The sequence below is a fragment of the Planotetraspora thailandica genome (assembly GCF_016863335.1).
GTDB classification, from domain to species: domain Bacteria; phylum Actinomycetota; class Actinomycetes; order Streptosporangiales; family Streptosporangiaceae; genus Planotetraspora; species Planotetraspora thailandica.
The window spans coordinates 1-55,237 of record NZ_BOOR01000056.1 but is presented as its reverse complement, the minus strand read 5'-3'; the positions used below and the strand labels follow the sequence as shown (position 1 = coordinate 55,237).

Genomic DNA, 55,237 nt, shown 5'->3' with positions numbered 1-55,237 from the left:
GGTGCCGTCGGGCGCGGTCTCCATCTGCTCCCACGGGCCGTTGGGGTCGCCCGGCTTCTGGTTCCGCGTCCACCACATTGCCTGCCAGGTCGAGCCCTGGTAGGTCACCGTGTCACCGGTGTTGAAGACCCGGGACGGGGTCCAGATGGCGGTGCCGTCGGCCGCGGTCTCCATCTGCTCCCACGCGCCGTTGGGGTCGCCCGGCTTCTGGTTCTGCGTCCACCACATGGCCTGCCAGGTCGAGCCCTGGTAGGTCACCGTGTCGCCAGTGTTGTACACCTTCGAGGCGACCCAGGCCGGCGCGACGGGCGTGACCGGAAGGTTCAGCCCGACGATCACCGGGTCGTGGTCGGAGGCCGCGAAGGGGTCGGTGCCGTTGAACAGCTGGGTGGCGTTGTAGTTGTAGCGGCTGTAGCCGTAGGCCACGGACTCCTGCGCGTTGATCTGCCACACGTCCGCGCCGGTCGCCATCGCTCGCGCGGCCGGGCTGGCCAGCACGTGGTCGAGCGAACCCTGCAGGCCGTTGAAGGAGTACGTCCACTCCGACGAGTCGAGCGTGCTGCCCAGGTCGGTGTAGCCGGCGGTGTACAGGACCTGCATCGGGTCCTCGTGCGTGTAGGCGTTGAAGTCGCCGAGCAGGAAGATCCGGTCGGTGCCGAGGCCCGACGCCGCCTGCGACGCGAACGCGGTGAGGTCCTGCGCCTGGCGGACCCGGGTCGCGTTGAACGCACCCTGGTCGACGGCCGGGGACGAGGTGTCCTCGAGGTCGCCGTCGTAGAGCGGGGTACCGGCGCCCTTCGACTTCAGGTGGTTGGCCACGGCAAGGAACGCGTCCTTGTCGGTGGCGCCGGCCTTCTTGAAGCCCTGGGCCAGCGGCTGACGGGCGATCGAGAACGGCTGGCCGGGGCCGGAGGCGCCGGTCAGCACGGTCGACGGTCCGACCAGGGTGACGTCGGCCGGCTTGTAGATGAAGGCGGTACGGATGACGTCCTGCTGGGACAGCGGCGGCAGCTTGTCGGCGGACGGCGACGGCGCGTAGGCCCAGACGTTCGAGCCGGCGGCCGCGTTGAGCGCGTCGACGAGGCCGGCCAGGGCGGTGTCACGCGGCTCACCGAACTTGACGGAGTTCTCGATCTCCTCCAGCGACACGATGCTCGCGCCGAGCCGGTTGATACCGGTGACGATCTTCGCCTGCTGGCGGGCGAAGTTGGCGTCGTCGGCCGCGCCGCGCGGGCCGGAGCCGCCGTCCGTGCCGGTGCACGTGTTGACCGCGATCCGGTTGCCCTGCCGGTCCGTGTAGTACGTGCAGGTGCCCAGTCCCTTGGCGACGTAGTCCTCGCCGGTCATGGGGAAGTAGTTCTCGACGTTGAACGTGGCCAGGCGGATGTCACCGGCGACGGAGGCCGGCTTCTGGTTCCCGGTGCGAAGGTCGCTGAAGGTGGCGACCGCCGAGCCGTCGTCGGTGACCTGCTGCCTCGGCTGGAAGTTCCACAGCGAGAACCGGTATTCGAGGATCACCGGCTGGTGGAAGGTCACCTTCGAGCCCACCGTGACCGCCTTGGTCGCCGTAAGCCACGGCAGCGGAACGTTGCGGGAGCTGCTGGTGCTGTAGTTCGTGCTGGCGCCGTCGTCGAGCGTCACCATCCGGGCGGCGTTGTCCGCCGCGGCGGCCTTCGCCTCGGCGCTTCCCGCAGTTCCGGCGTCGGTCGGCTGGCGCAGCGGCTTGTCGCCCGCGGCCAGCGTGAAGGAGCCGTAGAAGTTCGCGTCGTAGTTGTCCGACACCGTGAAGTCGCCCTGCGGGGTGATCAGCTCACCCTCGTGCGCCTCCTTCGCGGCGTCGGTCGCCAGGTCCGACCACGCGATCTGGTCCGGGACGACGGCCGGCAGCGCGGTGGCGAGCTTGGTCACCGTCGGGAACTGGATCTCGGTCTCGCCCTGGAATTCGGTGACCTCGCCGGTCACCTGGACGCTGTCGCCGATCGTGACCTGGCCGGCCGACTGCGACCCGTAGACGAACACCGCGTCGGAGGCGCCCGGAGTCTTGTCGTCGGCCTTGGTGCCGCCGGCACCGCCCGTCTCCAGGAAGAAGCCGTTGAAGCCGCCGGTCGCGTAGACCGCGGTCACGACACCCTCGGTCGTGACGGTCCGCCCCTGGTACGGCGAGGTGTCGGTGTCCGTGCCCTGGATCGATGCGATCGGGGTGACGGTCGAAACGACCTCGGTGACCTGGAAGCCGAAGGTGGCCGAGCCGGTCGCGCCGGTCGAGTCGGTGGCGGTCACCGTCACCGACGACGTGCCGGCCGTGGTGGGAGTGCCCGAGACGGTGCCGTCCGAGGAGATCGTCAGCCCTGCGGGCAGGCCGGTCGCCGTCCAGGTGTACGGCGCGGTGCCGCCGGAGGCGTGCAGGTCGACCGGTGTGATCGCCGTGCCAGAGGTGGCGCTCTGCGCGCCGGGGCTCGTGACGGTGACCGTCCCGGTGCCGCCGCCCGGGTTGCCGCTGTCGGCGGCGGCGTTCTGGGGGTTCGGGGCGGCGACGTGGAAGTCGGCGGCGTTGTCGTCGGTGTCCGCGCCGTCCGCGCCACGCTGGTAGCTCAGGGTCAGCGAGTTACCCGTCGGAGCGTTCGCCTCCGGAGAGTTGCTGGTCCCCCAGCCGATCTTGTCGATCACCGTGCTGTCGGTGGGAAGCACACCCGAGGTGCTGGCCGCGATGAACAGCGTGCCGCCACCCGCGCCCGGGTTGACGCTCCCGCCGGTGCTCAGATCGGCCGTCGGCAGCGGCGACCCGGGGTTCGTGCTCGCGTTGTTGCTCGGCAACTGGATGAGGAAGTGGCCGTGGCCGGCGACCGTCCCCGAGAGCGCGAACACCTGCGAACCGCTCGGGACCACGGTGCTCGTGGGCGCGCGGTACTGGAGGGTGTCGCCGGTGAGGGAAATGGCGTTCGGCGTCGGATTGTAGAGTTCGACGAATTTGTTGAGGTAGCTCGCGCCGGACGAGCCTCCGTTGACGTAAGCCTCGCTGATGACCAGACCGGTCCCGGCCGAATTGGCGGACGCCGGGGCGGCGAACAGCGAGCAGGCGACGCCTGTTGTGGACAGTGTTAATGCGGCGATGGCGAGTCGCCGGAAAAGCGGCGCAGACAAAGACCGCACCTCCAAATGGTTCGCGGGGCGTGCTGTGGCCCAGTGCCTCAGCAGGGCCGACAGGGCAGGTTAGGCGGCGGTCTTTGATCGCATGCGGACGGAACCTGAACGGTGTGTTACGGGATCGGCAACTTGATCGGACTGGACGCTGAAAATCATGAACGGCCGCGACGCGATCGCCCGCACGTTCGGCTTCGGGGCGTCGCAGACGGTAGCGGCCGGGCGCGTTCGCCCTGGTCTTGGCACACGAGCACGAGACGCACCTGGGACCTGGATGACGGTGCGCGACGTCGGCCGTCACCGCAGCAGCGGCACCGCGCTGTCCCATCGCCGGCAGCCATGCCGCCCAGCACATCGGCCGACTCGGATCGGAACGGCGACACCACTCGGAGGCTTCGCGGGCACCATTCGCACTATGTCGGACGTTAGATCCTTCGTTCAGGCAGGCATTTCGGCAAATCCACCGCACCCCTAACAGATGGGATGTCCTACATGAAGGTGGCAGTTGTCTTAGCGGGGTTCCTGTCCGTACTCGTGGGCGCCCCTGCCGCCGCAGCGGCCGGGACCGCGCCCGAAAGAGCCGGCGCCTCCGCGACCCTGGTCTCCACCTCCGCGAGCAAGCCGGCCTACCCCACGCGATTCCCCCTTCCAGCCGGCTTCCAGCCCGAAGGGATCGCCATCGGCCCCGGCCCGGCCGCGTACTTCGGTTCGCGCGCGACCGGCGCGATCTACCGGGCCGACCTGCGCACGGGCCACGGCAGGATCATCAATCCCGGTCCTGGCACCCCGTCGCTCGGCCTCAAGGTCGACCCGCGCGGCCGGTTGTTCGTCGCCGGCGGCACCGGCGGCGACGCCCGCGTGATCGACACCCGCAGTGGCAAGGTGCTCGCGAGTTACCGGCTCGCCACCGGGACCGCGTTCGTCAACGACGTGCTGCTCACCCGTGATGCGGCCTACTTCACCGACTCGGCCAACCCCGTGCTGTACAAGCTGCCCTTCGGACGCGGTGGCGCGCTGCCGAAGGAGGCGGTGAAAGTGCCGCTGAGCGGAGACATCGTCTACACGACCGGCAACAACGCCAACGGCATCGCTCCGACCCCGGACGGCAAGGCCCTGCTCGTCGTCCAGTCCAACACCGGCAAGCTGTTCCGCGTCAACCCCAAGACCGGCGTCGCCACCCTGGTCGACATCGGCACCGAGTCCCTGGTCAACGGCGATGGGCTGCTGCTGAAGGGCCGCGTCCTCCACGTCGTGCAGAACCGCCTCAACACCGTGACCGCTCTCCACCTGGACCGCGCCGCCACGTCGGGAACGCTGATCGGCAGGCTCACGGACAGCCGATTCGACGTCCCCACCACCGTCGCCTCCTTCCGCGGCCGCCTCTATCTCCCCAACGCCCGCTTCACCACCACTCCCAGCCCGACGACCACGTACGACGTGGTGGCCGTCCCGCTTCACTGATCATCTGATCTCGTACGGCTGTCGCCGATGGGCGTGCCCGCCTTGCGGCGGGCACGCCGGGAACCGGGATCCACCGAGCGTGACCTCGTTCGACGCCGCAGCTGCCGGCTCATCGCCTGACGCCCAGCCGTAGCGAATGCGTCTCAGGCCAGAACGACATCCACGCTGCGTTCATCGAGAAGGCTCACGATCACCTCGAAGAGAGGCGGCGACACCTCTCCGTCCACGTCTTCGAACCGCCCGGTGAGGCTGTCGCGCGCGATGTCCGAATGGCGCCAGACCAGCGTGAACGGAGTGGTGGCCCCGAAACCGCCGTATGTGCAGTCGGCCAGAGCGTTCAGGTTCCAGCCGAAGTATCCGGCTGGTCCGTTGATGGCCTCACCCATCGCGATGTAAAAGCTCGTCTCGTCGGTGATGTAGGTCCCGTCGAGTTCATACGTCTTCCCAGGTGGATCGTCCAGCAGCTCTCTGGAGCCGCGGAACGTGCATGCCCCCACGACGTCGAGCCACGCGCGCCTGCCGGCGGCGTCGTATTCGGCCCAAAGATTGATCGACTCAGGTCGTCCGACCCGCCAGCTCTCCCAAATCGGCTTCGACCTGGACGACGGCCGCATCGACGGCGCGTCCACCGTGATGTCGATCAACCCGGCTCCCCGATCGGATTCGCGCCAGCCGACGACCTGGCAGCCGACGAGGGAGAACCCGCCGAGGTGACCGCCAGATGCATCGGGAACCAGCAGATCTCCAGGGAAGAGGGGATTGCGTGTCCGATATCGCTTGGACCCGCTCAGATAATCCATCAACGACTGGGACGGCTCGCAGCCGAGCATGTCGAAGGGCGCTGACGGCGCTTGTGGATCCTCCACGAATAAGCCGTCGACATCCTGGCAGGGACACAAAACGATGTCATCCTCGTCGACCAGAAGGTATCTCGACGGCTGGTCCGACTCGACGGCCCCCACGCGCTCGCCCCCACTGATCCAAAGACCGTTGCCGTCACTGTAGATCAGAACGCCCCGGCGTGATCGGCTCGGGGCGTTCGAGGTGTTCAGGTGCTGCGGTCAAGGGGCAGGGTCGACCCGCCGATCACGCGCCTCTTCACCAGGCGACGACGCCCTGATTGCTGGGCTGAATTGTGCCGACCTGGAGCGACTTGAAGGTGATGCCGGACTGCTCCGGGTTGGGGAAGCCCTCCAGGGTCGCCGCCACGAGCGGCCCGCCCTTCGCAAGCCCGACCTTGATGGTGTTGCCTGCCGGGCAATCAGCGGCTGCCTTGTCGCAGATCGTCCACTTGATACCGGCGAACGCGCCCCCGCCCGGGGCCAGGTCGGCCGGCACCGACTTGCCCGGTTGAGCAACGTTCTTCGTCGGCACGGCCACCGCCTCGTCGGCCGCGTTCGCCAGCGTGATCACCGGCCAGCCGCCCACGTTGCAGGTACGGCCGGAGGCGTTCGTCAGATGGACGAGCGCCATCCGGCTGTCGCCCTCGCGTCGTTGCGGCTGCTCGGTGAGCGTCACCTTGATGTCGGTCGCCGTGCAGGCCGGTGTTGCGCCGCCGCCGACCGGGGTGGACGACGCGGGGGCGTCGCTCGCGCTCGGCGTGACGCCGGTCGGGGTCGACGTGATCGGTGACGTCTCCGATGTGGGGCTTACCGCCGTAGGGGTTACCGCCGTGGGAGTGGCCGGAGAGGAAGTCCCGCAGGCCGAGACACCGGTCAGGATCATCACCCCCGGTGTGACGAGCGCCAGAACCGCCTTGGCGCGGTTGACGGTCCGGCGGGTCGTACGACGGTGCGACACTGCGTTGTTCCCAATCTCTGGTCGGTGCATCACGGTTGCCGGGCGCCCGGTCTCCATCGAGACCCGTTCGACGACATGTCCCGACAGAGCACGGCCCCGACGCGGAAAAGGTTCACCGCGACGCCGAAGCGAGCGGACACCCTGTCCTCCATGACAGAAGCCCCGTGGCGCCCCGGCCCCCGGCGGGGCGCCACGGGTCGCCGTTCAGTTGTGGCAGCCCTGCGTGAGGCTCTGGTAATAGGCCTCGCTCTCCCCCGCTACAGGAGGGTTCTGCTGCACCCACAACATGATCTGGCCGGGCGCGTAGGGATCGGCACCCGAGACGTACCAGCTGCCGGGAATCTTCCCCCGTGCTCCTGTCACGCCGTAGGTCCCGTCGGCACGCTTCTCCTCGTAATGCCAACTGCCCACGGTCACCTTGCGCCCCTTGAGGACGGCCAGCGCCTGGTCCACAGTGCGACCGCGGATGTCGACGCAGTGCAGGATCTCGCCGGGGGCGAACGCGCTGTTCGTGCTCTCGTAGGTCTCGCCGGGGCGCGCCTGCCGGCCGAATACGATCCCCCCGGACCCGTGGAAATCGAGGGGGATCTTCACGCCTACCGGGCAGGCCCCGCCGCCGCTGAAGCACTTGCCCTTAGCCGGCAGCATCTTGACGGTGTCGGGCAGTTCCGAGAACACCACGGTGCCCACGACCGACGGAGACGCCGGGACGAGGGTGAGGCTGATGTCCATTCCATGCTCGGCGAACTGCTCCTTGTAGCGCGCCGGGTCCGCCAACGGGTCCTTCACCTTCACGACCAGGTATTTGCCCTGGGTGGAAAAGGAGAGGGCGGCCAGCTGGACTTTCCCCGGCTTGAGCTGCGTGGGCGAGGCGGAAGCCGCGGGACCGTCAGGGGAACTCGTGGGCCTGGGACCGGTCGCATCGGGGACGTCGGCCGACGGGCCGCCGACCGACATGGCGACGACCACCGCGGCCACCGCCGCAGCGGAGGCGAGCGGCAGGCCGGTGAGCAGGACGCGGCGACGGAGCCGGGGCGCCTCGTGTGACACGGGAAGGGCCGTGACGTCGTCCAGCAGGCTCCGCGCGGCGGGCCGATCCCCGAATCCGGCCAGGGACTCGTCGCGCACGGGGGTCATCTTGCGTACCAGGTCATCGGTGGGGTGAGTCTTCATATGAGAGAACTCCGTTCGCTGATGGGGCGGCTCACAGCCGGCGGGGCCACGTCGATTCCGGCCGAGCGGAGCGCGCGGGAGAAGCGCTTGCGCGCACGATGCAGCCGGACGCGCGCGGCTCCTCGCGAGCAGCCGAGGACGGCGGCGATGGCGGAGTGGTCGAGCCCCTCCCAGGCGACGAGACCGAGCAACTCCCGGTCGTCGTCGGACAACTCCCGGAACGCCTGGCCGATGGCCGACGCGTCGACGGGATCCGTACTGACCGCGGCGATCTCGTCCCGGAGCTCCGTGGTCCGCAGCCGCCGCTGTGACTCGCCACGCCGATGGTTGGCCAGCACCCGCCGCGCGACGCCGTACAACCAGAGCCGCGCCTTCGTACCGGCGGGCATCTCCTCGAACCGCCTCCACGCGACGGTGAACGTCTCCGCGACGACGTCGGCCGCGTCCTCCGGAGAGGAGCAGCGTCTCAACGCGTAACCCAGGATCGGCTCGTATGTCGCGGCGTATATCTCCTCGAACCTGGCTTTGCGGTCATCCATCGAGGGCCCGGTGGCCGAATCCGGTATGTCGCATGTGACTCTCCTTCACTGCACGGGGTGGGGAAACACCACCTACGTGTCGAAAAGGCCGCGAGTGTTACCCACATGTTCGACCCACCGGGCAAGCAGGCATCTGCCGCACTCGGGCGCGGGAAGGGAGCACAAAAGGCCACGAGAGATACCAAAGCGATGCAGGAACGGTCCATCGGTAACTATTCCGATCATTAAGATCGGCTGGCTGGACACATCCCCCACCTCAGGAGCCTCCTGTGCGTGCTCGTTCCCTGCTGCTGGCCGCCACGTTGGGCGTCGGCGCGGTCGTCATCTCCCAGCCCGCCTACGCCGCGGGCCCGGCCATCCAGATCACCAAGATCTACTACAACTCGTACGGTCGCACTTCGGACACCCCTGTCACGAACACGAAGCTCAACGGCGAGTACGTGCAGATCAAGAACATGACGAAGAAGGCGGTCAGTCTCAAGGGCTGGACCCTCCGCGACAAGCAGAGCACCGCCTCGGGTCACATCTTCAAGTTCGGCACGTTCACGCTCGGCGCCGGCAAGACGGTCACCGTGCGGACCGGCAAGGGCAAGAACACCTCCGCCAACCGGTACTGGGGCAGGAGCTACACCCAGGGCTCCGTCGCCTACATCTGGAACAACACCTCGGACACCGCCTATCTGCGGAACGCGTCCGGCACGCTGAAAGACTCCTGCTCCTACAAGTCCAAGTCGACGGTCTACTCCAAGGCCTGCTGAGCCCGGCCGGACATGAGGAGCCCCGCTCCCCTGGCGAGCGGGGCTCCTCAGAACTTGTGGACTTCGGCTGTCACCGCCTCGGCGACTGCCGGCCGTCCGCTCAGACGGGGATGAACAGAGCCTCCAACGGCGAGTCGCCGATGGCGGTCGTGACGTGCCCCACTCCCGTGGTGTCGGCGGCGAGCACCAGGTCGCCGGGGCCGAAGCGACGCCGGCTGCCGTCGCTGACCGTCACCTCGATCATTCCGTGCAGCATCACCACCCACTGCTCACGCGGCGCCGGGTGTGCGGTGCTGTCGAAGGCGGCGCTGCGCAGGAACTGCACGCCGCCGCTCGACGCCAACCCGCCGACCGCCATGGCCGGCACCCCGTCGGCGACATGCCGGTGTTCGAGCACGATCTCGCCGTCCTCGAACGCCGATCCGCCATCCCCGGTACGGACGATCTTGATGAAGCGCATCAACTCACTCCGATGAACTGGTGGTCGGTGCGGATCCGGTCATCGCCGTCCAGAGCCAGGATGTCCAGGCCGCCGCCGACGGCCTCGCCCGTACGGATCGACACCATCGACCACCGGATGCCGAGCACGTGGGGCAGGAGAAGGAACGGCTCCTCGGCGGCCTCGAAGACGTGCTCACCCGGCGCGACGAACATCTCGTAGGCACGGGTCACCCTGGCGTTCAGGGCATCGTGGCCGCGGACCTCCAGCGGGGGCACGGGAAACGCGAGCTCCGAGGCGGCGTCGCGGATTGTCTCCGGCGGGTCGACCAGCACCTGGATCCCGTCGGGCGCCCACAACTCGCGAATGAGCGCGCTCCGCATCGCCGGATCGGGCTCGTTCCATTGGGCGACATAACGGTCACTCCATTGCTTCACATCGAGTGAGTTGCTCATGCGCAGCAGTGTGCGACCCCGCCTGCGGTACGGCGATTCCCTGCAGGGAATCGCCCCGCTTCGGACGTCCAGTATCAATAGGGATATGACGGTGTTGGAGGAGCAGTTCGCCCGGGAACTACGACGCTGGCGGAGCCGTCGCCGCATCAGCCAGCTGGATCTGGCGATCAGGGCCGACACGACTCAGCGCCACTTGAGCTTTCTTGAACAGGGACGCTCGCAACCGGGGCGCGCCATGGTGGTCCGGCTCGCCGAGTCTCTGGATCTGTCGCTGCGTGAGCGGAACGAGCTCCTGCTCGCCGCGGGCTACGCGCCGATCTATACCGAGTCGAGTCTCGACGCCCCCGAGCTCGGGCCGGTACGCGAAGCGCTGGAGCGCATTCTCGACGGGCACCTGCCATACCCCGCGGTCGTCGTCCGGCCGTACGGCGAGCTGGTCACCGCCAACCCGGCGTTCGACGTGCTCTCCGAGGGCGCCGCGCCCGCGCTACTGGAGCCCCCGGTCAACGTGCTGCGCCTTGCCCTGCATCCCGACGGGATGGCTCGCCGGGTTCAGAACCTGGCCGAGTGGGGCCGCCACATCACCGGCAGCCTGCGCGACCAGGCACGCCAAAGCCCCGATCCCGCCCTGGAGGAGTTCATCGCCGAACTGGCCGGCTACCTTCCGGACATCGATCCACCGGCCGCGCACCTCGGCTTCGCCGTACCGCTGCGACTGCGGGTGCGGGAAGGCGAACTGCACCTCATCACCACGCTGACGTCGTTCGCGACCGCCGTCGACGTCACCCTGTCCGAGCTGCGCCTTGAAGCCTTCCTGCCCGCCGACGAGACCACGGCGACGATCCTCAGACAGCGGGGATGACCTCATATGCGCTTGGCGCCTGCCCGCGGCTTCACCGATCAGAAATCCTCCGCCATGTCGTCAGTTCCGGTAGCCCTCGCACCGGTGGAAGGATTGATGACCATGACCGACGCCAGACCGCTGGGCGCCGATGAGGCCACGTTCATCGCGGCGGCCCGCTCAGGCGACACGACGCAGTTCGCACTCATCACGGAGCGCCACCGGCGTGAGCTGCAGGTGCACTGCTACCGGATGCTCGCGAACTACGAGGACGCCCAGGACGTGACGCAGGAGACGTTCCTGCGAGCGTGGGAAAAGCGGAAGTCGTTCAAGGGCCACGCCGCGCTGCGGACCTGGCTGTACCGGATCGCGACGAACGCCTGCCTCGACTTCCTGGAGAAGCGCAACGACCGCACACCCGTACCGTCCGGGCTGTCGGACCCCGGCTCCGAAGTGCTGTACCTGCAGCCGTACCCCGACCGGATGCTCCCCGAGGACCCGCAGGAATCGGTGGTGGCGCGGGAGACGATCGAGCTGGCGTTCATCGTCGCCGTCCAGCACCTGCCGCCGCGGCAGCGGGCGGTGTTCATCCTGCGCGACGTCCTCGGCTGGCCGGCGTCGAAGGCCGCCGACGCCCTCGAGCTGACCGTCGCATCGGTGACCAGCGCACTGCAGCGGGCGCGTGTGACGATGCGCGAGCAGCTGCCCGACCGCCGCCTCGACTGGCGGAGCCCCGCCACCCACGAGCTGTCGAATGACGAGCGGGGCGTGGTGAAGTCGTATATCGACGCCCATGAGCGCAACGACCTGGACGGGCTGATGTCCCTGCTGCGCGACGACCTGCGCTTCGCGATGCTGCCCGAGCCGGGAACCTCGGTCATCACGGCCAAGGACGCGGTGGACGGCTGGGTCTCCGGTGGGCTCTTCCAGCGCGGCCACGACGACTGGCGCTGTATCACCACGACGGTCAACCGCATGCCTGCCGCCGTGCTGTACCTCCGCACCCCCGACGACCCGGAGTACCGGCTATTTACCATCGCGGTCCTGCACATCGTCGACGGGAAGATCGCCGAGCTCACCGGATTCGACGCCACCGACAAACCATGGCTGGGCCTGCCCCCGACACTGTCATCAGACAAAAGCCGCATCGTCGACGAGTCCAGCGCACGGGCCGCCGTCACCGAAGTCACCGCGGAATGAGCACCCCGACCAGCTGAACACCAACGCGACAACGCGAACACCACCGCCCCGCCGGCGTTGCCGGCGGGGCATCTTCATGCCCGAAGAACATCGTCACAATCAACGACGCCGTCGCCCTCATCTCCAGCAAGTCGGTCAACAGCTCACTCGGAACGCAAGGAAGGGCCCGGGGAAGGTTCCCTCATAGCCGAGGGTCACGGTGAGCACGCCAGGAAGGATTTCGACCTGGCCTCACGAGCCCAGGACCTGGCCTCACGAGCCGAGCATCTGGCCCGTGCTCATCGCCTCGTCTCGTATCGGGTCAGCACCACGCCGCCGGGAAACGTCCGCGTCTCCACCAGGTTCAGGTTCACCCAGCTGTCCAGGGCTGTAAAGAACGGCGTGCCGCCGCCCACCAGGACCGGGTGGGTGACCAGCACGTACTCGTCGATCAGCCCGGCCCGCATGGCCGCCCCGGCGAGCGTGGCGCCGCCGATGTCCATGGGGCCGCCGTCCTCGGCCTTGAGCCGGGTGATCTCGGTGACCGCGTCGCCGGTGACCAGGCGGGTGTTCCAGTCGACCGTGCTGGTCGTCGAGGAGAACACCACCTTCGGCATGTCCCGCCAGCGGCGGGCGTACTCGATCTCCGCCGGTGTGGCGCCGGACTGCTGGTCGGCGGTCGGCCAGTGGGAGCTCATCGTCTCCCACAGTTTGCGCCCGTACAGCGCCAGGCCGGTCGCCCCCACCCGGTCGGACCACCACTGGAACAGCTCGTCGCTCGGTACGCTCCAGCCGAGGTCGTCGCCGGGCGCGGCGATGTAGCCGTCCAGGCTCAGGTTCATGCCGAAGATCAGTTTCCGCATCGTGCCAGCCTCTCGTGAGTCGATCTCACACGTACAGACGGGCACGGCGCGGGAACCTAATCGGTGCGCGATCTGCGTCCGCAGGTAGTCCTCGCGTGCCGGACTCAGCACGGCGCACTCCGCTGGGCTCGAGCACCACCCCACCGGATCTCGACTTCACCCTCGGATGGGCAGCGGCACACCCCATGGCCAGCTCTTCCCGACCGCTGCAGGCGTCTGTCCGGACGGGGAATGCCGTCCACGGCCACCTGCGACCTGCGGCGGGACGGATCTGGTCGGGTGTAGTGGGTCACCGGTCCCGGTTGGCCGGCACCGCCGCTTCCGAGGATGGTGAACTCGAAGCGGTCAAGTCCGCTGGCGTGGAGTGGGTCCTTCGAGAAGCACTCCTCGCGCTCGTCCGCGCCGGCGCCACGTTCGAGGCCGGCAAGCTCGTCGAACGACCCGACGAACACCCCCAACCCGAAGCCGCCTAAAAGATCTTCATCCACAAGTCTTGACTATTGCTCGGCGGAAGGGCCGCAGTCCGTTCGCGGCCAGCGGTGCGTGCATGGCCTCCCCGGCGGCGAAATACACCTCATGTCCGGCATCTCGTACGGCGATCGCGAGCGGGATCAGCGGGTAGGTGTGACCGGCCGGCGCAAGGCTGGCAAACGGCACGCGCATGCCGCGAATCTACGCCGACGACCGGATGCTCATCACGACGTTCGGCCACGACACCGGCTGGCCCGATCACCGCCTGCACGCGAAACCTGACGTGAGGCGGGACCCGCAACTCTTGACGATTGCTCTCCAGGCAAGACCCATATGACCGCCTTTATGGCAACAACACACTTTTCGCGTAGTAAGTTGTGATTTCCATCACGCTACTGGCGGTGAGGTGAGGTGATGGACTCAGCGCTCGACTACAAGATGGTGTTCGATGCCCTCGTGGTCCCGGCGGCGGTGCTGACGCCGGATTTCGTCATCGTGGCGGTCAATGAGGCCTTTCTGGCTGTGATGGGGAGGACCCGGGCTGACGTGCTCGGCCATCTGGCCTTCACCGCTTTTCCCGACAATCCGCACGCTCCCAACGATCCCGCCGCGCATGGGATGCAGGTTCTGCGTGCTTCGCTGCAACGGGTGGTGGCCACCGGCGAGCGAAACGCCCTGCCACTGCAAAGGTACGACGTCGAGACGCCCGGCCGGCCGGGGGTGTTCAAGGAGCGGTACTGGAGTGCGGTCGACACGCCCGTCCTCGGCCCGGACGGCGAAGTGAAACTGATCATTCACACGGTCGAGGAGGTCACCGATTTCCTCCACCAGCTGAGACGGTACGGCGAACGCGAAGTCGACGACACCCGGACGGCGCTGGAGGCGGTGACGACCAACGTCTACGCCCGCGCCCACGAGCTGCACGACCTCAACGAACGGCTCAAGCGGACGGCCGGACAACAACGCCAGACCATGGCGGCTCTGAAAGAGGCCATCGAACGGCAGCGGCGGTTCGTCTTCGACGCCTCCCACGACCTGCGCAACCCGATCACCGGGCTCCTGACCGAACTGGAGGTCGCGCTTTCCGAGCCCAGCACCGACACGCACGAGATCCTGTCCAAATTGCTGCGAGACGCCGAGCGGCTCAATGAGATCGTGGCCGACCTGCTCGAACTCGCCCGGATGGACACCGCGACGCCCGGCGACGCCGCCGAACTGATCGATCTGGGCCGTTTCGTCGTGGAGGAACTGGAACGACGCCCCCTGACGGCCGCCGTCCACACCCGCACCGATCCACAGGTCATGGTGCGCGCCTCCCGGATCCGACTGGCCCGGCTTCTGGGCAACCTGGTGGCCAACGCCGAACGGCATACCACCACCACAATCGAGATCATCGTCACCACGGACCCGCCGGATGCGGTTCTCGAGGTCATCGACGACGGACCCGGCATCGCCCTGGCCGACCGCGAGAAGATCTTCGAACGGCTCCGCCGCCTGGACGACGCCCGTCGCAAGGACCCCGGTGGCTCCGGGCTCGGCCTGCCCATCGCACGTGAGATCGCGCGGGTCTACGGGGGTCACCTGTACGCCGCCGACCACCCGACGGGCGCCCGCTTCGTCCTCCGCCTCCCTCTCGCCACCTAGCCTCATTCGACGAATTACTGCGTAATCGCTGATTTTCCCTACGCCACGCATTCCCGTAGGCGTACTCAGTGGGCCTCTGCGGCAGTCTCGCGAAAACGCTCGGTCGGCTTTTCCAGCGACAGACCGGTGTATTTTCCGGCGAAGGCCAGGATGTCCGCCGCCAGGGCGCGTTCTTTACTCGCAGGAAAGGCGGCGTGGGCGGTGTCGGGTTCTCGACGCATGAGAATCGGCCGGTCGCTGCTGGTGGCGTGTTGGAGGGCCGCGCACATTTTGGTGACGTGGGCCTCTCCAGTCTGCAGATCGGTTACCGCGCCGGCGAAGAGGAATGCGGGATAAGGGGCTCCGGGCGTGACGTTGTGGTAAGGCGAGTATGAGAGAAGCCATTGGAGTTGTTCGGACTGGGAGGCGGTGCCGAATTCGTCGGTCCATGTGCATCCCAGGCCGAATTGTTCGTAGCGCACCATGTCACAGAGCGGGCCTTCGGCGATGACCGCGGCGTACAGGTCCGGTCGCTGTGTGGCGGCGGCGGTGACCAGCAGTCCGCCGCCGGACTGGCCATAGATCGCCAGTTGGTCACGGGTGGTTCGACCGGTGTCGATGAGCCAGGCCGCGGCGTCGTTGAAGTCGCTCACTGCGCGGTGTTTGTGTGGTCCGCGGCCGGCGTCGTGCCAGCGTTGGCCTTCTTCGCCTCCCCCGCGTACACAGGCGAGCGCATAGATGCCGCCGGCGCTGACCCATGCGGCTGCCATGGGGAAGAACCATGGGCGCATCGGCATGCCGAAACTGCCGTAGCCGTAAAGGAGAGTGGGCCGGGGGCCCTGATGTTCTTCAGACGGGGTGAACAGGAACAGCGTGATCTCGGTGCCGTCGCCGGCCTGATAGCGAATGCTGTGGCTGCGGATTTCTGGAGTATGTCCGGCTATTGTGGCGCCGGCTTCCTGCTCCGTCATTCCGCTCGTGGCGTCGTAGCGATAGATGGTGGGGGGCGTGGTCGCGTCGCAGTAGCTGAACCATGCGTGACGTCCGTGCGGGATTTTTGTACGCAGGGACGAAACGACGCCCGCACCGGGAAGGGGCAGTTCGCCGAGCAGCCGGCCACTGGCCAGGTCATGCAGTGTCAGGGCGGAGGTGCCGTGGCGGGTGCGTGCCACCAGAAGGAAGGGCTGCGGAAGCGCCGGGTCGTCCAGGACCAGACACTCGTCCAAGGGAGCCTCGGGATCTTCGGCTACCAGAGTTCGCCATGCAGCCGGGTCGGTGTCGTGCCGGTGCGCCGTGCATATGCGGCCGCACGGGGCCTCATGGTCGGTTACCAGCAGCAGATCGCCGTCCGCGAGGAAACGCGGGAGAACACGGGCGCCTATGGCGGGCCCGTCCACGATCTTGACGAAATGCGGGGTTTCCGGATCGATGAGCTCCGCCACGTACACATCGTTGTGCGAGGCGGGCCCGACCGTCGCAGTGATCGCCAGATGACGGCCGTCGGCGCTGACCGTGAGCCCGTAATAGTGGTCGGGGGCGTCGTCGCCGCCGAAAACCACGGTGTCGGCCTCCCAGGGCGAACCGATGCGATGCAACCTCACCCGCCGGTGCAGACGCATGTCGTCAGGGGCCAGCTCCTCATCGGGAACACGGCTGACGTAGTAGAACGCGTCCCCTCCCGGCAGCCAGGCAAGCGAGGTGTTGCGGGCGCGTGGCAGCGGCCCGTCCACCGGCTCGCCGGTGCGCACGTCCAGCACCATGACGTCGCTGCCGGGCTGCTCGGCGACCTCCATCTGGACGGCCACACGTTCGCCCTCGCGCGACGGCCACCAGGCATACAACCCGGTGTGGCCGGACGGATCGATCTCTATCGGATCGACCAGCGCCCGCCTGTTCCCCTCGGCGTCGACGACGAGCAGGCGCCGTTGCTCATCCCCACGGAGCTGCTCGGCGACGAACAAGACCGAACCACGCGCCATCGGCGGCTCCGAGACGCCGAAGGATGACATCTGGTCCACCAAGGACGCCCACGACTGCTTGTCATGCCATCCGGCGCGATACGTGTGAAAGAGACGATCCTGGGCCGTTGCCCAGTCCCGCACGCACGCGTCATCGCCGTCTTCCAACCATCGGTAGGGATCGGGAACCCGGAATCCGAACAGATCCTCCACCACATCGCTGCGCCGAGCGGCAGGGTAAGACAGTCGCGCCACGAACGCCCCCAATGCATCGCCCCGCCTGACATGGTCGAGGTACTGCGGCCTGCACGGGCCGCAGTACCCCGGCTCATTCAGCTATGACTGGCCGCGAAGAATGTCGGCCTGCCAGCCGCGCACGCCCCCGATGCGGGGAGCCGGACCGGAATCGCGATACGGTAGGTGTCCATACATGTCGGCCTCCCGAATGCGCTGATTCGCCCGGAATGGGCGATTACGACAGCAATGTCCCCCTGGCCGCGATCGATAAACAGAGGCGTCAGTCTCGACGGCGAGCGCCCGATCCCCCTGAATCCTCGGCATATGCGGCCCGAGAGCCGGCCGGCCATATCGGCTGTTCCCCTGCTAAATTTCGCGCAAGAGAAAAAGGCGTCCTGGTATGCCGCACGAAGATCAATCTCGAGCGAAAGCAATTCGGTGCCTTTCGAGATAGATCCCAGGGCTGACGGAGTTCACACATCGTGAGACCGGAGGCAATCGACCAGCCGGCCCGGCAAGCGCACCTCCTGAGCCGGGCCGCAGAACGCCCCGGCCGTACTCGGCTCGAGGCGTTCGGGCTGTTCAGGTGCTGTGGCTACCCCCGCAGTCGCCGGACGCCGAAGACGATCGACGCGATCAGCAGCCAGAGGGACCATCCGTACAGGGCGGCGAGCCAGGCCGTGTCGAAGACCGCCGACGGCACGACCAATCCCACAATGCTGATCAGACCGGTCGCGGCGAGCACGACGCCGAGCCAGCTCATCCACCGGCTGATGATCCTGCCGCGGAGGGCGGCGATCGAGAACGCTGCCAGCAACACCGACTGGGCGACGATGGAGATCTCCCCGAGCATCTGGCCGAACCACGACATGGAATACCAGGTCTGCACCACCGTGTCATTGAGCGCGGAAACGTCCGAAAGCAGCCAAAGCAACGTGAGACCGGTGACGACGGCGTTGATCGCGACGAGCAGTCCGCCGCCGAGGACGATGACCTCACGGAGCGAGGACTCGGGGAGGAACCGGCGGGCCAGACGGGCCAGGGCGCCGGTCAGCACGATCAGCGCGACGAGACCGAGCGCTCCGGCGAAGGCATTCATCTGCAACGTGGAGGCGGCCTCCGACGCCCATGCGCGGATTTCGGCGGCACCGGCGGTGCCGACGTCGGGGGACTCGGGCGCCCATGTACCGAACATCAAGGCGAACAGGGCCAGGGCCGCGACCGACGCGGTGCCGTATGCGGATCGCGCGGAAATCCGCGCGGCCGCCGGTTCGACCGCCGCGTCGGCGTTGATCGTGGACATCTTTCCTCCAGGTGGGTGAGAACGGCGGATCGTCAACGACGCCGTCCCCATGACCTTGCTCGGTCCGACGGCCCGAAGACGACGGTCGGACGCCCTCACGAGTCCCTTGTCCACGTCTGTCCCTTCACGGGACGAACGTCCCGGGACGACGGGACGGGGGCCGCGTTATGGTTCCCGCACCGTCGTGGAAGCACCGTCGTGGAACGCAAGGAGATGATCGTGGCCCGCACCGGGCTGTCGCGCTTCAGTGCCGCAGGTCTGCTCGGCGCATCCGTTGTCCTCTTCTTCGTGACCGCGTTCGGCGCGGGGCTGGTCAGCGCGGTGGACGCTCCATCGACCGCGGACATCATCTGGTTCGCCGGATTTCTCGCCTTTCCACTGGTCGGCGGGCTGATCGCGTGGCATCGCCCGGAGAACCGCGTCGGCTGGCTCTTTCTCGCCGTGGGCGTGCTGCAGTACGGCGCCGCCGTCATGGACGGGCTCTCCCAGCACATGGTCGCGACGCACCCGGGTTCCGTGCTGGGACCGCTGCTGGTGCTGGTCCAGAATGCGCTGTTCGCCCTGGGGTGGGTGTGTGCCACGACCTACCCGTTGCTGCTCTATCCCGACGGGCGACTGCCGACGCCGCGCTGGCGGTGGGCGTTGCACGCCACGACGGCCGCGCTGGCGGTCCTCATCACGTCGGTCGTCGTCACGCCGGGACGGGTCTTCGAGGACGACTACGCCCAAAACCCCCTGGGCGTACCCGCGCTCGAAACGGTGGCCCCGGCGGTCACGACGGTCACGCTCTTCGTGCTGCTCGGCCTCACCATGATCGGAATGGCGTCGATCATCGTGCGGTGGCGCCGTGCGGGCGGGGCGGACAGGGACCGGCTCGCCTGGCTCGCGTTGGCCGCCGTCGTCTTCATCGTGACCACCGTGGCAGGGCTGGTGACGGATGCGTGGACCCCTGAGTGGGCCGGGGCCGCCCTGGAAGGCATCGGGGTGGCCGCGCTGCCGGCCGCCACCGGAGTGGCGGTCCTACGGGCCGACCTGTTCGACATCGCCGTCGTGCTCGATCGCACGATCGTGTACTCGGTGCTCACGGGGCTGGTGATCGCGGCCTACCTCGGGAGCTTCGCGGCCACGTCCACGCTGCTCGCGCCCGACCCGAGCCGCAGCGCCTCACTGCTGGCCACGGCCGTGGTGGCGGTTTCGCTGAGTCCCGTCAAAGACCGGCTAATGCGTGTCGTGGACCGACTGCTCTTCGGTGATCGCAGTCGTCCCTACCAGGTGCTCACCCATCTCGCTGAACGACTGGCCCGCACCAACGCACTGGAGGAGCTGCTGCGCACGGTCACCGACGCTCTCAGCACGATGCTGCGCCTGCCGCACGCGCAGGTCCTGGTCGGCGCCGAGGTCGCCGCCGCCCCACACATGCTCGCTCTTCCCCTGATCAGCCACGGGCGGCAGGAAGGAACGCTGCTGGTCGGCCGCCGTTCCGGGCAGGCCCGCTTCGACGCCGCCGAGCTGGAACTGCTCACCGACCTCGCCGGGCAGATCGCCATCGCGGTCAGGGCGGCTCGCCTCGCCGAGGACCTGCGCGAGTCCAGGGAACACATCGTCCGGGCGAGGGAGGAGGAACGCCTGCGGATCCGGCGGGATCTGCACGACGGCTTAGGTCCGCTGCTGGCCGCGGCCAGCCTCCAGGTCGACGTGCTCGCCGACCGGGCGCTCGACGCCGAGGCGTCCCGGCTGATCTCGAAGATCAAGGCTCTGATCAGCCAGTCCGTCACCGATGTCCGCCAGGTCGTCCACGGGCTGCGTCCGCCTTCTCTCGACGATCTCGGATTGGTCGGAGTCGTACGAGAACACGCGACCGCACTGCGCGTGGCAGGTCTGCACGTGGTGGTCGACTGTCCTGACGATCTGACGGTGAACAGCGCGGCCGTCGAGGTGGCCGCATACCGGATCGTCACCGAGGCGATGACCAACGTCGTCCGGCATGCCGACGCCGGCACCTGCACTGTCACGCTGAACCTGGACGAACACCGGCTGCGGGTCGAGATCACCGATGACGGGACCGGCCTCGCGTCGCCCCACCGCGACGGCGTCGGCCTCGCCTCCATGCGGGAACGCGCCGACGAGCTGGGCGGCAGCGTGACGGTCGCAGCGGGTCACGGCGGGGGCACCCGGGTCATCGCCCTGTTGCCGGTGCCGTCCTCGTCTGCTGCGAGGATGTGATCATGACCACGGCCGTGCGGGTCCTCATCGTCGACGACCATCCGATCTTCCTTGACGGCCTGCGGACCGCACTCACGGGCCTGCCCGAGCTCGAGGTGGTGGGGGCGGCCACCGATGGAGTGTCCGCGATCGAGGCCGTCACCTCGTTGCGGCCCGACGTGGTGCTGATGGATCTGACGATGCCGGGGATGAGCGGCGTCGAGGCGACCCGGCGGATCAGCGCACAGGGCGGTCCCGCCGTACTCGTGCTGACCATGCACGCCGACGACGACTCGGTGTACGCCGCCATCCGTGCCGGCGCCACCGGCTACCTCCTCAAAGGCTCGGACCGAGCCGACGTCGTGCGTGCCGTGCTGGCCGTGGCCGCGGGCGAGGCCGTCTTCGGCTCTGAAATCGCCCGTCGGGTGCTGCGCTCCTTCGCAGAAGGCCCGCAGGCCGTGACGGCGCGGCCGTTCCCCGAGTTGAGTCCGCGCGAGTTGGAGATCTTGGACCTCGTCGCCGGCGGCCTCGGCAACCAGGCCATCGGCCGCAGGCTCTCCATCACGCCGAAGACCGTGCGCAACAACGTCTCGACGATCCTCGGCAAACTGCACGCCGCCGACCGCGGCGAGGTCGTGGCCAAGGCACGCGCCCACGGCCTCGGCCGACCGGCCTCCGGGACGGATCCGCACCGCTCCTGATGACGGGTACTGGCGAGGATCTACAGTCCGGCTTCGCGGGCCCTGATCGCCGCCTGAGTACGGCTGGCGACACCGAGCTTGGCGTAGATGTTGGACACGTGATTGCGCACGGTCTTCAGGCTGAGCACCAACGAGGCCGCGATCTCCTCGTTCGTACGCCCGTCGGCGATCATCCGCAGCACCTCCTCCTCCCGGACGGTCAACTCGTCGAACGCGCGCGAGGGGGGCGCCGTGAGCAGCCTTCTGGCCAGTCCAGGGGCCAGCACGGCATGGCCGCGGGCCACCGCGTCGAGAGCGGTCCGCACGTCGTCCCGTGTGGCGTCCTTCCGCAGGTAGCCCAGAGCTCCCGCGCGGAGAGCGGCCACGAGTGACGCGTCCTCGTCCACCATCGAGATCATCAGCACCGCGACCTCCGGATGGCGGGCCAGGATCTCGCGTGTCGCCGTGATGCCGTTGGTCCGCGGCATCGCGACGTCCATGAGGACGACGTCGGGCCGCGTCTCCGCGACGACGGCGACCGCCTCCGCTCCGTCGCCGGCTTCGCCCGCCACCTCGACCCCGGGAATCGACTCGAGCAGTCCGCGCAGCCCGTCCCGGAACAGCGGGTGATCATCCACGATCACGATACGTATCGCCGGCCTCCCATCGGCAGGACGGCCATGATCTTAGTTCCTGTGGACGACGTCTCCACGGTCAGCCGGCCGCCGAGCTCCTCCGCTCGTTCCCGCATGCTCTGCATGCCGACACCCGCACGCCTTCCGGCGAAGCCGCCCCCGTCGTCGGCGACCTCGACGACCAGGTCCTCGTCCATCGTCACCGAGACGTCACAACGTCGTGCGTGCGCGTGCCGCATGACGTTGGTCACGGCTTCATCGAGGATGCGGTAGGCCGCCACCTCGACGGCGGCCGACAGTGGAGGGAGGGTCTCCGGCAGGTGGAGGGCGACGATGTCGTGCCGCGCGCACATCTCTTCCAGCGCGCCCAGCAGCCCGAGCTCGTCCAGGCTCGGCGGGCGCAGGCCCCGCACGGCTCGCCTGAGGTCGTCCATGGTGCCTCTGACGTATCCGCCGAGTTCGTCGGCCCATGCGGCCAGGTCCGGCCGGTCCGCCAACCCGGCCTTGCCCGATTCCAAGCGCATCGACAACGCCGCCAGCCGCGGACCCACTCCGTCATGCAGGTCGCGCCGGAGGCGGCGGCGCTCCTCCTCGCGCGAGACCACCAGACGTTCACGTGAGGCGCGCAACTCATCGGTGAGCCGGACCACGGAGGCGGCGACCGCGATCTGCTGGGCGAGGCCGGCGAGCAGGCGGAGCTCGCGACGGGTGAACTCCTCCCCCGGCGCTCTGCGGCTCACGTCGAGCCGCCCGACCCGCTCGCCGTGATGCTGAAGGGGAAGACTGACGGGGTCTGATTCCAGCCGGCCGTGGCAGGCGATGCGCAGGACTGAGCCGTCCCGCGCCTCGATCACCACCTGGGCCCCCGGCAGGCGCAGCGTCTCGGCGACGGACTGTGCCACGGTCCCCGGGACGGCGTCTGGTTCGACCAGCGCGTCCAGCCGCTGCCCGAGTTCCACCAGCAGCCGGTACGGCTCCCGCTCACCATGCAGGAACCTGTCCACCACGGCCTGGAGCCGGTCCCGAAGGGGCGCGAACACCACGGCGACCAGAGCCGCGGCGACGAGGGAGGCGGGCGAGACCGCCAGCCCGCCCAGGTAGGTGACGACGGCCAGATAGAGGCCGGTGAGCACGACCGACACCGCGCCGTAGGCCAGTGCCGGGCCGAGGACGGCGTCGATGTCGAGGAGGCGGTGCCGCAGGATCGCCACGCCCAGAGCCACCGGGAAGCCGATCACGGCCATCAGGAAGAGCCCGTCGCTGACGAGGCCCGGCAGGGTGACGCCCAGAGCGCCCGCGACGACGTTGACCAGAATCACCGTTATGAACAGGAGGGCCGACGCGACGAGCCACTCGAGTTGACGGCGCTGCTCGGGAGCGGCACGGCGATGCCGCAGCAACACGGCCGCCGCCATGACCACCACCATGACGCCCATAACCACCGGCTCGGCGGCCCGGACGCCCCCGATCGGACCGGCGAGGGCGGAAACGCCGAACGGATTAGGCAACGCCGGCGCCGCCCGCAGCGGACCCGGGGTGATGGCGGCGGCCACGGTCAGCGCCGAGAAGAATCCGCCGGCTCCGATCAGGAACGGCCGCCACCTGCGGGAAGGCAGCCGGCCGTCCGGAACGAAGAGCAGGGGGAACAGCAACAGCCCCGTTCCCGCACTCGAAACCCAGGAGCCGAGCCAGCCCGTTAGAGCCGAAGGATGAACCCGGGCATAGGCCTCGGCCGCGTCACCGAGTGCGATCGACAGCCCGGACGCGGCCAGCAGCGGACCCACGACGTGCCCCGGCTTCCGAGCGATGATCAAAGCCCCGGCCGCCGCCGCGGCCAGCGGCAGGAGAAGACTCGACCCCACGCTGGACCACGCCGGCTCCTCGCCGGCCGCCAACCGGGGAACAAGCCCGGCGACCGCCAGCAGCGCGGTCAACCCGAACAGTCCCCCCGCCCACCGGCCGACGGGACCCCATCGCCATGCCCGCACCACCGGCGGACGCTCCTCTCGCACGCGAATGCCCCCGCTGAGGCGGGGGATTCGCCATCTTCGTGGTGATCAGTGGGCGGGGACAACCTCGGCCGTGGCTTTGCCGTACATGGACAGACCGATGGCCGCGAAGAGCGCGCCGTAGAGGATCTCACCCACCATGGGGACGACGGTCAGCAGGATTCCGAGAGCGATGGCAGCGCTCACCCACACGGGCAGGGCCCTGGCCCGGAAATGCGCGATGCCGAGGAGGATCTGACCGACGAGCAGGCCGAGAAGCGAGACCGGCATGAGGGGGCCTTCGAAGTCGACGGCGATCCCGGTCTCGGCCGACACGATCATGGCGACCTGCAGCAGCGCCCCCGTCACGGCGAGGACCGCCCCCACCGTCGCGAGGGGCCGCGCGGCGATCCTCGCCAGCACGACGATCGTGAAGGCGAGGAGCAGACCGCGGGCGATGTAGGCCGTCGTCTCGGCGGCGCCGTACAGGGAGAGAAGGTGGAGGAGACCGAGGAGCGCCGCGGCGATTCCGCCGATGATCGCGGCGATGGCTCCGGCTCGGATGTAGGGGATGTTCATGCGCTTGATGCTGCTCATCCGGCGTTCCCGGCACATCGGCGCGATTCCCGACGTCGCCGGGAATCCGTTTCCCGGCGACGGGGACAGATCGGGTCCCGGCCGGAGAGGGAGAACGGCCTCAGGCCCTTGGGAGGCCGGGCGCCGAACACTGGCTCCTGCGGGGCGACGTCGACCCCGCTGACCCGGAGTCCCCGAGAAGGTAGGCCATGACCGCCGTCGCTTCCGTTCCATCCGACCCTTCCGCGCTGCACGGCCTGGGCCGGCCCCTGCTGGTGTTCGCCGGCCTCCCGTTGCTGCTCGCCGCGCCGTTCGAGTTCCTGAGCGTGTTCGACAGCCGGCCGTTCCCCGAGATCGCCGCGGGAACCGCGCACTCCGTCTCGGCCCATCTGGTGCTACTCGGGTTCTGCGGCATGCTCGTCGCCGTCCCCGCGCTCGTCACCCACACCGGCTTCACCGGGCGGCGACTCGGTCGTACCGCCGCACTTCTCGCGACGGCCGGAGCCGCCGGAGGGGTCGTGTCCCAGTGGTACATCGGCACCGTTCTGCCCTGGCTGGCGCACTCGAAGAGCCCCGAACTGGCCGGTGAGATGGGCGGAGCCGGGCTGTACGGGACGATGGCGCTGCTGACGGCGGGCATACTCGCGCTGGGGATCAGCGGCCTGCGCTCGCGGGTCCTCCCGAAGCCGGCCGCGATCATGCTGATCGTCGCGGCGGTCGCCTTCGTCTTCCCTCCCGCCCTCATCGCGCTCACCGGCGCCGCGCTGTTGTGGAGCGGAGCGGCCGGACTGCGAATCCCTACGCCGTCGGCCCCCGGGACGGACGTGCCCGTGACCACCTGAGTTCACCCGCCGGCCGGTCGCGGCTAGCCTGTCGCGGCCGGCCATCGCCGACGACGCGCCTGTCCGAGAGGTTCAGATGATCCGCAGACGTGCCGCACTCGCCGCGCTCGTGGCACAGTCCGTCCTACTCGTGTGGCTGTCGCTGTGCCTGTGGGTCCTCCCCGGCGGGGGCATCCTGCGCGACCGCGCCACGGTCGGCCTCTACGCCGTCGCCCTCGGCCTGCTCGGCGGCACCGGGATCGTGCTCGCCCGCCGGCGGCGCCATCCGCTCGCTCCGGTGCTGATCGCGACGGGCATCGGCGGCGGCGCGTTCTACGCCGTGACCGCGTCGGTGACGCTCGGCCATCATCGCCATCTGGGGCCGGTCGGGCCGTTCTTCTTCTGGCTGCCGACCTGGCTGTGGCTCACCATCCCGGTCGGTGTCGTCGCCCTCATGCTGCGCTTCCCCGCCGGCACTCCACTCGGACCATGGTGGCGGCGCGGGGAGCGGGTCCTCGCGGCACTCGCCGTCTGCCTCGCGCTGCTCGTCGCGTTCCTGCCAGGCGGAGACGGCACCGTCGGCGGCGAACCCAACCCGTTCGGGATATCCGCACTGCAGCCGCTCCTCCCGCTGATCACTCCGTTCTTCGCGCTGCTCCAGGCCGCCTTCCTGCTCGGCGCCGTCGCCCTCGTCGTGCGCTACATCCGCAGTGGCCAGGTCGAGCGTCAGCAGATCCGCTGGGTGGCCGCCGCCGCGGCGGTCATCGCCCCTGTTACGGCCGCCACCGCGCTGCTCGGCACGGCCTGGATCGCAGAGGCGCTCGCACTCGTTCTGCTGCCGGGCGCCATCGCGGTCGCCGTGCTGCGATACCGCCTGTGGGACCTCGGACTGGTGCTCCGGCGGACCTTGCTCTACACGGTGCTCACCGCCGTCCTGCTCACCGCCTACATCGGACTCGTCCTGGGCCTCGACGCCGCCCTGCCCGGCTCCGACCTGCTGCCAGAGGTGCTGGTCACCGCCCTGATCGCGGTCGTCGCGCTCCCGCTGCGCACGATCCTGCAAGCCGCGCTCGACCGGATGCTCTTCGGCGACCGCCGCGATCCGCACCAGGTGGTGCGCACGCTCGGCAGACTGCTCGAGTCGACGCGCGAGCCGCTGCTCGCCCGGGTGGTGGACGAACTCGCCGGGTCGTTGCGCCTGCCGTACGTCGCCGTCGAACTGCCCAACGGCTCCGTCGCCGCGGCGGCCGGAGCCCCGGTGACCGGGGCGGACGGCGCCCGGATTCCCCTGCAGGTGTCCGGTGAGACCGCCGGGAACCTGGTAGCCGCCCGGCGACATCCGGCCGAACCGCTGTCCCCGGCGGACCATCGGCTGCTCTCGGACCTCGCCGGGCATCTCGGCGTCGTGGTCCACGCCGCCGGGCTCGACTCCGCCCTGCGGCGCAGCCACGAACGACTCACCCTCATCCGCACCGAGGAGCGCGGCCGGCTCCAGCGCGACCTGCACGACGGCCTCGGCCCCCTGCTCGGCGCGGCCGGGATGCGGATCGCCGCCGCTCGCAACCTGCTCGTACGCCCGCAGGTGGAACGCGCGGAGGAGGTACTCGCGGCGGCCGCCGCCGATCTGGAGGAGGCACTCGCCGAAGTGCAACGCATCGTCGCCGATCTGCGGCCCACGGCGCTCGTCGAGCGAGGGCTGGTCGCCGCGCTCCGCGACCAGATCGACGGCTGGGCCGGCCGGCTCGCCGTGACCCTGGAGGCTCCAGATAGGTTGCCGGCAATGGATCCCGCCATCGAGACGGCCGCCCACCGGATCGTCATGGAGGCGCTCCGCAACGCCGAACGGCACAGCGGCGGCACCACGGCACAGGTGCGGATCGCGGCGCACGGCGGCGAACTGACCATGGAGATCAGCGACGACGGCGCAGGCCCGGCAACCGAACCCGTACGGCCCGGCGCCGTGGGGCTGCGCTCGATGCATGAAAGGGCCGAGGCACTCGGGGGAGTGCTCCAGATCGAGCCGGGTCCCGGCAGCGGGATGCTGGTGCGGTGCGTACTGCCGGGGGTGCGGGAATGACCGTGAGGGTGCTGCTCGCCGACGACCACCCGATCTTCCTCGAGGGACTGCGCACCATGCTCGAGACCGTCGACGGCATCGAGGTCGTGGGCGTCGCCTCGAACGGGGCCGAACTGCTTGAGCTGGCGGCACGAATCGAAGCCGACGTGGCCGTCGTCGACCTGGACATGCCCGTGCTGGACGGCGCGGGCGCCGCGGCCGAGCTGATCGAACGGCAGCCCGGTGTGGCGGTGATGGCGCTGACCATGCACGCCGATGAGGAGGCGGTGTTGCGGGCGCTGCGGGCCGGCGTGCGCGGCTACCTGCTGAAGTCCTCGGGGCCGGCGGGGATCGCCCGGGCACTCGCCGCCGTCGCGGAAGGTGACGTCGTGTTGAGCGGCAGGGTCGGTGCGATGGTGGCGAGGGCCGCGCTGAGGACGACCACCGATCGCCCGTTCGCCCAGCTCTCCGGACGCGAGACCGAGATACTCGACCATGTCGCCCGAGGCCGCTCCAACCCTGAGATCGCCCGCGCGCTGTTCCTGTCGGTGAAGACCGTGCAGAACCACGTCAGCGCGATCTTGAGCAAGCTCGACGTGTCCTCCCGAGCCGAGGCCGTCGCCCGCGCCCGTGACGCCGGTCTCGGCACGGGGCCGGCATCGGGCGGTGTCGCGTGAAGGACAGGTCTGCTCCGCTTGGGGGCGCGGGCGCTGTCACGGAGAGCCGCCCGGCGCCACGAGGCCGCACTCGAACGCCAGGATGACGGCCTGAACCCGGTCGCGGCTGCCCGTCTTGGCCAGCGTGCGGCCGACGTGCGTCTTGACCGTCGACTCACCCAGATGAAGATCGCGAGCGATCTCCGCGTTGGACAATCCCCGGCCGATCAGGGTGAGCACCTCGCGTTCGCGATCGGTGAGGGCGGCCAGCCGCGGATCGGCCGCATCCGGCCGCGGCCGCGCCACCCACTCCTCGACGAGCCGCCGGGTGAGCAGGGGGTCCAGCAGCGCGTCGCCGGCCGCGATGGCGCGCACCGCCTCGACCAGTCTGGCCGGACGGGTGGTCTTGAGCAGGAATCCGCTCGCGCCCGAGCGAAGCGCGTCGTAGACGTACCTGTCCAGGTCGAACGTGGTGAGGACCAGCACCTTGGTGCCGCATCCCCGCCGGCGGAGCTCCGCGAGCGCGGCGATCCCATCGAGGATCGGCATCTGGATGTCCATCAGCAGCACGTCCGGGTTGTGGCGCTGGACCGCCTCGATCGCCTCTCGGCCGTCTTCCGCCTCGGCCACGACCGTCAGGTCCGGCTGGGCTTCGACGATCATTTTGAGCCCGCTGCGGAACAACGCCTCGTCGTCGGCGATCACCACCCTCAGCCGCGAGGCGGCGGTCATATCGGCTGCCTCTCGGCCATCGCAGGTCCTTGGCTCGCCAGGGGAAGCGAGGCGGTGACCCGGAACGCTCCCGTCGGGTCGCTCCCGGCGTCGAACCGGCCACCGAAGAAGGAGACCCGCTCGCGCAGCCCGATCAGTCCGCTTCCTGTGCCCATCGACGATCGTCGGCCCTCCGGTGAAGACATCGTGTTCACCACGGAGATCTCCAGGTCATCGGGAGTACGCCGGAGCCTGAGCCGCACCGAAGCGCCTGGTGCGTGCTTCATCGCGTTCGTCAGAGCCTCCTGCACGATCCGATAGGCCGTGAGGTCCAGCGCGGGCGAGACGTCGGAGAGGTCGCCCAGTCGCTCGACGTCGACGGACAGGCCCGCTGCACGCATTCCCGTCACCAGCCCGTCGAGCTGGGCGAGCCTGGGCAGCGGCGCGGCCGCCGACGCCTCGGTCTCACGGAGCAGTCCGAGCATCCGCCGCAACTCCGTGACCGCGTCCTGCCCGGTGTCCTGAACCGTGTCGAGGGCCTCGCGAGCGCGATCCGGGTCCTGAGCCAGCAGTTCCTGAGCGGCTCCCGCATGCACCACCATGATCCCGATCGCGTGCGCGACCACGTCGTGCAACTCCCGCGCGATCCTGGCCCGCTCGTCCGCCACGGCGCGCTCCGCCTGCCTCTCCCGCAACTCGGCGAGGTCGGCGGCCGCGCGTCTCGCCTCCTCGCTCCGGCGCGCCGCGACTCCCGGACCCCAGGCGCCGAAGGTCAGGATGCCCATGAAGGCGACGTCGCCCCAGCCGAGCCCGAGCGACGACGCCGAGACGACGAGCGTGACCCACCAGAGCCCGAGAGCGGCCACGGCCTGCCGTAACGGCAGGTACGCCCCGCAGGCGTAACCGCCCACGATCCAGATCGCCAGGTAGAAGACGTCGCCGGGGCCCTCGCCGACGACCGCGAAGACGACCAGCGTCGCCGCCAGGGTGGCCACGGCGGGAACGAACGGGTTGACGCGGCGCAAGGCCAGGGAGAGCGCGGCGGCCGGCTGGGCGACGAGGGTGACCGCCGGAGCGTCCGCTGACAGCAGCGAGACGACCGAGCCGACCGCCAGGAGCCCGGCCAGACCAAGATCGGATCGGCTCACTCGCACAGCGGGATGCTACCAACCTGTACTTATCGACCACGTCCTCCCGAGGTCTCATCGTCGTGGCACCTGGGGACGACGGGTGCGATCTCCCGCGTCGCCGGACGGGCACCGTGGGCGGACGCGCGCGACGCCGAACGAAAACGAGACTTCCCCTGTCCGACCATCGTCTGAGGGAGATCAGAAATGATCCGGAAGGTTCTCGCCGGATGCCTTGTGGCCGCACCGGTGCTGTTCACCGCCACGGAGTTCACCCGCCTGCTGGTGGAGTCGCGTGACGAATCCGGCTCACCGGAGGGCACGTTGACGGCGATCGCGGAGGCGCGGGGCGTCTGGGAGATCTTCGGCTGGCTCGTCGTCGTCACCGCACCGGCATGGCTTGCCGCGATGCTGGGCCTCGTCGAGGGGCTGCGCCAGATCCGCGAGCGCTGGGCGTTCATCACGGGTGCCGTCGCGGTCATCGGGGCCCTGGGCTGGGCCATGCACCAGGCCGCCTACGTCGAACTGAACGCCATCGCCGCGCACCATCGACCAGCCGGTGACCTCGCGCTTTCGATCCTGGACGGCGCAGGCGGCACGGGGATGGAAGACGCCACCCTGATCGTCATGGTCGTCGGCCAGCTTCTCGGCCCGCTGCTCGTCGTCCTCGGGTACGCGCGAGCCGGAGTGGTCCCGTGGTGGGCCTTCGCATGTGTGCCGGCGTGGCTGATCGTGACCATGTTCGCCGGAAGCCTGTCACCGACCCTGTCTCTGGCGAACCTGCTCCTGCTTCCGCCGTTCGTGATGGTGGCACGGCTGCTGGTCTCCCCGGTTCACCGGGCAGACCAGGTCGGGTCGCCGTCGGCGGTCACCGGCTGAGGGGGAGCGCCGCCGGACAGCCGTCGGCGCACTGCCGGACGACCACGACGAGCGACCACAGGGCGTACTCCGACAGGAGTACGCCCTGATCGTCGTCGCCGGCCACACCCGGCCTTCGACCCGTCATGGCGAGCTGCGCGGCTCGCGGCGGGGGCGTACCACGCCGGCTTCGTAGGCGAGCACCACCGCCTGTACCCGGTCTCGGACCCGCAGCTTGGCGAAGATGCGGTTGACGTGCGTCTTCACCGTCGCCTCACCGAGAAAGAGTTCCTGCGCGATCTCGCGGTTGGACAGTCCCCCGGCCATCAGGCACAGCACTTCGGTCTCCCTGCCGGTCAGATCCGCCAGTCCCGGCACGCTGACCGGCGGGGCCGTCGCGGTGTAGTGGTCGATCAGACGGCGCGTGATCCCCGGCGACAGGAGGGCGTCTCCGCGGGCGGCGGCGTGCAGGGCGCTCGCGAGGTCCTTGGGCGGAGTGGTCTTGAGCAGGAATCCGCATGCGCCGGCACGCAACGATCGGTAGACGTACTCATCGAGGTCGAACGTGGTCAGCATGACGATCCGGCGGTCGGGGCGGTCCGCGAGAATCCGCTCCGTCGCCGCCAGGCCGTCGAGCCGCGGCATGTGGATGTCCATCAGCACGACGTCCGGTTGGTACCGCGCCGTGAGCCGCGCCGCCTCCTCACCGTCCACGGCCTCCGCGACCACGTCGATGTCGGGCTGCGCGCCCAGGATCATCCGCAGGCCGCCGCGCACGAGCGCCTCGTCGTCGGCGATCAGGATGCGCGTCACGCCGGTGCTCCTGTCCCCGACAGCGATGGAGCGTTCGCGTCAAGTGGCAGGTCGACGCACACCTCGAATCCGCCGCCGCCCCGCGATCCTGTGGTGGCCGTTCCGCCGAAGAGCTCCGCACGCTCCTTGATCCCGGTCAGCCCGTGGCCGCCGCCGTCGCTCCGCCTGCCCACACCCGGGCCGTCGTCCACGACACGCACCCGCAGATCAGTGCGTCCGACGTCGATGGAGACCGAGACCGCGGCACCCGGCGCATGTTTGGCGGCGTTCGTCAGAGCCTCCTGCACCACCCGGTAGCCGCTGACGTCGACGGCGGCGGGCACCTTTCCGAGGTCGCCGTTGACGGTGACCTCGGCCCGTCCTCCCGCGGCCCGCACACCGGCGAGTAACACGTCGAGGTTCCGTAGCGAGGGCAGCCGCTCCGGACCGCCCTCCGCACCGCGCAGGACGACGAGCAACCGGCGCAACTCGGTGACGACGTCGCGCCCGACTTCCTGTACCGCGTCCAGCGACTCGCGGGCCTGCCGCGCGTCGGAGCCGAGCACGACCTGAGCGGCGCCCGCCTGCAGCACCATCGCGGTAACGCCGTGCGAGACAATGTCATGCAGTTCGCGGGCCACCCGGAGGCGCTCGTCGGCGCGCGCGGCGGCCTCCCGTTCGGCCGCCAGCGCGACGAGACGCTCCGCCTGCGCTCGCCGCATGCGCACGGCGTAGGCCGGCCCCATGACCGCCAACGCGACGAAGACGATGAACACCCAGTCCTGATTGCCCGATCTCGTGGCCTGGATGCCGTACGAAACGAAGTACGAGACACCCGCGACGAGCGGCCCATGGTGGCCGCCCACGGCGACGCAGCCGAAGCAGGCCCCCAGCAGCGCCAAAAGCGGCACGACCGGCCATATCGGAAGGACCGGCGTGAAGATCTGCGCGGTGAAGCAGGCGCCGGCCAGCACCGCCGCAGTGCGCGGATACGACGTGCAGGCCGCGACCGCGAGGCAGTAGCCGGCGAGCAGCACGGTGAGCACGGCCATCCAGCCGCCGGGCAGCGCGGTGAGATCGGACCCCTCGTCACCGTACGGCGCGAGCGGTACGTAGAGCTCGGCCAGGCCGAAGCCGAACAGCGCAAGACCGGCCGCGGCGAGGGCGAGATCACCCCGCCGCCCGAGGTTCCGGACCCATGCCATGGCCCGGAGCGTATCCGAGCCCTCCATGACCGGGCGTCCACCCCTGGGTGGACCGGGCGGCCGACGGCGTCAACCCGTCGATCAACGTCCCGGCCGACGCCCCGGACGGCACGGCACTCCTAGCGTCGGCGTCGTGAAGAGATCACGAAGGGAGACCTCGATGAGTGACCGGACCACACGCCCGTACGGCGGGAGTTTCGCGGCGATCGCGATGGCCGTGAGCGGCGTCCTCTACGGCGGCGCGAACGCCTTCTACTGGGTGATGTTCCCAGATGAGGTGAAGGAGACCGCGGCGAACGTCGACGTGGCCGCCGCCGGCCTCGGCGCCTGGCGGGCCGAGACGATCCTCTTCGCGCTGGCCCATCTGCTGCTCCTGCCGTCGATGGCGGGTCTGATCGTGGCGGTCGGCCGCCGCAAGCGCCTCGTCGCCACCGTCGGCGCGGCCTTCGCGGTTCCCGGGCTGTACTTCTCCACGGTCCACCTCTGGCACTACAACGCCTTCTTCGGGGCACTCGCCGGAGGCGACGTGAGCACGGGGGCGATCCGGCCGGTCACCGACGCCCTCGACAAGGACCCGTTCGTGATGGCGGGGTTCGCGGTCTGGATCCTGGGTTTCATGATCGGGCTCCTTGTGCTGGCCTTCGGCGCCTGGCGAGCCGACCTCGTGTCCCTGTGGGTGCCACTCGCGCTCACCGGCGGTCAGGTGCTCGATTTCGTCACGGCCGATGTGGCGCCCAAGCTCGTGGTGAGTGTGCTGATGGCCGCCGGTCTGATCGGCTTGGCGCTAGGCATCCGCCCGGGGCGGGCGGCCGATGTGGCCGTCGAGGCGCCGGTGGCATCGCACGCCTGACAGGAGGGGTCTGTTGGGGGGAGGTCAGGCGGTCGCCGCCGGCAGGCGGTGGCCCCCTGACCGCATTCCGCCCGGAGACGCCGGCCCGCTCAGATAGGCGGAGCCGGCCGGTTCCGTCCTCGGCCCAGCCCGGCCTGCCGCGCCAAGCCGACGGCGGCGGCCCGATCCGGCACCCCAAGCCGGCGCGGAATCACGGTCAGGTAGTTGCGCACGGTCTTGGTACTCAGGTGCAGGGTCTGCGCGATCCGGGCCGTTTCGTAGCCGGCGGCGAGCAGGTCCAGCACCGCCCGCTCCCGTTCGGACAATTGCGGGAACGGCGGCTGCTGCGAACGCGACGCAGCCTCCAGCAGCTGCCGGGCGTGCTGGGCGACGCTGGCGCCGAAGAGCAACTCGCCGCGGGCGGCTGCCCGGACGACCCGCAGCATCTCCTCCTGGTCGGCGTCCTTGAGCACGTAACCGCAGGCGCCCTCGCGGAGCGCGGCGGACACCGACTCGTCATCGTCGACCATCGTCAGCATGACGACCGCCACTTCCGGCGCGAGGGCACGGACCCGCCGGGTGGCGGCCAGCCCGTTCATGCCCGGCATCCGGATGTCCATGAGCAGGACGGACGGGCGAGCGATGACGGCGAGTTCGATTGCCTCGTCCCCGGTAGCGGCGGTACCGACCAAGGTCATGTCGGGCACCGAGTCGAACAGTGCGCGCAACCCGTCCCGGAACAGCGTGTGGTCGTCGGCGACCGCGACCCGGATGTTCACTTCCTCCATGCAAGCCGTTCCTCAGCCTGGATCCCCTCGCCGTCTCGGCCCGGCAGCGGCAGGGTAGCGTGCACGCGGGTGCCACCGGCCGGAAGGACGTCGATCCGCAGGACTCCGCCCAGCTCGGCCGCCCGTTCGCGCATCGAGGTGAGGCCCACCCCCGCGGCGGCGTCGGAGGGGAGGCCCACCCCGTCGTCCTCGACCGTGACGATGCAGGCCCCCGCGTCGAGCGCGACGCGGACCGCGCACGAATGCGCCGCGGCGTGCCGCACCGTGTTGGTGACCGCTTCCAGCGCGATGCGGTAGGCCGCGACCTCGATCGCCGCCGGCAGTCCCGAGAAGTCCGCGGACTCCGGGACGGCGGCCACCGAGATCCGCGTGCCGTCTCGGTCGAGCCCCTGCGCGAAGGATTGCACCGCGGCGACCAGGCCCAACTCGTCCAACGCCGGTGGCCGCAGTCCGTAGACCAGCCGGCGTACGTCCGCCACCGCGGCGCGGGTCTGTTGCCGCGCCTCCTCGACCAGGCGGCCGGCACCGGCCGGATCGCCGGACAGCCGGTTACCCGCGGCCGCCAGCTTGAGCATGACCGCCCCGAGTGCCGGTCCCAGTCCGTCGTGCAGGTCGTTGCGCAGCCGCCGCCGCTCCTCCTCCCGCGCCGTCACCAGTGCCCGTCGTGACTCACGTAGTTCGTGCGTGAGGAGGGCGGCGTGCGCCAGCACGGCGGCCTGCCGCGCCACGGCGGCCAGTGCCCGCTCGTCGGCCCCCTCCAGCGGGCCGTCGCCGTCACGCAGGGCCACCGTCAGCGATCCCACCGGCAAACCCTGATGGGTCAGTGAATGGTCGACGGTCGGCCAGGAGCCGGGCAGCGCCCCTGCCTCGCCGCGCAGCAGTCCGCCGCCGACGGTGATCCGGGCGTACGGCAGGCGCAGGCCGCGCACCAGCACCTGCGCCACCGAGGTGAGCACCACGGTCGGCTCTGCCGCCGAGGCGATGCGGTCCGCCAATTCGTCCAGCACCGCGGAGGGGTCGTCCCGCTCGCCGTAGAGCAGACGGTTCACCGCCCGGCGGAGCCGTACATACCCGGGGTGCACGACGATGGCGACGAGCCCCGCGCCCGCGATGGCCACCCCCGTGCCGTCGAACGAAGAGATCGCGGTCACCGCCGCGACGAGAGTCGCGTAGCAGATCGTGACCGCCAGCGTGAGAGCGCCGTAGGTCACCGCGCGGCCGACCGACGCCCGGACGTCCCACAGCCCTCGACGTAACACGGAGGCGGCGATGCTCACCGGAATCAGCGTGAAAGCGAGCACGATCCCGCCCTGGACGATCAGGTCGGCCAGGCTGCCCGGCCTGATCTGAAGCGGCCCTTGCGCCACCGATGCGAGCACCAGCCCGATCAAGGCGCCGGCGATGCTCCCGGCCACCCAGCGGATCTGTCGCCGCTCGGACGACTCGCCGGAATGCCGGTAGCGGTGTGTCTGAACCGCGACGACGAACACGACCAGAGCGAGTGTCAGGGCGAGGTCGACCAGGCCGCCGGTTTCCGGATCGAACCCGAACAGCCCGAGCCCCTCGTAGACGAGGAGCGCGGGCGCCACCGCCGCCGTCCACCGCGGCCGGTAACGACCGTCCGGAAACGACAACGCCCAGCAGACGAACACCACAAAACTCAGCCGCTCCACGACGTCCACCGCGCCCGACCAGAACGGATCGGTGGCCGCGAGCTCGGGCAGCGTCTGCGGGAACGTCACCCCGACGGCGACCAGCACGGCCGCCGCATAGGCGGCGGACACCCGTCGCCCGGCCAGCCGGAGCAGCAGCCCGGCCACCGCCAGGTAGATTCCGGCGAGCAACGTCACGAGCACGATCAGATAGAGGGCGTAACCGCTCGGGGTCAGGCCCAGGGCGGTCAGGGCGTGCGCCTGGGTGGAGGAGATCGTGCCCGCCGGGCAGGTGGCCCCGTCGCAGGGCACACGCATCCGCTCGAAGGCGACGGGGACACTGACCAGGAAGAGGGCGGTCGCGGCGACGCCGAACCACCACACCGCCGTACACCACCAAGGGCGTGGCGGACGGCGAGTCGGTGCGGCGGTTTCCGTGGACACGGAGGCGATCATTGCTGGCGGTGGTACCGCTGGCAAAACGGCCGGATCGTCACGACCGTCGCCCGGCCAGCCCGACCCCGGCCCAGATCAACGCCATCACGACGGAGTTCACCGGGTTCGGCAGGAAGAACATGGCCGGCAGGAACAGCGACACCAGCAGCCCCGCCCACCAGGGCCACACCCGCGTGCGCCACCCGATGACGCCCTGGGCGACGAGCCCGACCAGATTGACGAGCACCAGGACGGTGACGATCGGCTCCGGCCACTCCTCACCGGTCACGGTGACGCTGAGCATCGCGACCCCGGTCAGCGCCGTCGCGGCGATGCCCGGCAGCGAAGTCACGCGAGCCGGCACACCGCGCGGCAGGAAGAGGACCAAGGCGACCGCGGCCGTCAGGAAGGCGATCCCGACAAGCGCCTCGGAGAGCCGGCCGGCCCCCGAGGAGTGGTCGGAGATGGTCTCCGATCCGACCGTGGAGACGACCGCGTCGACGGCGATCAGCAGCGCGGTCCCGTACGCCGCGAGACTCCTCCCGTGCCCACTGACCCGGTCGACGGCTGTTGTGGTGGTGGCGGACACCTGAAACCTCCTGAGGGTTCGAACGACCCCTCCAGGCTCGGCGTCCGGCCATCCCGTGGTCATCACCTCCCGTATCCCGGCCTCCGGGATCGGCGTCCTGCTTTCCGGGACGAATCCGGGAGGTCACGCGGAAGGACGGACCAGCCCGCTTTCGTAGGCCAGCACGACGGCCTGCACCCGGTCCCGCACCTGTAGCTTGGCGAACACATGAGCCAGGTGGGTTTTGACCGTCGTCTCGGCCAGGCACAACCGGACCCCGATCTCGGCGTTGGTCGCCCCCGTCGCCAGCTCGCGGAGCACGTCGAGCTCACGGCCGGTGAGGCCGCGCAGCGCCTCCGGGACCCCGCCGGCCGGCGGCGGGCTCCCCACGAAGGATTCGATCAGGCGCCGGGTGATCCGCGGGGAGAGCATCGCGTCCCCTGACATGGCATTGCGGACAGCGGCGACCAGGTCCTCAGGTGAGATGTCCTTGAGCAGGAATCCGGTGGCCCCGACGCGCAACGCGGCGTAGACGTACTCGTCCGCGTCGAAGGTGGTGAGCACGACGATGCGGGGAGGCGCCTCGGAGGCCATCAGTTCCTCCGTGGCCGAAAGCCCGTCCTGCCGGGGCATCCGAATGTCCATCAACACCAGGTCCGGCCGCAGGGTTCGGGCCATGTACACGGCCTCGACCCCGTCCCCGGCCTCGCCCACCACGTCGATGTCCGGCTGCTTCTCCAGGATGGAGCGGAAACCGGCACGCACCAGCGCCTGGTCGTCGGCCACCAGCACGCGGATCAATGCACACGCTCCGCGGGTGGAAAGGCGGCGTGCACGACGAATCCTGATCCGCGTGGTTCCGCCAGCAGCCGACCGCCGTACATCGTGACCCGCTCCTTCATGCCGATCAGTCCGTGGCCGCCTCCGAGCCTGGATCCGCGCCCGTCTCCGTGGCGCGGGCCTGCATCGGCCACCTCGACCTCCAGGTGCGGGTCGGCGGCGATGCGTACGTGCACTCGGGTACGGCCGGCATGCCGCAGCGAGTTGGTCAGGGCCTCCTGGACGACCCGGTAGACCGCCAGCTCCCGCCCCGGATCGGCTTCGACATGCTTGGGAAGGTGCAGGTCCACCGTCAGGCCGGCCTTGCGCATCGACGCGACGAGTTCCGGCAGGTCCGCCAGACCGGGCGAGGGATGCCCGGACGGGGGGAGGTCGTCGGCCAGTCGCAGCAGGTTGAGCGTCCGGCGCAGCTCGGCGATGACCTGCCGCCCGGTGGCCTCCACCGCGAGAAGCGACTCGCGCGCCGCGGTCGCGGACTCGTCGAGCTCCATCCGCGCAGCGCCCGTCTGTACCACCATGACGGTCACGCCGTGCGCGAGCACGTCGTGCATCTCACGGGCGATCCGGGTCCGCTCCTCCAGCACGATGTGGCGGCTGTGCGCGTCGCGCTGCTCGGCAAGCTGGCGCAGTGCTTCCTTGAGGTCGTGACGCTGCCGCAGGAGCCGGTTGATCAGGTACCCCGCGATGAAAGTCGGCCACAGGATCATCAGCGGGAAGAGGATGTCTTCCCACCCTCCGAAGCTCCGCATGTGGATCGGGTACAGCGCGAAGGCGGCCACCGGGAGCGGCAGTATCAGCAGTGACCGTCGCGCGTCGCTCCAGCGTGCCGCCGAGTACATCGCGATTGCCATCGGCAGCACCGTGCCCCAGAAGGTGGAGGTGTGGGGAACGGACAGGCTCGCGAGGATGTCCGACGTGAACACGACGACCGCGACAGGGACAGGCCAGACCCGGCGTACGGCCAGGGGGACCGTCCTCAGCAGGGAGACGACCACGTTGAGCCACATCGGTCCGCCGAAGTAGCCGTCGTTGTTCGGTATGACGAGCTGGGCGATCGACGCAGCCGCGGCCAGCACTGCGAGGAAGAGGTCGAAGACCCACCGGCGCCGCGACAACGGATTGCGCATGGGCGAACTGTAATGCGGGGCGGCCTCCAGCGGATCATGCCCTCGGTAGCGGCGGCCTACTCCATATGGATGAGGCGAAAGGTCCGTCACGGCGGACGCACCGGCGGCCGGCGGCGACCTAGCGTGGCCGCACCATTCCCGAACTACCGGAGTACCCTCATGAAACTCCTCAAGCCCTTACCCCCGTTCCGGCCCGGCGAGGGCGCGGGTCAGGTGCCGTCGCTCCGGGTCACCGCGTTGGCGCTGGTCGGATCGTGGCTGTGCGTCGCGGTCGCGGAGTCGGTTTTCGGTGACCTGGACGAAACCACCTCGATCGCGGCCATCGCCGAGGGCAGCGGCCGGCTCACCGCCGGTGGTCTGATCGCGCTCGGCGCCGCGGCCCTGCTCGGGCTCGCCCTCGCCGGTCTGGGGCCCATCATGCGAGGCAGCGTCGCGGGGCGGATCGGGTGGGCCCTGCTGGTGCCCGCAGTCCCGTGCTCCGGCGCATTCGCGATGTTCCACCTGATTCTGGTCGAGACCGGGGCATCCGGTCTGAACCAGACGGCGATGGAGGAATTCGTCGTGGAGCGCTTCCAGGGCCCAGGGCTCTGGGCTGTGCCGGTGACCTACTACGTGTTCTTGGGGATGCTCTCCATGCTGCTGGTGCTGATCGCCCTGGTGCGCCGTGGCGTGACCTCGCCCTTGGCGCCCGTTCTCTTCGCGGCCGGCGTCGTCGGAGACAACGTCGTCACAGGCGGCGTCCTCGAGGTCGCGAGCGTCTGCGTGATGGCCCTGGGCGCCGCTGTCGCGGCGTACGGCCTCTGGCGAGGCGGCGGCGAGACATCCGCAGGGCCGCTGCTGGCCGGCGGCGCCGAGGTCACCGCGGCATGATCCCCGGAAGCACGGTCGTGCCGGGCCGCCTGGTGACGTTGTTCACCGAGGCCAGGGAGCGCCGGTGCTGGACAGCACCGGCGCGGCGGCGGAGCTGATCGAGCGCAGCAGCCTGGTTGTCACTGCGTCACGCATTTGGTCCGACCGGCTGCCAGAGCGCACTCAGACTGACCAAATTCGATAGTCAGCGATGACTCCTTCGTTGGGGCGGCGTGGCAGGATTCAGGCGAACGCGTCGATACTGTGACAACGTGACCAGGCCCGCTCGCATGCTCGCACACTCGTTGGGTGGGCTCCTCATGCTTGCCGCCGTAGTTTGCGGACTGTTCGCCATGCATGGCTTGCAGCCATCGCCGGGGCCCGTCGCCGCCCCGAGCGTCTTTGCGGATCTTGGTCACGATCATGCGCTGCCGATGCCGATGTCGCCCGGCGCACAGCATGACGGCGGCAGCCCTGCACCGCACGACGGCCATGGGGGCGGTCAGGTTTGTCTCGCCTTTCTGCTCGCCGGAGCAGTGCTGCTTCTCATGACTGCGGCGTCGGGCCATAGGTGGGAGCAGCCGGCCGTCCGATCACGTGGACAGGCTCTCCGTCATCCAGTCCTGATGCGCCCACGAGGTCCCACGCTCGCGCAACTCTCCGTGCTCCGGCTGTGACAGGTGCACGGCGGTCTCCCTCGACCGCCTGCGGCTCACAACAGATCACAAGCACGGAGGTTGTCCTTCTATGAACCGTCTCGTCCTGGGCTCGGCCGGATTGGTGGCGGCCGGGCTGCTGGTCACGGCCTGTAGCGCCACGGATATCAGCACTCATGACATGTCCGCGATGTCATCAACGCCGGCCACCTCATCAGCCCCGCCCGCGACCACAGTGGGCGCCGAAGCAGAGCACAACGATAGCGACGTCATGTTCACCCAGATGATGATCCCGCACCACCGTCAGGCAGTGAAAATGGCCAAGCTGGCCGACACCAAAGCCGCAAGCCCCGAGGTCAGGAAGTTGGCCGCCCAGATCGAAGCGGCGCAGGACCCGGAGATCCAGACCATGAGCGGCTGGCTCACGAGTTGGGGAATGCAGGTGCCTCGCACCGATGGCATGTCCATGGACCACGGCATGCCCGGCATGATGTCCGACGAGGACATGAAGAAGCTCGGCACGCTCTCCGGGGCCGCCTTCGACAAGGCGTTCCTCACCATGATGATCCAGCATCACGAGGGCGCCATCACGATGGCCAAGGACGAGCAGAGCAACGGCGTCTACGAACCGGCCAAGCAACTGGCCGGCTCGATCATCTCCAGCCAGTCTGCGGAGATCGCGACGATGAAGGAGCTCCTCCAGTAGGACTCCGACGTGTGGGCGGTGGCCGTCGCGTCACCGCCCACCCCGCGTCCCCGTGCATCGGTTTCCGCGAAAGTCGGCGCGGTGGAGGAGTCATCGTGAGGATCGCTCGGCTGGGGTCTACGCACGCCCTGCCGTAACCGCGTTATGCCAGTCCCGTAACCTCGATCGCCGTCGCGGCGGCCTTCGGCGCGCCCGCCATGTTGCCGACGCCTGCTGAGACGGATGGTCTCGAACGCATGATTCCATCAGGGTCGTCGTCGAAGTGCGGCCACGTGTCTAGTGGCAGAACGTGATGTGGCGCGGGCCGCGGCCCATGCCGGCCATCCTGGCGAGCGCGTGCTCTGACGGGGAGCCGGGCTCAGCCTGGGAGACGAAAATGAGATGGCCGGGAGCGCCCTCAATGGAGAACATCTGGCACCAGAGGATCAGGTCGCCGACTCTCCGATGATGCAGGCGCTTGGGTTCCCGCGCGGTGATGCATACGTCATGGCGTGCCCAGAGCCGGCGGAAGTCCTCGCTGTTGCCTGAGAGTTCAGCGATGAGATCGCGCAGGAAGGCGTCGTGGTGGACCGCTACCGTCGTGGCGCGTAGATGGGCCACCTTGAAGGCTGCTTCCTTCTCCCACTCGAGATAGAACTCGCGCGACTCCGGATTGAGGAAGGTAAAGCGCATCAGGTTGTCCACGTACTCGTACCCCTCCCACAAGGCGGTGGACAACCGGTTGCGCACCAAGACGTCCCAGCGGTGGTTCACCACGAAAGCCGGCGCGTGTGTCCATCGCTCCATCAGTCGCACCACGTCGGGATCGATGGGCCGATGGGTGGACTCTCGGATGCGCGCGCGGGGGTGTGCGAGCTCGTAGAGATGCGCGGTGGCGTCCGTGTCAAGACAGAAGACCCGCGCCAGGGCACCGATCACCTGCTCCGACGGGCAGCGCTGTTTGCCCTGTTCCAACCGCGTGTAGTAGCCGATGCTGAGGCCGGCCAACATCGCCACCTCATCGCGCCGCAACCCTGGCGTTCTACGACGGTAGTCAACGTGTGGCACCCCTGCTGTGGCAGGGCTCGTGAGCCGCCGCCTCGCCCTCAGAAACTCCCCAAGTGGGCTCTTGTTGCACATGTCTCCCTCCTACCGTGCGAAGCCCTGGGCCTCACTCCCCAGGCGCTCTCCCCCTCATGGCGACCTCTCCCCGTCAAAAGCGAGTCGCGATCTCGAACCATGCTGAGGCGGGCCCAGTGGAAAGGGTCGTCGCCGCCATGGCTCCCCTACCCTCCGGCTACGGCTCCTCTCAGGATTCCGCCGCGCAGTACGGAAGTCTTCTAGGGCAGCATGCAATCCCACTATGAAGGCAGCACCCATCTCCGATCCCGCAGGCCGGGCCCCCGTCATCCCGCTAGCCGGAATGCCTGCCCCGCAGGGACGGAGCCGCCCTCCTGACCGCCGAGATCACCTTCGAGGGCCGACTCCTTGGTCAGCCACAGGGGCCCACATGGTCACAGTTGTTGCTCATCGATGTCAGTGCCGGCGCTCAGCTGAGCCCAGGCGTCCAGGGAAGCGCGGTCGGCATCGAGGACGCTGCGGAACGTGTCGATCGCGTCCCCGCCGAGCAGGAGAAGAGCCGGCGGTTCCGGTGACTGGACGGCAGTGATGATCACTTGTGCCGCCTTGGCAGGGTCGCCGGGCTGGGTGCCGTGGACGGTGTCGTTCTCCTTGCGGCGTTTGCCGGCGGTCTCGGCGTAGTCCTGGATGGCCTCGGCGGACTGGGTGAGCGAGCGGCCGGCGAAGTCGGTGCGGAACCCGCCCGGCTCAACGGAAAAGGCGGTGATGCCCAGCGGCGCCAGTTCTTTGCGCAGCGAGCCGGTCATGCCCTCAAGCGCCGCCTTCGAGGCCGCGTAGTAGCCGGATCCGGCGGGTGTCATCCGGGCGCCGATCGAGGAGATGTTCACGATGGCGCCGGAGCGCCGGGCACGCATCCCGGGCAGGACGGCCTTGATCAAAGCCACGGCGCCGAAGAAGTTGGTGGCGAACAGGCGTTGGACGTCCGCGTCGTCTCCTTCCTCTACGGCGGCGCGGTATCCGTAGCCGGCGTTGTTCACGAGCACGTCGATGGAGCCGAAGCGCTCCTCGGTGCGGCGTACCGCCTTCTCGACCTGGGCCCGCTCGGTCACATCGAGGGTGAGCGCGAGGGCGGTTTCAGGGTGGACGGCGGCGAGATCCTGCACGCTCGACACGTCTCGGGCGGTGACGACGGCATTGTCGCCGCGGGCGAGCACGGCTTCGGCAAGGGCTCTTCCGAGACCGGTCGAGCATCCGGTGATCAGCCAGGTGGACATGATGATCGGTTCCCTTCTTTCTGGCACCGGGTTGGATTACGAGGCCGCGAAGACATTCTCAGCAACAGCGATCGCGGACCTGGCGCCGGGCCGGGCGGCGTAGAAGGCCAGGTGGATGACGGCCTTCCTTCGATTCATCCTCCGTCGGCGGGGACGTCGCTCAACTGCCGCCAGGCGCGCTGGGATCGTGTGACGTGTTCGAGGGCCGTCATGAAGACCCGATAGACCTCGCTCCCCAACTCCTGGCGGTGGCGCTGTTCGATCTGCGCGAGGATGGCGCGGCCCTTGTCGACCTCGTCCAGGCCGGTCTCGGTGGGGACGACGAGCTTCGCGCGCCGATCGCTCGGGTCGGCTTCCCGGCGCACATAGCCGAGCCGCTCCAGTTCATCGACGATGGTCCCGACGATCTGCTTGTGCTGCCCGGACCGCTGCGCGAGCTCGGTCGCCCGCGCGCCCGAAGCGGGCAGCACGGCCAGCACCGTGCCGTGCCGCGGCTGCACCTGGGGATGGCCCTGCTCGGCGAGGCGGGAGAACAGTTCATCCTGCAGCGCCCGCCCCATCTGCCCGATCAGCATCCCCAAGTCCGGCTCCCTGCTGTCGGCGTCCATCTCGACTCCAAATTTCATCACGATCATTGACTATCAATGATCGTTATTATACCTTGAGATCAGTTGATCCACCAAGCCCCCCGACAGGGGTCAGACAAGGAGATGCGCCATGAGCACGGTCGGATACGACTACAACCTCACCCGCACCCTGGACGCCCCGGTCGACAAGGTCTGGTCCGCGTGGACCATCGCCGACATCTACGGTACCTGGGCCAGCGCCGAAGACGTCGTCCTGGACGTCCGGCCCGGCGGCGCCTGGAGCTCGGTCATGGTCATCCCCGGCGGCACCCGCGTCCCGCTGTCGGGCGGCTACACCGAGGTCGTGGAGAACAAGCGCCTGGTGATGAGCATGAACGTACCCGGCGGCGACGAGCCCGTCCTGATGGCGGTCGACCTGGCCGCCCAGGGCGAGCGCACCCAGATCAGCCTTTCCCAGACGTTCGACACCGCCGAAAACCGCGACCAGGCCGAACAGGGCAGCAACTTCCTGCTCGACGGCCTCACCGCCTATCTCGCCACAGCCTGACCGGACGAGTCCGCGGCCCTTCCTCGTCCGACGAGGCAGGGCCGGACTGTTCCCCGGCGTACAGGACCCGCCTCGGCCAGGGCGGCGGCAGAGGCCCGCACCAGCAGCTCGACAAAGTGCCACAGCCAGTGAGCGGCCGTCGATCAAAAAAGGGTGTTGGGGCAGAATGCTACGCATGACTAAGACAGTGAACCTGCCCGGTGGCACTGCGCTGCCGTTGATCGGTTTTGGGACCTGGCAACTCCAGCCCAAGGAGGCGTACGAGTCGGTGCGTGCGGCGCTCGAGATCGGTTACCGACACGTCGACACCGCGACCTTGTACCAGAACGAGTCGGACGTCGGCAGAGCCGTGAAAGACAGCGGCTTGGACCGGGAGCAGGTCTTCATCACCACCAAGCTCCCCCCGCAGAACGCGCGGCAGGCCCGTCGCATCCTGGAGTCGAGCCTTCGGCTGCTCGGCACCGACTACGTGGATCTCTGGCTGATCCACTGGCCGACGGACCGAGACGAGCTCGTCTCGGCATGGCAGGAACTGTTGTCCGCCAAGGACGCCGGACTGGTCCGCAACGTCGGGGTCAGCAACTACAGCCCGGCACAGATCGACCTGCTGACCGAGGCCACCGGACAGCAGCCGGCGGTCAACCAGATTCCGTGGAGCCCGGCGCAGCACGACCCGGCCCTGCTGGAGGAGCACCGCCGCCGAGGGGTGGTCGTCGAGGGCTACAGCGGCCTCAAGAACACCGACTTGCACAACCCGGTCCTCACCGAGATCGCCCAAAGGCACGAAGTCACTCCCGCCCAGGTCGTCCTCCGCTGGCATCTGGAACACGACATCGTGATCCTGCCGAGGTCCGCCCGCCGGGAGCGCGTCGCCACCAACTTCGACCTGCAGGGCTTCGACCTCTCCCCCGAAGAGGTCACCGCAATCGACACCCTCGCCTGAGCCGGCCAACCGGCGGCGGGGGGCGAAGCAGCTCCCTGGCCGGAACCTTTTTAGGCCTGGTCAGGGAGCTGATGGCTTAGGCGGAGCGCAGTGCGTCGGTCGGGGCGAGGCGGGCGGCTCGCGTGGCCGGGTAGAGGCCCGCGAGCGCGCCGATCAGCACAGCGGCTCCGAGGCCGGCGGCGATGCCCGTGGGCGGGATGATCGGCTGCCAGTGCCGGTTGATCGCGGTGATGTAGGTCGCGACCGAGCCGAGCAGTGTCCCGGTGAAGCCGCCGAGTACGGCCAGGAGCAGCGATTCGAGCAGGAACTGGGTCGCGATGTGCGGGCGGGTGGCGCCGAGGGCGCGGCGCAGGCCGATCTCGGTGCGGCGTTCCAGCACGGAGATGACCATGACGTTCGCGATGCCGATGCCGCCGACGAGCAAGGCGACCGTGCCCAGGCCGAGGAGGAGGGACGTGGTGGAGTCGGCGACGAGCAAGCGCGATTCGAGCGCGTCGGACGGGCGGGTGACCGCGACTTCCTGGGGGAACTGGGGGTTGACGGCACGGGCCAGCAGGCCTGCGGTTTTCGTGACGTGTTCGGTGGCCGCGCGTAGGTAGAGGAGGGTGGGGTGGCCGGTGTAGCCGAGTGAGGCGGCGATGCCGGTGCCGATGAGCGCGGACCGGTCGATCTCGGGGGCGAGCTCGACGGGTTGCAGGATGCCCGCGACGGTAAACCATCGGCCGCCGAGCCAGACGCGGGTGGCCGGATCCAGGTGGGCGATGCCCAGCGTCTCGGCGGCCCCGTGGCCGAGCACCACGACCGGGTAGCCGCTGGTGGCCGGGGTGAGGAACCTCCCAGCTGCGAGGTGGCCGTCCAGGGTGGACAGCAGCGTCGTTTCGGTGACCCGGACCTCCATCCCGCCCGACTGCCCGGCGGGGATGCGATCGTTGCGGTAGACGCCGGTGTCGTGGAGTTGGGCGGTGGCGGTGACGTGTTCGACGCCGTCGGTGCGGGCGATGCTCGTGCGCGCGGTCGGTGGTAGTGGTTCCTCGTTGCCGCCGAGTTCGGCCACGGTCAGTAGGTTGGTGCCGAGACGGTCGATCCGGTCGAGTAGTTCGGATTGGCTGGAGCGGGTGATGCCCAGTACTGCCACGATCGCGGCGATGCCGATGGCGATGCCGAGCGTCGACAGCGCGGTCCGCGTCCTGCGGCTGCGCAGCCCGACCGTGGCCAGCGGCACCAGGTCACCGGCGCGCAGCCGGGAGACGGGCGTGGTCATGACTCACCGCCGATCCGGCCGTCGTGGATCTGGATGCGGCGGGTACAGGCGGCTGCGACATGCGGATCGTGGGTGATCACGAGCAAGGTGACGCCGTCGGCGTTGAGATCGCGGAGCAGGGTGAGGATCTGGTCGCCGTTGGCCGAGTCGAGGTTGCCGGTGGGCTCGTCGGCCAGCACGAGGGCGGGACGACCGACCAGGGCGCGGGCGATGGCGACCCGCTGGCGTTCGCCGCCGGACAGGAGACGGGTCAGATGGCCGACCCGGTGGGACAGGCCGACACGTTCGAGCGCGTCCATGGCGGCGGTACGGCGACGGCGCGGCGGCAGGCCGCGGTAGAGCAGGCCGCCGGCGACGTTGTCGAGTGCCGTGAGATGGTCGAGCAGGAAGAACTGCTGGAAGACGACGCCGATCGTGTGGGCGCGCAGCCCGGACAGCCGCCGGTCCGACAGTGTCTCGATGCGCTCCCCGGCCAGGTGGACGGACCCCGCGGTAGGACGGTCGAGCCCGGCGGCAAGGTTGAGCAGCGTGGTCTTGCCCGATCCGGACGGCCCGAGGACCGCGACCATCTCCCGGGCCCGTACGGTCAGGTCCACCCCGCGCAGCGACTCGACGGGAGGCGTCCCCGGGTAGGTCTTCACCGCGCCCTCGAAGGACAGCACCACATCGTTCATGAGACGGTTCACGAGACGGGCACCTCCACCTTGGCGCCCTCCTCGATGCCGGTCACCTCGACGGTTCCCGACTGGTCGTCGTAGAGCCCGGGCACGACCTGGACGAGCCTGCGGGCGGTGCCGTCCAGCACCGCGACCTGGTAGCCGCCGTTGGAACCGGCCAGCAGGGCGGTGACCGGGACGGTCAGCACGTTGCGCCGCCGCTGGCTGATCACGTCGACGTTGACCGGAGCCTGGTCGAGTTGGGCGAGTTCCTTGCCCGGCTTGACCAGGCTGATCGTCAGCGGGATGGTGGCCGGGCCCTCACTACCCGGCGGCCCCTGCTGCTGCTGAGGCGGCGTGGTCGCCACTTTCCCGATGGAACGGATCCGCCCGTCATAGGTGTGTGAAGATCCGTAAAGGGAGACGCTGACCCGGTCTCCCACATGCACCTGCGACCGCCGATCGGTCGTCAGGGAGACCCGGACGACCTTTCTCGTCGAGCTCACCACGAGCACCTGAGCGCCCGGCCCGGCCAGAGACCCCGCGGGGCTGTGGACCTGCGTGACCCGTACGGCCCCCGGCAGGAAGATCACCTCGCCGGCCTCCAGTCGTCCCGTACGGGACGCGTAGGGCAGGCCGCGCGCCTTCTGCCAGCGCCGCACGGCCGCCGCGGTGTAGGCGGAGAAATGCCGGTCCACTGTCCCCGGTTCCATGCCCAGCGCGGCCAGGTTGCTTTCGAGTTGCTTGACGTCGGCGCCGTCGGTCATGCCCAGAGCGAAAGCCCGGTAGGCGGGCGTCCGGCCATACAGCAGCACCGTGGACGCCGCCCCGACGGCGAACAGGCGGCGGCCGCGCTTGATCACCGCGCCCGGTGCGGGAACCGAAGTGATCACTCCCGGCGGGAGCTGGCTGACGATCGTGAACGACCCGTCGTAGCCGAGGGTCCCCCCGAGCGGCATCCGGGCGACGATGTCCCCCCGGCCGACCGTCACCCACGTGACGGCCACCGGCGATCCGCTCACCTTGGGAGCGGCAGGATCCTGGCGGGTGATCGCCCAGGCACCGGTCCCGGCGGCCGCGACCGCGACGACGACAACGAGCACGCGCGCGGTCCTCATGAGCTGAGGATCCTGCCGGACCAGAACTGCTCGCACGCGATTGCGGCGGTCCTGATGCGGTTCGATTTGCCCTCGGCCTGCAGCGGCGTCCCGGACAGCGGGAAGCTCCCGTCGGCCTTGGGATCGGGCCACTCCGGAATTCCGTGCTGGCGCAGGCATTTCGCGAAGTTCCGCAGGGCGGGCACGTCCTTCGGACCCGGGTCCCCCACTCGGGGCGGCCTGCTCTTCCTGGGTGGGGATGCGTCCGACAGCTGGTTGAGGAGCGACTTGCACTCGGGGAAGCCCTCCAGCGAGCGGAACACGGTCTTCACATCGCCGTTTCCACCGGGAAGGTTGAAGACGATGTCGTCGCCTTCGGCGTTCGCGACCGGGTCGGGGAAGTTCGGGTGGCCGTGGGCCCGGGCGCACTGGGCCATTTTCCTTCCGATCGTCATCAAGCGCTGGAAGTTGTTCTGGCTGGGCGAGGGGGACGGCGTGTCGGCGCCGCCGGCGGCCGAGCACCCGGTGATGCACACCAGGACCAGGGCCGTACAGGCAAGGATGCGTTTCATGCTCCCCAGGTTGGACGTGCGCCCGGGCCGCCGCGTCTGCCGTCCGGCGGACCCGGATGTATATCTCACGACAGATCCGCTTTTCATTCCGGCGCGGATACCCTGCCGCCATGCGCACGTTCCTGGGCGACTGCGCCATGGTCATCGTGCTGGCCGTGACCAGTGCGCTGCTGGGCGCCGATCCCTTCTTCAACACGCCGGCGCAGCGCAAGATGATCAGCGTCTACGGGTCGGCGGACGACTGGAGACTGCAGATTGTCTGCTGGTGGCTGGCGGCCCTGCTCGCGGTCGCGGCCGTCTTCGCCCGGCACCGGTGGCCGCTGGCGGCGATGCTGCTCGCCACGGCATGCGCGGCCTCGCACCTTCTTGGCTGGCCGGCGATGATGCTGGTGTCGCCGAGTCCCAAGGCGGTGCTTGGCAGCGATCTGCTGCCCCTCGACCTGGTCGTTCTGGTAGTTCTGTACGCGCTGGCGAGTGCCGCCGGTACTCGCCGGCTGTCGCTGGCGGTGCTCGTCACCCTCGAAGCCGGGCTGGTCGGCATCGGCCTGGTCGGCCCTCTCATTGACACCCCAATACTCACCATCTTGGCGAAGACCAACCCGGCGAAGAGCCCTGCCGACAAACTCGCTCTGGCGGACCCGCTGGCGGACGTGCTGTTGCAGGCTCTGTCGTATGCGGTAGTTCCAGCGCTGCTGCTGGGCATCGCCTGGGCCGCGGGTGACAACGCCCGGACCCGCCGTTTCCACCTGGCCGTCCTGCAGGCCCGGGCGGCCGACCTGGAACGCGAACAGGAGCAGCGGACGGCCCTGGCCGTCGCGACCGAACGCGGACGGATCACACGCGAACTCCATGACGTCGTCGCGCACGGCCTTTCCGTGATGGTCGTCCAAGCCCAAGGGGCGCAGGCGGCTCTGCGCCGGCATCCGGAACGCAGCGAGGTCGCGCTGGCCAATGTGATCACTACGGGACGGGCCTCGCTGGCCGAGATGCGCCGCCTGCTCGGCCTCGTGCGCACCGACCCGTCACTCGCTCCCCAGCCCAGCCTGGCCACGCTTCCCGACTTGATCGAAAGCGTCCGGTCCAGCGGAACCCCCGTCGAGTTCGCGGTCACCGGCGAGCCCGCCACACTGCCCGCGGGCATCGAGTTGTCCGCCTACCGGATCGTCCAGGAGGCGCTCACGAACGCCTTGAAGCACGCCCCACCGGGCAGCCGCTGCAGCGTGGACCTGTGCTTCAACGCCGACACCCTGCGCATCCGGGTCGCGGACACCGGCGCGGTCGCGGAGATACCGGTCTTCGGGAACGGGCTGCGCGGCATCGCGGAACGGGTGAACGCACTGGGCGGGACCTTCAGGGCGGGACCGGCCGACCACGGCGGCTTCGAGGTCACCACGGTCCTGCCGGTGGCGGTGCCGGCATGATCCGCGTCGTGATCGCCGACGACCAGGCCCTGGTCCGCACCGGTTTCCGCATGATCCTGGACGAGACCGACGACATTCGGGTGGCCGGTGAGGCCGCCGACGGTCTCGCCGTCCTGTCGGTCGCCGCCCAGGAGGCGCCTGACGTCGTCCTCATGGACGTCCGGATGCCCGGGATCGACGGCATCGAGGCGACCCGCCGCCTTCGCTCCGCGGAAACCGGCCCACATGTGATCATCCTGACCACCTTCGACCTGGACGAATACGTCTACGCGGGCCTGCACGCGGGAGCCGCGGGATTCCTGCTGAAAGACACCCTCGCGGCCGAACTGGTCACCGCGATCCGCACGGTCGCCGCGGGCCAGAACGTCGCCGCGCCCACGGTCACCAGCCGCCTGATCAAGCACTTCGTCGACACGGCACCGCGCCCCGCGGGCGGCTCAGGCCTGGCCCTCCTGACGTCCCGCGAGCGCGACGTTCTTTCACTCATCGCCCAGGGCATGTCCAACCAGGAAATAGCCGATCATCTCATCATCAGCGAAGGCACCGTCAAGACCCACGTCAGCCGCATCCTCGCCAAGCTCCAGCTCCGCGACCGCATCCATGCCGTCATTTACGCCTACGAAGCCGGCCTCGCCGGCTAGGTGAGCCAGTGCGGACACCGCCGCCTGGCTTGGCGGTCTCCGGCCCCCGCGGTCAGTCGTCGATTGCCTGGTAGACAGCGGTCCAGAAGTCGTTCCACATCGGCAGCCTCTGGTCGCCTGCGTGCGCCCGCTGCATGATAAAGATCGTCGTCATGTCCTCGGCGGGATCGTTGTACCAGGCGGTGCCGTAGAAGCCGGGCCATCCGTAGCTCCCGACCGAGGGGCCGAGGTGCGTACGGCGGGTGCGGACCGACATCCCGAAACCCCAGCCCATGGTGTCGAAGTATCCAGGCCAGAACCCGGAGACCGCCTTCTGCGCCGGGGTCAGGTGGTCGCTCGTCATCAGCGTCACCGACGGCCGCGAGAGCACCCGCTCGCCGTGGTGGGAACCGCCCGCGAGCAGCGCCGAGGCGAAGGCGAGGTAGTCGTCGGCGGTTGAGACGAGCCCGCCGCCACCTCCTTCGAACGCCGGAGGCCGGCTCCACCGCCCGTCGAGGCCGTCTTCGACGACCGGCTCTCCGGTGACGGCATTGTCGCGGTCGTACGCCGTCGCCAACCGGCCGATGCTCTCACCGCCCACGCTGAAGGCGGTGTCCTTCATCCCGAGCGGATCGCAGATCCGCTCGCGCAAGGCATCCCCGAAAGACATGCCAGTGGCCCGGGCGATGAGCACGCCCGTCACGTCGGCGGCGGTGTCGTACATCCAGCGCTCACCTGGCTGGTGGACGAGCGGAAGCGTGCCGAGCCGGCGCATCCACTCGTCCAGCGGCGGGTGGCCGAGTGCGTTCAGCGCGTCGGAGATCGGGACCGTTCCCGGCTCGGCAGGGACCATGCCGGTGCCGAGGGTGTAGGTCAGCAGATCCCGCAGCGTCATCGGGCGTTTGGCCGGAACGGTGTCGTCCAGTGGCCCGTTGGGATCGGCGAGCACGGTCATGTCCGCCAACTCCGGGAGGAGGTCGTCGACCGAGTCATCGAGGCGGAGGGTGCAGTCCTCGACGAGCGTCATCGCGCACGCGGCGACGATCGGCTTCGTCATCGAGGCCATGCGACAGATCGTGTCGCCTGCCATCGGCGTCCTCGACCCTGCGCCCTCGAAGGCGAGATTGCCCGTTGCTTCGATGTGCACCTCGCCGTGGCGGGCGAGGACGGCCACCATACCCGGGACGAAGCCGGAGTCGACGTGACGCTCGAGCAGTTCTCGCACCCGAGCCAGCCGTTTCGACGAGAAGCCACCAGTAGACACCTGTCTCCTCCTCCGCATCTCGTGCGTGCGCAAGTTACACCTTTTTGCGCGACATCGGACGTTCCGCGAAGACGTTGAGGAAAGGTGCTGACCGGCTGACCTCTGCCGCCGTGAGCGCCTCGCCGTTGATCATCCGTACAGGACGAGCGTGACCTAGACATTTCCGTAGGAGTCGTGAAAGATCGACGCCGTTCCGGGGCTCCAACCCCGACGCTCGGGTGGGGACGCGGTCCGGTACGTGGAGCGCTCCAACTGATCGCCGGGACGCGTACGGCGGTCAGCCAGATCAGGCAGGTGAAATCTCTGATGCGGCGGATATGGACGGCGGCGGTGGCGACGCTCGCGGTGGCGACGCTCGGTGCGTGCAGCGGCGTCGCCGACCACAGTGCGACCGGGGTCGCGACCAGCTACTTCCAGCGGCTGAGCCATCGTGACTACGCGGGCGCGTGCCAACTGCTCACGGACAGCCTGAAGGTCAAGCTCGGCGACTGTCCCACCGCGCTGGAGCGGCAGTACAACCGCCTCAGCAGCACCGAGAAGGGTGATTTGGGCGACGCGACCGTGAGACGCACCGTCAACAACGGCAAGAACTCGGTCCATGTGTATACGCAGGACATCGGGGAGCGGGTGCGGCCGACGCCCAAGAACACGCGTAAGGGCAAGCCGACGCCGAAGGCCACGTACACCTTCATGCACTCACGCGCCGCGTCCGACATGACCAACGAAAAGGGCCTGGTGCTGGTGGAGGTCGGCGGTTCCTGGGAGATCTCCGACTGTGGACTGTGACCGTAAGGGCCGGACCACGTACCAAAGCGGTCCCGGCAGATAAGCCTCGAGACGCACGTCACGTGTTGTTCAGGTAGGTGAGGACGGCGAGGACGCGGCGATTGTTGTCGTCGTCATCGGTGATGCCGAGTTTGCCGAACAGAGAAGTGGTGTATTTGCTGATCGCGCTTTCGCTGAGGAACAGCCGTCGGCCGATGGCCTGATTGGACAATCCTTCGGCCATGAGGCCGAGCACGGAGTGTTCGCGTTCGGTGAGCCGTCCGAGCCGCCGGTTCGACGGCCCGCTGGACAGCAATTTGGCGATGACGGCCGGGTCCATGGCGGTCCCGCCATCGGCGACGCGTTCCAGGGCATCGATGAACTGGTCGGCGTCGAACACGCTCTCCTTGAGGAAATAACCGATGCCGCCGGCGCCGTCGGCCAGGAGTTCGCGGGCGTACAGCTGTTCGACGTGCTGGGAAAGGATCAGGACGGGAAGTCCGGGCAGTTCGCCGCGGGCCGCGAGAGCCGCGCGCAGGCCCTCATCCGACTGGGTCGGCGGCATGCGGACGTCGACCACGGAGACGTCCGGCCGCCACGTCAGCAGCGCATCCAGCGTCTCGGGTCCGGTGGTCGCCGTCGCCACCACCTGATGTCCGTACGCCTCGATGAGGCGGACCAACCCGTCGCGCAGGAGGTAGAGGTCTTCGGCCACGGCTATTCGCATGGCAGCATCATCCTCACCCGCGTCGGACCTCCTGCCGGGCTGGTGATCTCCAGGGTGCCGTCGAAGACGGCGAGGCGGCGGCGTAGCCCCGCGAGTCCACCGCCGTCTCGTTCGCCGGCCCCGCCCCGGCCGTCGTCTTCGACGTCGACGACGATGTCGGCATCGTTTCGGGCGATGGAGATGCGCGCCCGGGTCGCGTGGGCGTGCTTGACCGCGTTGGTCATCAGTTCGGCGACTCCGAAGTACAGGGCGGACTCGATCGGCGGCTCCAGGCGCATCCGAACGTCGGCGGTGACCGCCGCTTCGAGCGGGCTGTCCAGGGCAAGAGCGCGAACGGCGTCGACGAGCCCTCGCTCGTTCAGCACCGGCGGGCTGATTCCCCGGACCAGGTCACGGAGCTCGGTCAATGATGTGGCGGCGCCGGCCCGCGCTTCCCGCAGCAGCGCCTTGGCCTGGTCAGGGTGGGTTTCCATGAGCTTCTCCGCGGTCACCAGGGACAGCCCGAGCGCGACCAAACGTGCCTGCGCCCCGTCGTGCAGGTCGCGCTCGATCCGGCGGATCTCGGCGGCCTGCGCGACCGTGATGTCCGCGCGCTGGTCCGTCAGCTCCTCCACCCGGTCCGCCAGCTCCATCGCAGGCGACGCGCGCAGGAAGCGGACGGCCACCGGCTCGATCGACCGCCAGGCGTACGGAGCACTGGCGACGGCCACGACCAGGCCGAGCACCCCGACGAGGACGGTGGCGAACTCGTGTCGGCTGAACCCGAGGACCGCCGCCGCGACTCCGGCCGGCGGGATGGCCGCGGTCACACCCATGGTGATCGGTGCGATCGCCGTGAACCGCAGGTCACGCCAGGTGGCGGGATCCCTCCACCGGGTTCGCCATTGCTGGTCCAGGCGGGCGTCCCGGCTGGTGCGCTCGTAGGAGTACCCGTTCCACCAGTACCCGGTCGCCATCTGTGTCACCGGCCCGGCCTGCCGGTATCCGGCGGGGATGACGGTGCCCGTCCACTTCGCGACGAGGGAGCGGACCATTCGGCACACCGGGCGGGACAGGGCGAGCGTGCCGATACACGCCCACACGAACGGCGCCGTCCACGACCACGGGTTTCCGCCCCACCAGATCAACAGCGCCACGGCGGCGGCCCAAACGGCCGGGACCAGCATGCTGACGACCGCCACGACGCACGCTCGTACGAACCCGACGCGGGCACTCGCCACCCACGACATCAGTTTTCGCATGACTGTTCCTTCTCGCCTCACGACCCCGGCACCCCCGCAATGCCCGGATCTGTCCGGTACGGCTTGGCGGTTCCACTGTGCACCGGACGGAGGCCGATATCACCTGGCGCGGCTTCGAAGTAGGTCTGGCCCCACCCGCCCGTACGTCCAGGCCCATACCGCACCGGTGTCAGGGCGCCGCGCAGCCGTCCGGGGTGCACAGGCC

56 protein-coding genes (1 of these 56 cut by a window edge) are annotated in these 55,237 nt (G+C 69.2%); 21 read left to right on the top strand and 35 right to left on the bottom strand.

The features are described from left to right. On the bottom strand, positions 1–3,141 hold the 5' portion of the coding sequence (locus tag Pth03_RS30885) for an ExeM/NucH family extracellular endonuclease (protein ID WP_203947955.1). Its footprint begins 135 nt before the window's first position; 3,141 of the gene's 3,276 nt are visible here — the first part of the coding sequence; its start codon is at positions 3,139–3,141; its stop codon lies off the left edge, out of view. A gap of 492 nt (positions 3,142–3,633) precedes the next feature. Here Pth03_RS30885 and Pth03_RS30880 point away from each other — a divergent pair, with 492 nt between their 5' ends. Further along, positions 3,634–4,602 (top strand): NHL repeat-containing protein, encoded by a 969-nt coding sequence (locus Pth03_RS30880; protein ID WP_203947954.1) that lies wholly within the window; start codon positions 3,634–3,636, stop codon positions 4,600–4,602. Positions 4,603–4,745: 143 nt separating this feature from the next. Here Pth03_RS30880 and Pth03_RS30875 read toward each other — a convergent pair whose 3' ends face one another. The 4 genes from Pth03_RS30875 to Pth03_RS30860 all read right to left on the bottom strand — a co-directional run bounded on the left by Pth03_RS30875 (position 4,746) and on the right by Pth03_RS30860 (position 8,114). After that, the gene (locus tag Pth03_RS30875; protein WP_203947953.1) at positions 4,746–5,468 is read right to left on the bottom strand and encodes a barstar family protein; all 723 of its coding nucleotides are present in this window, start codon (positions 5,466–5,468) and stop codon (positions 4,746–4,748) included. Between the two features lie 232 nt (positions 5,469–5,700). After that, positions 5,701–6,402 (bottom strand): DUF4232 domain-containing protein, encoded by a 702-nt coding sequence (locus Pth03_RS30870; protein ID WP_203947952.1) that lies wholly within the window; start codon positions 6,400–6,402, stop codon positions 5,701–5,703. Between the two features lie 204 nt (positions 6,403–6,606). Continuing rightward, positions 6,607–7,575 carry a hypothetical protein gene (locus Pth03_RS30865; protein WP_203947951.1) on the bottom strand — a complete coding sequence of 323 codons (969 nt, stop codon included), beginning with the start codon at positions 7,573–7,575 and terminating at the stop codon, positions 6,607–6,609. Further along, positions 7,572–8,114 (bottom strand): RNA polymerase sigma factor, encoded by a 543-nt coding sequence (locus Pth03_RS30860; protein WP_203947950.1) that lies wholly within the window; start codon positions 8,112–8,114, stop codon positions 7,572–7,574. Before Pth03_RS30860 ends, Pth03_RS30865 begins: the two co-directional genes overlap by 4 nt. Before the next feature lie 269 nt (positions 8,115–8,383). Here Pth03_RS30860 and Pth03_RS30855 point away from each other — a divergent pair, with 269 nt between their 5' ends. Next, positions 8,384–8,872: a lamin tail domain-containing protein gene (locus Pth03_RS30855; protein ID WP_239119487.1), complete on the top strand. Its 489-nt coding sequence runs from the start codon at positions 8,384–8,386 to the stop codon at positions 8,870–8,872. A 100-nt stretch (positions 8,873–8,972) separates the two neighbouring features. Here the strand turns inward: Pth03_RS30855 and Pth03_RS30850 are convergent, their stop codons facing one another. Next, positions 8,973–9,332, bottom strand: coding sequence for a cupin domain-containing protein (locus tag Pth03_RS30850; RefSeq protein ID WP_203947949.1), 360 nt, complete (start codon positions 9,330–9,332; stop codon positions 8,973–8,975). After that, a complete protein-coding gene (locus Pth03_RS30845; protein WP_203947948.1) occupies positions 9,332–9,766 on the bottom strand; it encodes a hypothetical protein in 435 nt (144 codons plus the stop codon). The genes Pth03_RS30850 and Pth03_RS30845 overlap by 1 nt, the downstream gene beginning before the upstream one ends. A gap of 85 nt (positions 9,767–9,851) precedes the next feature. Here Pth03_RS30845 and Pth03_RS30840 point away from each other — a divergent pair, with 85 nt between their 5' ends. Both Pth03_RS30840 and Pth03_RS30835 read left to right on the top strand, forming a co-directional pair. Then, entirely contained in the window at positions 9,852–10,628 is a 777-nt protein-coding gene (locus Pth03_RS30840) for a helix-turn-helix domain-containing protein (RefSeq protein WP_203947947.1), read from the top strand. 102 nt (positions 10,629–10,730) lie between these two features. Next, positions 10,731–11,807, top strand: a complete 1,077-nt coding sequence (locus Pth03_RS30835) for an RNA polymerase subunit sigma-70 (protein WP_203947946.1) — start codon at positions 10,731–10,733, stop codon at positions 11,805–11,807. 278 nt (positions 11,808–12,085) lie between these two features. Here Pth03_RS30835 and Pth03_RS30830 read toward each other — a convergent pair whose 3' ends face one another. Beyond that, the gene (locus Pth03_RS30830; RefSeq protein ID WP_203947945.1) at positions 12,086–12,649 is read right to left on the bottom strand and encodes a dihydrofolate reductase family protein; all 564 of its coding nucleotides are present in this window, start codon (positions 12,647–12,649) and stop codon (positions 12,086–12,088) included. Between the two features lie 302 nt (positions 12,650–12,951). Here Pth03_RS30830 and Pth03_RS30825 point away from each other — a divergent pair, with 302 nt between their 5' ends. Then, positions 12,952–13,122, top strand: coding sequence for a hypothetical protein (locus Pth03_RS30825; protein ID WP_203947944.1), 171 nt, complete (start codon positions 12,952–12,954; stop codon positions 13,120–13,122). Positions 13,123–13,129: 7 nt separating this feature from the next. Here the strand turns inward: Pth03_RS30825 and Pth03_RS30820 are convergent, their stop codons facing one another. After that, positions 13,130–13,312 (bottom strand): hypothetical protein, encoded by a 183-nt coding sequence (locus Pth03_RS30820; protein WP_203947943.1) that lies wholly within the window; start codon positions 13,310–13,312, stop codon positions 13,130–13,132. 222 nt (positions 13,313–13,534) lie between these two features. Here Pth03_RS30820 and Pth03_RS30815 point away from each other — a divergent pair, with 222 nt between their 5' ends. Beyond that, a complete protein-coding gene (locus Pth03_RS30815) occupies positions 13,535–14,764 on the top strand; it encodes a PAS domain-containing sensor histidine kinase (protein WP_203947942.1) in 1,230 nt (409 codons plus the stop codon). A gap of 65 nt (positions 14,765–14,829) precedes the next feature. Here Pth03_RS30815 and Pth03_RS30810 read toward each other — a convergent pair whose 3' ends face one another. Beyond that, on the bottom strand, positions 14,830–16,956 hold the full coding sequence (locus Pth03_RS30810) for a prolyl oligopeptidase family serine peptidase (protein ID WP_203947941.1): 2,127 nt from the start codon (positions 16,954–16,956) through the stop codon (positions 14,830–14,832). Positions 16,957–17,533: 577 nt separating this feature from the next. Next, positions 17,534–18,241 (bottom strand): hypothetical protein, encoded by a 708-nt coding sequence (locus Pth03_RS30805; RefSeq protein WP_203947940.1) that lies wholly within the window; start codon positions 18,239–18,241, stop codon positions 17,534–17,536. A 198-nt stretch (positions 18,242–18,439) separates the two neighbouring features. Between Pth03_RS30805 and Pth03_RS30800 the strand changes: the two genes are divergently transcribed. Continuing rightward, positions 18,440–20,464 carry a sensor histidine kinase gene (locus Pth03_RS30800; protein ID WP_203947939.1) on the top strand — a complete coding sequence of 675 codons (2,025 nt, stop codon included), beginning with the start codon at positions 18,440–18,442 and terminating at the stop codon, positions 20,462–20,464. Between the two features lie 2 nt (positions 20,465–20,466). Then, the gene (locus Pth03_RS30795) at positions 20,467–21,144 is read left to right on the top strand and encodes a response regulator transcription factor (protein WP_203947938.1); all 678 of its coding nucleotides are present in this window, start codon (positions 20,467–20,469) and stop codon (positions 21,142–21,144) included. Between the two features lie 20 nt (positions 21,145–21,164). Here the strand turns inward: Pth03_RS30795 and Pth03_RS30790 are convergent, their stop codons facing one another. From Pth03_RS30790 to Pth03_RS30780, 3 genes are all read right to left on the bottom strand, one after another. After that, the gene (locus tag Pth03_RS30790; protein ID WP_239119486.1) at positions 21,165–21,761 is read right to left on the bottom strand and encodes a response regulator; all 597 of its coding nucleotides are present in this window, start codon (positions 21,759–21,761) and stop codon (positions 21,165–21,167) included. Between the two features lie 2 nt (positions 21,762–21,763). Beyond that, on the bottom strand, positions 21,764–23,749 hold the full coding sequence (locus Pth03_RS30785) for a sensor histidine kinase (protein ID WP_203947937.1): 1,986 nt from the start codon (positions 23,747–23,749) through the stop codon (positions 21,764–21,766). A 66-nt stretch (positions 23,750–23,815) separates the two neighbouring features. Then, positions 23,816–24,343, bottom strand: coding sequence for a hypothetical protein (locus Pth03_RS30780; RefSeq protein ID WP_203947936.1), 528 nt, complete (start codon positions 24,341–24,343; stop codon positions 23,816–23,818). Between the two features lie 188 nt (positions 24,344–24,531). On the opposite strand from Pth03_RS30780, the gene Pth03_RS30775 reads away from it, so the two are divergent. From Pth03_RS30775 to Pth03_RS30765, 3 genes are all read left to right on the top strand, one after another. After that, positions 24,532–25,164 carry a hypothetical protein gene (locus tag Pth03_RS30775; RefSeq protein WP_203947935.1) on the top strand — a complete coding sequence of 211 codons (633 nt, stop codon included), beginning with the start codon at positions 24,532–24,534 and terminating at the stop codon, positions 25,162–25,164. Positions 25,165–25,240: 76 nt separating this feature from the next. After that, a complete protein-coding gene (locus Pth03_RS30770; protein WP_203947934.1) occupies positions 25,241–27,220 on the top strand; it encodes a histidine kinase in 1,980 nt (659 codons plus the stop codon). Next, positions 27,217–27,876, top strand: a complete 660-nt coding sequence (locus Pth03_RS30765; protein ID WP_203947933.1) for a response regulator — start codon at positions 27,217–27,219, stop codon at positions 27,874–27,876. The genes Pth03_RS30770 and Pth03_RS30765 overlap by 4 nt, the downstream gene beginning before the upstream one ends. Positions 27,877–27,912: 36 nt before the next feature. Here Pth03_RS30765 and Pth03_RS30760 read toward each other — a convergent pair whose 3' ends face one another. After that, positions 27,913–28,587, bottom strand: a complete 675-nt coding sequence (locus tag Pth03_RS30760; protein ID WP_203947932.1) for a response regulator — start codon at positions 28,585–28,587, stop codon at positions 27,913–27,915. Further along, positions 28,584–29,720 (bottom strand): sensor histidine kinase, encoded by a 1,137-nt coding sequence (locus Pth03_RS30755; RefSeq protein WP_203947931.1) that lies wholly within the window; start codon positions 29,718–29,720, stop codon positions 28,584–28,586. Before Pth03_RS30755 ends, Pth03_RS30760 begins: the two co-directional genes overlap by 4 nt. Before the next feature lie 180 nt (positions 29,721–29,900). Here Pth03_RS30755 and Pth03_RS30750 point away from each other — a divergent pair, with 180 nt between their 5' ends. Next, entirely contained in the window at positions 29,901–30,572 is a 672-nt protein-coding gene (locus Pth03_RS30750) for a hypothetical protein (protein ID WP_203947930.1), read from the top strand. Here Pth03_RS30750 and Pth03_RS30745 read toward each other — a convergent pair. Genes Pth03_RS30745 through Pth03_RS30735 form a run of 3 tightly spaced genes read right to left on the bottom strand, consistent with a single transcriptional unit; the run spans position 30,562 to position 32,548 of the window. Then, entirely contained in the window at positions 30,562–30,699 is a 138-nt protein-coding gene (locus Pth03_RS30745; RefSeq protein ID WP_203947929.1) for a hypothetical protein, read from the bottom strand. The two genes, Pth03_RS30750 and Pth03_RS30745, sit on opposite strands and share 11 nt — an antisense overlap. Then, complete coding sequence (locus tag Pth03_RS30740; protein ID WP_203947928.1) at positions 30,696–31,364, bottom strand: response regulator; 669 nt, start codon at positions 31,362–31,364, stop codon at positions 30,696–30,698. Before Pth03_RS30740 ends, Pth03_RS30745 begins: the two co-directional genes overlap by 4 nt. Next, positions 31,361–32,548, bottom strand: coding sequence for a sensor histidine kinase (locus Pth03_RS30735; protein WP_203947927.1), 1,188 nt, complete (start codon positions 32,546–32,548; stop codon positions 31,361–31,363). Before Pth03_RS30735 ends, Pth03_RS30740 begins: the two co-directional genes overlap by 4 nt. Before the next feature lie 160 nt (positions 32,549–32,708). Between Pth03_RS30735 and Pth03_RS30730 the strand changes: the two genes are divergently transcribed. Continuing rightward, positions 32,709–33,398 carry a hypothetical protein gene (locus Pth03_RS30730; protein WP_203947926.1) on the top strand — a complete coding sequence of 230 codons (690 nt, stop codon included), beginning with the start codon at positions 32,709–32,711 and terminating at the stop codon, positions 33,396–33,398. 89 nt (positions 33,399–33,487) lie between these two features. On the opposite strand, the gene Pth03_RS30725 is transcribed toward Pth03_RS30730, so the two are convergent. The 5 genes from Pth03_RS30725 to Pth03_RS30705 form a co-directional block, all read right to left on the bottom strand. Beyond that, on the bottom strand, positions 33,488–34,165 hold the full coding sequence (locus tag Pth03_RS30725; protein WP_203947925.1) for a response regulator transcription factor: 678 nt from the start codon (positions 34,163–34,165) through the stop codon (positions 33,488–33,490). Continuing rightward, entirely contained in the window at positions 34,153–36,261 is a 2,109-nt protein-coding gene (locus tag Pth03_RS30720; protein ID WP_203947924.1) for a sensor histidine kinase, read from the bottom strand. The genes Pth03_RS30725 and Pth03_RS30720 overlap by 13 nt, the downstream gene beginning before the upstream one ends. 49 nt (positions 36,262–36,310) lie before the next feature. Then, positions 36,311–36,841 carry a hypothetical protein gene (locus Pth03_RS30715; protein ID WP_203947923.1) on the bottom strand — a complete coding sequence of 177 codons (531 nt, stop codon included), beginning with the start codon at positions 36,839–36,841 and terminating at the stop codon, positions 36,311–36,313. 123 nt (positions 36,842–36,964) lie between these two features. Beyond that, complete coding sequence (locus Pth03_RS30710) at positions 36,965–37,621, bottom strand: response regulator (protein ID WP_203947922.1); 657 nt, start codon at positions 37,619–37,621, stop codon at positions 36,965–36,967. Then, on the bottom strand, positions 37,618–38,787 hold the full coding sequence (locus Pth03_RS30705; RefSeq protein ID WP_203947921.1) for a sensor histidine kinase: 1,170 nt from the start codon (positions 38,785–38,787) through the stop codon (positions 37,618–37,620). Before Pth03_RS30705 ends, Pth03_RS30710 begins: the two co-directional genes overlap by 4 nt. Positions 38,788–38,946: 159 nt before the next feature. Between Pth03_RS30705 and Pth03_RS30700 the strand changes: the two genes are divergently transcribed. From Pth03_RS30700 to Pth03_RS30695, 3 genes are all read left to right on the top strand, one after another. Further along, positions 38,947–39,657, top strand: a complete 711-nt coding sequence (locus Pth03_RS30700) for a hypothetical protein (RefSeq protein WP_203947920.1) — start codon at positions 38,947–38,949, stop codon at positions 39,655–39,657. A 269-nt stretch (positions 39,658–39,926) separates the two neighbouring features. Further along, the gene (locus Pth03_RS42625) at positions 39,927–40,313 is read left to right on the top strand and encodes a DUF6153 family protein (RefSeq protein WP_373318622.1); all 387 of its coding nucleotides are present in this window, start codon (positions 39,927–39,929) and stop codon (positions 40,311–40,313) included. Between the two features lie 70 nt (positions 40,314–40,383). Beyond that, positions 40,384–40,998 (top strand): DUF305 domain-containing protein, encoded by a 615-nt coding sequence (locus Pth03_RS30695; protein ID WP_203947919.1) that lies wholly within the window; start codon positions 40,384–40,386, stop codon positions 40,996–40,998. Positions 40,999–41,274: 276 nt separating this feature from the next. On the opposite strand, the gene Pth03_RS30690 is transcribed toward Pth03_RS30695, so the two are convergent. The 3 genes from Pth03_RS30690 to Pth03_RS30680 form a co-directional block, all read right to left on the bottom strand. Further along, positions 41,275–42,117, bottom strand: a complete 843-nt coding sequence (locus Pth03_RS30690) for a helix-turn-helix transcriptional regulator (protein ID WP_203947918.1) — start codon at positions 42,115–42,117, stop codon at positions 41,275–41,277. Positions 42,118–42,491: 374 nt separating this feature from the next. Then, a complete protein-coding gene (locus tag Pth03_RS30685) occupies positions 42,492–43,331 on the bottom strand; it encodes an oxidoreductase (RefSeq protein WP_203947917.1) in 840 nt (279 codons plus the stop codon). Between the two features lie 134 nt (positions 43,332–43,465). Next, the gene (locus Pth03_RS30680) at positions 43,466–43,957 is read right to left on the bottom strand and encodes a MarR family winged helix-turn-helix transcriptional regulator (RefSeq protein ID WP_203947916.1); all 492 of its coding nucleotides are present in this window, start codon (positions 43,955–43,957) and stop codon (positions 43,466–43,468) included. Between the two features lie 91 nt (positions 43,958–44,048). Here Pth03_RS30680 and Pth03_RS30675 point away from each other — a divergent pair, with 91 nt between their 5' ends. Next, positions 44,049–44,465 (top strand): SRPBCC family protein, encoded by a 417-nt coding sequence (locus Pth03_RS30675; RefSeq protein WP_203947915.1) that lies wholly within the window; start codon positions 44,049–44,051, stop codon positions 44,463–44,465. Between the two features lie 175 nt (positions 44,466–44,640). Next, on the top strand, positions 44,641–45,408 hold the full coding sequence (locus Pth03_RS30670; RefSeq protein WP_203947914.1) for an aldo/keto reductase: 768 nt from the start codon (positions 44,641–44,643) through the stop codon (positions 45,406–45,408). Between the two features lie 76 nt (positions 45,409–45,484). Here the strand turns inward: Pth03_RS30670 and Pth03_RS30665 are convergent, their stop codons facing one another. Genes Pth03_RS30665 through Pth03_RS30650 form a run of 4 tightly spaced genes read right to left on the bottom strand, consistent with a single transcriptional unit; the run spans position 45,485 to position 48,994 of the window. Next, positions 45,485–46,669 carry an ABC transporter permease gene (locus Pth03_RS30665; protein WP_203947913.1) on the bottom strand — a complete coding sequence of 395 codons (1,185 nt, stop codon included), beginning with the start codon at positions 46,667–46,669 and terminating at the stop codon, positions 45,485–45,487. Continuing rightward, entirely contained in the window at positions 46,666–47,355 is a 690-nt protein-coding gene (locus Pth03_RS30660; RefSeq protein WP_275413251.1) for an ABC transporter ATP-binding protein, read from the bottom strand. Before Pth03_RS30660 ends, Pth03_RS30665 begins: the two co-directional genes overlap by 4 nt. Beyond that, positions 47,352–48,443 (bottom strand): peptidoglycan-binding protein, encoded by a 1,092-nt coding sequence (locus Pth03_RS30655; protein WP_203947912.1) that lies wholly within the window; start codon positions 48,441–48,443, stop codon positions 47,352–47,354. Before Pth03_RS30655 ends, Pth03_RS30660 begins: the two co-directional genes overlap by 4 nt. Further along, a complete protein-coding gene (locus Pth03_RS30650; RefSeq protein WP_203947911.1) occupies positions 48,440–48,994 on the bottom strand; it encodes a hypothetical protein in 555 nt (184 codons plus the stop codon). The genes Pth03_RS30655 and Pth03_RS30650 overlap by 4 nt, the downstream gene beginning before the upstream one ends. Before the next feature lie 110 nt (positions 48,995–49,104). Here Pth03_RS30650 and Pth03_RS30645 point away from each other — a divergent pair, with 110 nt between their 5' ends. Both Pth03_RS30645 and Pth03_RS30640 read left to right on the top strand, forming a co-directional pair. Continuing rightward, a complete protein-coding gene (locus tag Pth03_RS30645; protein WP_203947910.1) occupies positions 49,105–50,415 on the top strand; it encodes a sensor histidine kinase in 1,311 nt (436 codons plus the stop codon). Beyond that, positions 50,412–51,056 carry a response regulator gene (locus tag Pth03_RS30640; protein WP_203947909.1) on the top strand — a complete coding sequence of 215 codons (645 nt, stop codon included), beginning with the start codon at positions 50,412–50,414 and terminating at the stop codon, positions 51,054–51,056. Before Pth03_RS30645 ends, Pth03_RS30640 begins: the two co-directional genes overlap by 4 nt. Before the next feature lie 52 nt (positions 51,057–51,108). On the opposite strand, the gene Pth03_RS30635 is transcribed toward Pth03_RS30640, so the two are convergent. Continuing rightward, a complete protein-coding gene (locus Pth03_RS30635; protein WP_239119485.1) occupies positions 51,109–52,299 on the bottom strand; it encodes a serine hydrolase domain-containing protein in 1,191 nt (396 codons plus the stop codon). 306 nt (positions 52,300–52,605) lie between these two features. Here Pth03_RS30635 and Pth03_RS30630 point away from each other — a divergent pair, with 306 nt between their 5' ends. Beyond that, positions 52,606–53,085 carry a hypothetical protein gene (locus Pth03_RS30630; protein WP_203947908.1) on the top strand — a complete coding sequence of 160 codons (480 nt, stop codon included), beginning with the start codon at positions 52,606–52,608 and terminating at the stop codon, positions 53,083–53,085. A 58-nt stretch (positions 53,086–53,143) separates the two neighbouring features. On the opposite strand, the gene Pth03_RS30625 is transcribed toward Pth03_RS30630, so the two are convergent. From Pth03_RS30625 to Pth03_RS30615, 3 genes are all read right to left on the bottom strand, one after another. Continuing rightward, positions 53,144–53,791 (bottom strand): response regulator transcription factor, encoded by a 648-nt coding sequence (locus Pth03_RS30625; RefSeq protein ID WP_203947907.1) that lies wholly within the window; start codon positions 53,789–53,791, stop codon positions 53,144–53,146. After that, positions 53,782–55,032 (bottom strand): sensor histidine kinase, encoded by a 1,251-nt coding sequence (locus tag Pth03_RS30620; RefSeq protein ID WP_203947906.1) that lies wholly within the window; start codon positions 55,030–55,032, stop codon positions 53,782–53,784. Before Pth03_RS30620 ends, Pth03_RS30625 begins: the two co-directional genes overlap by 10 nt. Before the next feature lie 17 nt (positions 55,033–55,049). Beyond that, positions 55,050–55,237: hypothetical protein (locus Pth03_RS30615; protein WP_203947905.1), on the bottom strand; the 188-nt coding region annotated here is incomplete at its 5' end.

What these genes read in the sequence shown, in the direction of transcription:
- Pth03_RS30880 (WP_203947954.1), top strand. Translation starts at nt 3,634, where the DNA reads ATGAAGGTGGCAGTTGTCTTAGCGGGGTTCCTGTCCGTACTCGTGGGC.
- Pth03_RS30865 (WP_203947951.1), bottom strand. Translation starts at nt 7,575, where the DNA reads ATGAAGACTCACCCCACCGATGACCTGGTACGCAAGATGACCCCCGTG.
- Pth03_RS30860 (WP_203947950.1), bottom strand. Translation starts at nt 8,114, where the DNA reads ATGGATGACCGCAAAGCCAGGTTCGAGGAGATATACGCCGCGACATAC.
- Pth03_RS30850 (WP_203947949.1), bottom strand. Translation starts at nt 9,332, where the DNA reads ATGCGCTTCATCAAGATCGTCCGTACCGGGGATGGCGGATCGGCGTTC.
- Pth03_RS30845 (WP_203947948.1), bottom strand. Translation starts at nt 9,766, where the DNA reads ATGAGCAACTCACTCGATGTGAAGCAATGGAGTGACCGTTATGTCGCC.
- Pth03_RS30840 (WP_203947947.1), top strand. Translation starts at nt 9,852, where the DNA reads ATGACGGTGTTGGAGGAGCAGTTCGCCCGGGAACTACGACGCTGGCGG.
- Pth03_RS30835 (WP_203947946.1), top strand. Translation starts at nt 10,731, where the DNA reads ATGACCGACGCCAGACCGCTGGGCGCCGATGAGGCCACGTTCATCGCG.
- Pth03_RS30830 (WP_203947945.1), bottom strand. Translation starts at nt 12,649, where the DNA reads ATGCGGAAACTGATCTTCGGCATGAACCTGAGCCTGGACGGCTACATC.
- Pth03_RS30820 (WP_203947943.1), bottom strand. Translation starts at nt 13,312, where the DNA reads ATGCGCGTGCCGTTTGCCAGCCTTGCGCCGGCCGGTCACACCTACCCG.
- Pth03_RS30815 (WP_203947942.1), top strand. Translation starts at nt 13,535, where the DNA reads ATGGACTCAGCGCTCGACTACAAGATGGTGTTCGATGCCCTCGTGGTC.
- Pth03_RS30805 (WP_203947940.1), bottom strand. Translation starts at nt 18,241, where the DNA reads ATGTCCACGATCAACGCCGACGCGGCGGTCGAACCGGCGGCCGCGCGG.
- Pth03_RS30795 (WP_203947938.1), top strand. Translation starts at nt 20,467, where the DNA reads ATGACCACGGCCGTGCGGGTCCTCATCGTCGACGACCATCCGATCTTC.
- Pth03_RS30780 (WP_203947936.1), bottom strand. Translation starts at nt 24,343, where the DNA reads ATGAGCAGCATCAAGCGCATGAACATCCCCTACATCCGAGCCGGAGCC.
- Pth03_RS30775 (WP_203947935.1), top strand. Translation starts at nt 24,532, where the DNA reads ATGACCGCCGTCGCTTCCGTTCCATCCGACCCTTCCGCGCTGCACGGC.
- Pth03_RS30770 (WP_203947934.1), top strand. Translation starts at nt 25,241, where the DNA reads ATGATCCGCAGACGTGCCGCACTCGCCGCGCTCGTGGCACAGTCCGTC.
- Pth03_RS30765 (WP_203947933.1), top strand. Translation starts at nt 27,217, where the DNA reads ATGACCGTGAGGGTGCTGCTCGCCGACGACCACCCGATCTTCCTCGAG.
- Pth03_RS30760 (WP_203947932.1), bottom strand. Translation starts at nt 28,587, where the DNA reads ATGACCGCCGCCTCGCGGCTGAGGGTGGTGATCGCCGACGACGAGGCG.
- Pth03_RS30750 (WP_203947930.1), top strand. Translation starts at nt 29,901, where the DNA reads ATGATCCGGAAGGTTCTCGCCGGATGCCTTGTGGCCGCACCGGTGCTG.
- Pth03_RS30745 (WP_203947929.1), bottom strand. Translation starts at nt 30,699, where the DNA reads ATGACGGGTCGAAGGCCGGGTGTGGCCGGCGACGACGATCAGGGCGTA.
- Pth03_RS30735 (WP_203947927.1), bottom strand. Translation starts at nt 32,548, where the DNA reads ATGGCATGGGTCCGGAACCTCGGGCGGCGGGGTGATCTCGCCCTCGCC.
- Pth03_RS30730 (WP_203947926.1), top strand. Translation starts at nt 32,709, where the DNA reads ATGAGTGACCGGACCACACGCCCGTACGGCGGGAGTTTCGCGGCGATC.
- Pth03_RS30725 (WP_203947925.1), bottom strand. Translation starts at nt 34,165, where the DNA reads ATGGAGGAAGTGAACATCCGGGTCGCGGTCGCCGACGACCACACGCTG.
- Pth03_RS30705 (WP_203947921.1), bottom strand. Translation starts at nt 38,787, where the DNA reads ATGCGCAATCCGTTGTCGCGGCGCCGGTGGGTCTTCGACCTCTTCCTC.
- Pth03_RS30700 (WP_203947920.1), top strand. Translation starts at nt 38,947, where the DNA reads ATGAAACTCCTCAAGCCCTTACCCCCGTTCCGGCCCGGCGAGGGCGCG.
- Pth03_RS42625 (WP_373318622.1), top strand. Translation starts at nt 39,927, where the DNA reads ATGCTCGCACACTCGTTGGGTGGGCTCCTCATGCTTGCCGCCGTAGTT.
- Pth03_RS30695 (WP_203947919.1), top strand. Translation starts at nt 40,384, where the DNA reads ATGAACCGTCTCGTCCTGGGCTCGGCCGGATTGGTGGCGGCCGGGCTG.
- Pth03_RS30690 (WP_203947918.1), bottom strand. Translation starts at nt 42,117, where the DNA reads ATGTGCAACAAGAGCCCACTTGGGGAGTTTCTGAGGGCGAGGCGGCGG.
- Pth03_RS30685 (WP_203947917.1), bottom strand. Translation starts at nt 43,331, where the DNA reads ATGTCCACCTGGCTGATCACCGGATGCTCGACCGGTCTCGGAAGAGCC.
- Pth03_RS30680 (WP_203947916.1), bottom strand. Translation starts at nt 43,957, where the DNA reads ATGAAATTTGGAGTCGAGATGGACGCCGACAGCAGGGAGCCGGACTTG.
- Pth03_RS30675 (WP_203947915.1), top strand. Translation starts at nt 44,049, where the DNA reads ATGAGCACGGTCGGATACGACTACAACCTCACCCGCACCCTGGACGCC.
- Pth03_RS30670 (WP_203947914.1), top strand. Translation starts at nt 44,641, where the DNA reads ATGACTAAGACAGTGAACCTGCCCGGTGGCACTGCGCTGCCGTTGATC.
- Pth03_RS30665 (WP_203947913.1), bottom strand. Translation starts at nt 46,669, where the DNA reads ATGACCACGCCCGTCTCCCGGCTGCGCGCCGGTGACCTGGTGCCGCTG.
- Pth03_RS30655 (WP_203947912.1), bottom strand. Translation starts at nt 48,443, where the DNA reads ATGAGGACCGCGCGCGTGCTCGTTGTCGTCGTCGCGGTCGCGGCCGCC.
- Pth03_RS30650 (WP_203947911.1), bottom strand. Translation starts at nt 48,994, where the DNA reads ATGAAACGCATCCTTGCCTGTACGGCCCTGGTCCTGGTGTGCATCACC.
- Pth03_RS30645 (WP_203947910.1), top strand. Translation starts at nt 49,105, where the DNA reads ATGCGCACGTTCCTGGGCGACTGCGCCATGGTCATCGTGCTGGCCGTG.
- Pth03_RS30640 (WP_203947909.1), top strand. Translation starts at nt 50,412, where the DNA reads ATGATCCGCGTCGTGATCGCCGACGACCAGGCCCTGGTCCGCACCGGT.
- Pth03_RS30630 (WP_203947908.1), top strand. Translation starts at nt 52,606, where the DNA reads ATGCGGCGGATATGGACGGCGGCGGTGGCGACGCTCGCGGTGGCGACG.
- Pth03_RS30625 (WP_203947907.1), bottom strand. Translation starts at nt 53,791, where the DNA reads ATGCGAATAGCCGTGGCCGAAGACCTCTACCTCCTGCGCGACGGGTTG.
- Pth03_RS30620 (WP_203947906.1), bottom strand. Translation starts at nt 55,032, where the DNA reads ATGCGAAAACTGATGTCGTGGGTGGCGAGTGCCCGCGTCGGGTTCGTA.